53 protein-coding genes, 1 pseudogene and 1 riboswitch (2 of these 55 cut by a window edge) are annotated in these 55,345 nt (G+C 73.2%); of the genes and pseudogenes, 26 read left to right on the forward strand and 28 right to left on the reverse strand.

Annotation, left to right across the window (positions count from 1 at the left end):
* The 4 genes in view from rhaS to ACSUPV_RS02390 are tightly spaced (at most 30 nt apart) and all read right to left on the reverse strand, a layout consistent with a single transcriptional unit that may run on beyond the window.
* Positions 1-297 carry the start of a rhamnose ABC transporter substrate-binding protein gene (gene rhaS, locus ACSUPV_RS02375; RefSeq protein WP_031117721.1) on the reverse strand. 789 nt of this gene lie to the left of the window's left edge, so 297 of the gene's 1,086 nt are visible here — the first part of the coding sequence; the start codon lies at positions 295-297; its stop codon lies off the left edge, out of view.
* A gap of 30 nt (positions 298-327) precedes the next feature.
* Positions 328-1,338, reverse strand: coding sequence for an ABC transporter permease (locus ACSUPV_RS02380; protein WP_037764271.1), 1,011 nt, complete (start codon positions 1,336-1,338; stop codon positions 328-330).
* On the reverse strand, positions 1,331-2,371 hold the full coding sequence (locus ACSUPV_RS02385) for an ABC transporter permease (protein WP_031117719.1): 1,041 nt from the start codon (positions 2,369-2,371) through the stop codon (positions 1,331-1,333). Before ACSUPV_RS02385 ends, ACSUPV_RS02380 begins: the two co-directional genes overlap by 8 nt.
* Entirely contained in the window at positions 2,368-3,885 is a 1,518-nt protein-coding gene (locus ACSUPV_RS02390) for a sugar ABC transporter ATP-binding protein (protein ID WP_382608709.1), read from the reverse strand. The genes ACSUPV_RS02385 and ACSUPV_RS02390 overlap by 4 nt, the downstream gene beginning before the upstream one ends.
* 283 nt (positions 3,886-4,168) lie before the next feature.
* Here ACSUPV_RS02390 and rhaI point away from each other — a divergent pair, with 283 nt between their 5' ends.
* From rhaI to ACSUPV_RS02420, 6 genes are all read left to right on the forward strand, one after another.
* On the forward strand, positions 4,169-5,329 hold the full coding sequence (rhaI, locus tag ACSUPV_RS02395; protein WP_037764278.1) for an L-rhamnose isomerase: 1,161 nt from the start codon (positions 4,169-4,171) through the stop codon (positions 5,327-5,329).
* Positions 5,330-5,445: 116 nt separating this feature from the next.
* Positions 5,446-7,485, forward strand: coding sequence for a bifunctional rhamnulose-1-phosphate aldolase/short-chain dehydrogenase (locus tag ACSUPV_RS02400; RefSeq protein ID WP_031117715.1), 2,040 nt, complete (start codon positions 5,446-5,448; stop codon positions 7,483-7,485).
* Positions 7,482-8,930, forward strand: coding sequence for a rhamnulokinase (locus tag ACSUPV_RS02405; RefSeq protein ID WP_436946811.1), 1,449 nt, complete (start codon positions 7,482-7,484; stop codon positions 8,928-8,930). The genes ACSUPV_RS02400 and ACSUPV_RS02405 overlap by 4 nt, the downstream gene beginning before the upstream one ends.
* A 70-nt stretch (positions 8,931-9,000) precedes the next feature.
* Positions 9,001-9,756 carry a (Fe-S)-binding protein gene (locus ACSUPV_RS02410; protein ID WP_382608718.1) on the forward strand — a complete coding sequence of 252 codons (756 nt, stop codon included), beginning with the start codon at positions 9,001-9,003 and terminating at the stop codon, positions 9,754-9,756.
* On the forward strand, positions 9,753-11,231 hold the full coding sequence (locus tag ACSUPV_RS02415) for a LutB/LldF family L-lactate oxidation iron-sulfur protein (protein WP_436946812.1): 1,479 nt from the start codon (positions 9,753-9,755) through the stop codon (positions 11,229-11,231). Before ACSUPV_RS02410 ends, ACSUPV_RS02415 begins: the two co-directional genes overlap by 4 nt.
* Complete coding sequence (locus tag ACSUPV_RS02420) at positions 11,228-11,863, forward strand: LutC/YkgG family protein (RefSeq protein WP_359792138.1); 636 nt, start codon at positions 11,228-11,230, stop codon at positions 11,861-11,863. The genes ACSUPV_RS02415 and ACSUPV_RS02420 overlap by 4 nt, the downstream gene beginning before the upstream one ends.
* Before the next feature lie 6 nt (positions 11,864-11,869).
* Here ACSUPV_RS02420 and ACSUPV_RS02425 read toward each other — a convergent pair whose 3' ends face one another.
* Positions 11,870-12,664 carry an SDR family NAD(P)-dependent oxidoreductase gene (locus ACSUPV_RS02425; protein ID WP_436946813.1) on the reverse strand — a complete coding sequence of 265 codons (795 nt, stop codon included), beginning with the start codon at positions 12,662-12,664 and terminating at the stop codon, positions 11,870-11,872.
* Positions 12,665-12,705: 41 nt separating this feature from the next.
* Here ACSUPV_RS02425 and ACSUPV_RS02430 point away from each other — a divergent pair.
* The 3 genes and pseudogenes from ACSUPV_RS02430 to ACSUPV_RS02440 form a co-directional block, all read left to right on the forward strand.
* A pseudogene (locus ACSUPV_RS02430) lies at positions 12,706-12,873 on the forward strand (ATP-binding cassette domain-containing protein); the annotation flags it as partial.
* Between the two features lie 253 nt (positions 12,874-13,126).
* Entirely contained in the window at positions 13,127-13,984 is an 858-nt protein-coding gene (locus ACSUPV_RS02435) for an AAA family ATPase (protein ID WP_382608723.1), read from the forward strand.
* On the forward strand, positions 13,981-15,339 hold the full coding sequence (locus ACSUPV_RS02440; protein ID WP_359792135.1) for a vWA domain-containing protein: 1,359 nt from the start codon (positions 13,981-13,983) through the stop codon (positions 15,337-15,339). The genes ACSUPV_RS02435 and ACSUPV_RS02440 overlap by 4 nt, the downstream gene beginning before the upstream one ends.
* A gap of 32 nt (positions 15,340-15,371) precedes the next feature.
* Here ACSUPV_RS02440 and ACSUPV_RS02445 read toward each other — a convergent pair whose 3' ends face one another.
* The 3 genes from ACSUPV_RS02445 to ACSUPV_RS02455 all read right to left on the reverse strand — a co-directional run bounded on the left by ACSUPV_RS02445 (position 15,372) and on the right by ACSUPV_RS02455 (position 17,543).
* Positions 15,372-15,731 carry a cupin domain-containing protein gene (locus tag ACSUPV_RS02445; protein ID WP_031117700.1) on the reverse strand — a complete coding sequence of 120 codons (360 nt, stop codon included), beginning with the start codon at positions 15,729-15,731 and terminating at the stop codon, positions 15,372-15,374.
* A 139-nt stretch (positions 15,732-15,870) separates the two neighbouring features.
* On the reverse strand, positions 15,871-16,848 hold the full coding sequence (locus ACSUPV_RS02450) for a pyridoxal-phosphate dependent enzyme (protein ID WP_436946814.1): 978 nt from the start codon (positions 16,846-16,848) through the stop codon (positions 15,871-15,873).
* Positions 16,845-17,543 carry a helix-turn-helix transcriptional regulator gene (locus ACSUPV_RS02455; RefSeq protein ID WP_436946815.1) on the reverse strand — a complete coding sequence of 233 codons (699 nt, stop codon included), beginning with the start codon at positions 17,541-17,543 and terminating at the stop codon, positions 16,845-16,847. Before ACSUPV_RS02455 ends, ACSUPV_RS02450 begins: the two co-directional genes overlap by 4 nt.
* 186 nt (positions 17,544-17,729) lie before the next feature.
* Here ACSUPV_RS02455 and ACSUPV_RS02460 point away from each other — a divergent pair, with 186 nt between their 5' ends.
* From ACSUPV_RS02460 to ACSUPV_RS02470, 3 genes are read left to right on the forward strand one after another with little or no spacing between them, the layout of a single operon-like run.
* On the forward strand, positions 17,730-18,650 hold the full coding sequence (locus ACSUPV_RS02460; protein ID WP_436946816.1) for a metal ABC transporter solute-binding protein, Zn/Mn family: 921 nt from the start codon (positions 17,730-17,732) through the stop codon (positions 18,648-18,650).
* A complete protein-coding gene (locus ACSUPV_RS02465) occupies positions 18,647-19,495 on the forward strand; it encodes a metal ABC transporter ATP-binding protein (RefSeq protein ID WP_031117695.1) in 849 nt (282 codons plus the stop codon). The genes ACSUPV_RS02460 and ACSUPV_RS02465 overlap by 4 nt, the downstream gene beginning before the upstream one ends.
* The gene (locus tag ACSUPV_RS02470) at positions 19,492-20,373 is read left to right on the forward strand and encodes a metal ABC transporter permease (protein ID WP_031117694.1); all 882 of its coding nucleotides are present in this window, start codon (positions 19,492-19,494) and stop codon (positions 20,371-20,373) included. The genes ACSUPV_RS02465 and ACSUPV_RS02470 overlap by 4 nt, the downstream gene beginning before the upstream one ends.
* 6 nt (positions 20,374-20,379) lie before the next feature.
* On the opposite strand, the gene ACSUPV_RS02475 is transcribed toward ACSUPV_RS02470, so the two are convergent.
* The 4 genes from ACSUPV_RS02475 to ACSUPV_RS02490 are packed head-to-tail and all read right to left on the reverse strand — an operon-like array spanning position 20,380 to position 25,620.
* The gene (locus ACSUPV_RS02475) at positions 20,380-22,077 is read right to left on the reverse strand and encodes an amidohydrolase (protein ID WP_436946817.1); all 1,698 of its coding nucleotides are present in this window, start codon (positions 22,075-22,077) and stop codon (positions 20,380-20,382) included.
* Positions 22,078-22,113: 36 nt separating this feature from the next.
* On the reverse strand, positions 22,114-23,097 hold the full coding sequence (locus tag ACSUPV_RS02480; RefSeq protein ID WP_037764310.1) for an ABC transporter permease: 984 nt from the start codon (positions 23,095-23,097) through the stop codon (positions 22,114-22,116).
* Positions 23,094-24,602, reverse strand: coding sequence for a sugar ABC transporter ATP-binding protein (locus tag ACSUPV_RS02485; protein ID WP_037764313.1), 1,509 nt, complete (start codon positions 24,600-24,602; stop codon positions 23,094-23,096). Before ACSUPV_RS02485 ends, ACSUPV_RS02480 begins: the two co-directional genes overlap by 4 nt.
* A 7-nt stretch (positions 24,603-24,609) precedes the next feature.
* Complete coding sequence (locus tag ACSUPV_RS02490) at positions 24,610-25,620, reverse strand: sugar ABC transporter substrate-binding protein (RefSeq protein ID WP_031117688.1); 1,011 nt, start codon at positions 25,618-25,620, stop codon at positions 24,610-24,612.
* Positions 25,621-25,831: 211 nt separating this feature from the next.
* Between ACSUPV_RS02490 and ACSUPV_RS02495 the strand changes: the two genes are divergently transcribed.
* Positions 25,832-26,854 carry a response regulator transcription factor gene (locus tag ACSUPV_RS02495; protein ID WP_436946818.1) on the forward strand — a complete coding sequence of 341 codons (1,023 nt, stop codon included), beginning with the start codon at positions 25,832-25,834 and terminating at the stop codon, positions 26,852-26,854.
* A 15-nt stretch (positions 26,855-26,869) separates the two neighbouring features.
* On the opposite strand, the gene ACSUPV_RS02500 is transcribed toward ACSUPV_RS02495, so the two are convergent.
* Positions 26,870-27,811, reverse strand: a complete 942-nt coding sequence (locus ACSUPV_RS02500; protein WP_436946819.1) for an LLM class flavin-dependent oxidoreductase — start codon at positions 27,809-27,811, stop codon at positions 26,870-26,872.
* Between the two features lie 110 nt (positions 27,812-27,921).
* Here ACSUPV_RS02500 and ACSUPV_RS02505 point away from each other — a divergent pair, with 110 nt between their 5' ends.
* Positions 27,922-28,494, forward strand: coding sequence for a MarR family winged helix-turn-helix transcriptional regulator (locus tag ACSUPV_RS02505; protein WP_037764930.1), 573 nt, complete (start codon positions 27,922-27,924; stop codon positions 28,492-28,494).
* Positions 28,495-28,508: 14 nt separating this feature from the next.
* Here the strand turns inward: ACSUPV_RS02505 and ACSUPV_RS02510 are convergent, their stop codons facing one another.
* From ACSUPV_RS02510 to ACSUPV_RS02555, 10 genes are all read right to left on the reverse strand, one after another.
* Positions 28,509-29,204, reverse strand: a complete 696-nt coding sequence (locus ACSUPV_RS02510; protein ID WP_359792114.1) for a gamma-glutamyl-gamma-aminobutyrate hydrolase family protein — start codon at positions 29,202-29,204, stop codon at positions 28,509-28,511.
* The gene (locus ACSUPV_RS02515) at positions 29,201-30,691 is read right to left on the reverse strand and encodes an aldehyde dehydrogenase (RefSeq protein ID WP_436946820.1); all 1,491 of its coding nucleotides are present in this window, start codon (positions 30,689-30,691) and stop codon (positions 29,201-29,203) included. The genes ACSUPV_RS02510 and ACSUPV_RS02515 overlap by 4 nt, the downstream gene beginning before the upstream one ends.
* A 63-nt stretch (positions 30,692-30,754) precedes the next feature.
* Positions 30,755-32,215 (reverse strand): APC family permease, encoded by a 1,461-nt coding sequence (locus ACSUPV_RS02520; RefSeq protein ID WP_436946821.1) that lies wholly within the window; start codon positions 32,213-32,215, stop codon positions 30,755-30,757.
* A 138-nt stretch (positions 32,216-32,353) separates the two neighbouring features.
* Positions 32,354-32,953, reverse strand: a complete 600-nt coding sequence (locus tag ACSUPV_RS02525) for a TetR/AcrR family transcriptional regulator (RefSeq protein WP_436946822.1) — start codon at positions 32,951-32,953, stop codon at positions 32,354-32,356.
* 28 nt (positions 32,954-32,981) lie between these two features.
* Complete coding sequence (locus tag ACSUPV_RS02530) at positions 32,982-33,827, reverse strand: fumarylacetoacetate hydrolase family protein (protein ID WP_436946823.1); 846 nt, start codon at positions 33,825-33,827, stop codon at positions 32,982-32,984.
* A complete protein-coding gene (locus ACSUPV_RS02535; protein WP_031117677.1) occupies positions 33,820-34,743 on the reverse strand; it encodes a 3,4-dihydroxyphenylacetate 2,3-dioxygenase in 924 nt (307 codons plus the stop codon). The genes ACSUPV_RS02530 and ACSUPV_RS02535 overlap by 8 nt, the downstream gene beginning before the upstream one ends.
* Positions 34,736-36,199: an aldehyde dehydrogenase gene (locus ACSUPV_RS02540; protein WP_359792106.1), complete on the reverse strand. Its 1,464-nt coding sequence runs from the start codon at positions 36,197-36,199 to the stop codon at positions 34,736-34,738. The genes ACSUPV_RS02535 and ACSUPV_RS02540 overlap by 8 nt, the downstream gene beginning before the upstream one ends.
* A gap of 96 nt (positions 36,200-36,295) precedes the next feature.
* Positions 36,296-37,108, reverse strand: coding sequence for an acetoacetate decarboxylase family protein (locus ACSUPV_RS02545; protein ID WP_382608752.1), 813 nt, complete (start codon positions 37,106-37,108; stop codon positions 36,296-36,298).
* 11 nt (positions 37,109-37,119) lie between these two features.
* The gene (locus ACSUPV_RS02550) at positions 37,120-38,316 is read right to left on the reverse strand and encodes an NAD(P)/FAD-dependent oxidoreductase (protein WP_436946824.1); all 1,197 of its coding nucleotides are present in this window, start codon (positions 38,314-38,316) and stop codon (positions 37,120-37,122) included.
* A 1-nt stretch (position 38,317) separates the two neighbouring features.
* Positions 38,318-38,506 (reverse strand): ferredoxin, encoded by a 189-nt coding sequence (locus tag ACSUPV_RS02555; RefSeq protein WP_031117673.1) that lies wholly within the window; start codon positions 38,504-38,506, stop codon positions 38,318-38,320.
* 338 nt (positions 38,507-38,844) lie between these two features.
* Here ACSUPV_RS02555 and ACSUPV_RS02560 point away from each other — a divergent pair, with 338 nt between their 5' ends.
* On the forward strand, positions 38,845-40,194 hold the full coding sequence (locus ACSUPV_RS02560) for a glutamine synthetase family protein (RefSeq protein ID WP_382608760.1): 1,350 nt from the start codon (positions 38,845-38,847) through the stop codon (positions 40,192-40,194).
* A gap of 29 nt (positions 40,195-40,223) precedes the next feature.
* Positions 40,224-41,510: a cytochrome P450 gene (locus ACSUPV_RS02565; protein WP_436946825.1), complete on the forward strand. Its 1,287-nt coding sequence runs from the start codon at positions 40,224-40,226 to the stop codon at positions 41,508-41,510.
* Between the two features lie 283 nt (positions 41,511-41,793).
* Here ACSUPV_RS02565 and ACSUPV_RS02570 read toward each other — a convergent pair whose 3' ends face one another.
* Entirely contained in the window at positions 41,794-42,417 is a 624-nt protein-coding gene (locus ACSUPV_RS02570) for a sigma-70 family RNA polymerase sigma factor (protein ID WP_382608762.1), read from the reverse strand.
* A 260-nt stretch (positions 42,418-42,677) separates the two neighbouring features.
* Positions 42,678-43,337, reverse strand: coding sequence for a hypothetical protein (locus ACSUPV_RS02575; RefSeq protein ID WP_037764343.1), 660 nt, complete (start codon positions 43,335-43,337; stop codon positions 42,678-42,680).
* A gap of 144 nt (positions 43,338-43,481) precedes the next feature.
* On the opposite strand from ACSUPV_RS02575, the gene ACSUPV_RS02580 reads away from it, so the two are divergent.
* The gene (locus ACSUPV_RS02580; protein WP_382608767.1) at positions 43,482-44,621 is read left to right on the forward strand and encodes a winged helix DNA-binding domain-containing protein; all 1,140 of its coding nucleotides are present in this window, start codon (positions 43,482-43,484) and stop codon (positions 44,619-44,621) included.
* Positions 44,622-44,687: 66 nt separating this feature from the next.
* Here ACSUPV_RS02580 and ACSUPV_RS02585 read toward each other — a convergent pair whose 3' ends face one another.
* Complete coding sequence (locus ACSUPV_RS02585; protein WP_436946826.1) at positions 44,688-45,164, reverse strand: DUF4396 domain-containing protein; 477 nt, start codon at positions 45,162-45,164, stop codon at positions 44,688-44,690.
* Between the two features lie 68 nt (positions 45,165-45,232).
* Between ACSUPV_RS02585 and ACSUPV_RS02590 the strand changes: the two genes are divergently transcribed.
* The gene (locus ACSUPV_RS02590; RefSeq protein WP_037764932.1) at positions 45,233-46,039 is read left to right on the forward strand and encodes an SDR family NAD(P)-dependent oxidoreductase; all 807 of its coding nucleotides are present in this window, start codon (positions 45,233-45,235) and stop codon (positions 46,037-46,039) included.
* A gap of 15 nt (positions 46,040-46,054) precedes the next feature.
* On the opposite strand, the gene ACSUPV_RS02595 is transcribed toward ACSUPV_RS02590, so the two are convergent.
* Positions 46,055-46,903: a class I SAM-dependent methyltransferase gene (locus tag ACSUPV_RS02595; RefSeq protein ID WP_382609274.1), complete on the reverse strand. Its 849-nt coding sequence runs from the start codon at positions 46,901-46,903 to the stop codon at positions 46,055-46,057.
* A gap of 180 nt (positions 46,904-47,083) precedes the next feature.
* Between ACSUPV_RS02595 and ACSUPV_RS02600 the strand changes: the two genes are divergently transcribed.
* Positions 47,084-47,881, forward strand: a complete 798-nt coding sequence (locus tag ACSUPV_RS02600; protein ID WP_037764345.1) for a VOC family protein — start codon at positions 47,084-47,086, stop codon at positions 47,879-47,881.
* Positions 47,882-47,891: 10 nt separating this feature from the next.
* Here the strand turns inward: ACSUPV_RS02600 and ACSUPV_RS02605 are convergent, their stop codons facing one another.
* On the reverse strand, positions 47,892-48,131 hold the full coding sequence (locus ACSUPV_RS02605; protein ID WP_382608771.1) for a carbonic anhydrase family protein: 240 nt from the start codon (positions 48,129-48,131) through the stop codon (positions 47,892-47,894).
* A gap of 193 nt (positions 48,132-48,324) precedes the next feature.
* Here ACSUPV_RS02605 and ACSUPV_RS02610 point away from each other — a divergent pair, with 193 nt between their 5' ends.
* The 7 genes from ACSUPV_RS02610 to cbiQ form a co-directional block, all read left to right on the forward strand.
* The gene (locus ACSUPV_RS02610) at positions 48,325-48,861 is read left to right on the forward strand and encodes a GNAT family N-acetyltransferase (protein ID WP_382608773.1); all 537 of its coding nucleotides are present in this window, start codon (positions 48,325-48,327) and stop codon (positions 48,859-48,861) included.
* Positions 48,862-48,887: 26 nt separating this feature from the next.
* Positions 48,888-50,780, forward strand: coding sequence for an ABC transporter permease subunit (locus ACSUPV_RS02615; RefSeq protein WP_382608776.1), 1,893 nt, complete (start codon positions 48,888-48,890; stop codon positions 50,778-50,780).
* Positions 50,777-52,087, forward strand: a complete 1,311-nt coding sequence (locus ACSUPV_RS02620) for an MDR family MFS transporter (protein ID WP_382608778.1) — start codon at positions 50,777-50,779, stop codon at positions 52,085-52,087. Before ACSUPV_RS02615 ends, ACSUPV_RS02620 begins: the two co-directional genes overlap by 4 nt.
* A 233-nt stretch (positions 52,088-52,320) precedes the next feature.
* Entirely contained in the window at positions 52,321-53,745 is a 1,425-nt protein-coding gene (locus ACSUPV_RS02625) for a serine/threonine-protein kinase (protein WP_436946827.1), read from the forward strand.
* Positions 53,746-53,933: 188 nt separating this feature from the next.
* A riboswitch (cobalamin riboswitch) is annotated at positions 53,934-54,119 on the forward strand.
* Between the two features lie 30 nt (positions 54,120-54,149).
* The gene (locus ACSUPV_RS02630; RefSeq protein WP_031117658.1) at positions 54,150-54,851 is read left to right on the forward strand and encodes an energy-coupling factor ABC transporter permease; all 702 of its coding nucleotides are present in this window, start codon (positions 54,150-54,152) and stop codon (positions 54,849-54,851) included.
* Positions 54,848-55,222: an energy-coupling factor ABC transporter substrate-binding protein gene (locus tag ACSUPV_RS02635; RefSeq protein ID WP_037764353.1), complete on the forward strand. Its 375-nt coding sequence runs from the start codon at positions 54,848-54,850 to the stop codon at positions 55,220-55,222. Before ACSUPV_RS02630 ends, ACSUPV_RS02635 begins: the two co-directional genes overlap by 4 nt.
* 5 nt (positions 55,223-55,227) lie before the next feature.
* Positions 55,228-55,345: the 5' end (the start) of a cobalt ECF transporter T component CbiQ gene (gene cbiQ / locus ACSUPV_RS02640; protein WP_031117656.1), read on the forward strand. It continues 632 nt past the right edge of the window; 118 of the gene's 750 nt are visible here — the first part of the coding sequence; it begins with the start codon at positions 55,228-55,230; its stop codon lies off the right edge, out of view.

Genomic DNA, 55,345 nt, shown 5'->3' on the forward strand with positions numbered 1-55,345 from the left:
GGTCGCGCTGGACGGACCGACCTCCTTGTACTTGGAGCCCAGCTCGGTCAGGGCCTTCTCGCCGCCCTTGTCGGCGGAGGTGAAGTACGGGTTGTTGACCTGCTTGGGCAGGAACCCGACGGTCAGCCCCTTCTTCAGCTCGGCGTTCGGGTCGGCCTTGCCGGCGGTGGCCGCGGAGCCGCCTTCGTTCGCGACGTCCTTCTTGGTGGTGCCGCCGCCGCAGGCGGTGAGCGCCAGGGCGAGGGAGGTGGCGGTGGCGAGCGCCGCGCAGCTGCGGCGGAGCGTGGTCTTGCGCATGGCTGTGGTCCTTTACGAGGAAGGGCTGGGTTATGAGGTGGGAGTCGAGGCGGCTCTGCGGCCCGCCCTCGCTGTGGAGATCTGCCGTACGACCCGGGGGCCGAGCACGGACAGAACGAGCAGGACGCCGGTGACGACGATCTGCGACTGCGCGGAGACGTCCTGGAGGCTCATCACGTTCTGCAGCGCCCCGAGGAGGAACACGCCGGCGATCGCGCCGCCCAGCGTGCCCTTGCCGCCGTCGAAGTCGATACCGCCGAGCAACACGGCCGCCACGACGGAGAGTTCCAGACCCGTGGCGTTGTCGTAGCGGGCGCTGGCGTAGTGCAGCGCCCAGAAGATGCCGGTCAGGGAGGCCATCAGACCGGTCAGGGTGAACAGGATCAGCTTCTGCCGCTTGACCCGGATCCCGGCGAAGCGGGCCGCCTCCTCGCTCGCCCCGATCGCGAACAGCGAGCGGCCGAACGGCGTGGCGTGCAGCGCGACGACGGCGATGGCGAGCAGGACGAGGAACGGCAGGAAGGCGTACGGGATGAACGTGTCGCCGATGCGCCCGGCCGCGAAGTCCAGGTACTGCGTCGGGAAGTCGGTCACCGCGTCCGAGCCGAGCACGATCTGCGCGATGCCCCGGTAGGCGGCCAGGGTGCCGATGGTGACGGCCAGCGACGGCAGTCCCAGCTTGGTCACCAGCAGGCCGTTGATCAAGCCGCAGACCACGCCCAGCAGCAGGCAGATCGGGATGATCGTCTCGATGGCCATGCCCTGGTTCCACAGGGCGCCCATCACGGCACCGGACAGACCGGCCGTGGACGCCACCGACAGGTCGATCTCGCCGGAGACGACCAGCAGGGTCATCGGCAGCGCGATCAGCGCGATGGGCAGGGTGTTGCCGATCAGGAACGACAGGTTGAGGGCGTTGCCGAACCCGTCGACGAAGCCGAAGGAGAACAGCAGGACGACGATGAGGAGGGCGCCGACGGCGGAATCCCACCTTTTCAAGGCGGACCGGCGGACCGCTCGGCTCAGGGAGATGTCAGCCATGGCGGGCGTTCCTCTTCTTCAGGGCGGAGGCCACGCGCAGCGCGACGATCCGGTCGACCGCGATGGCGAGGATGAGCAGGATGCCGTTGATGGCGAGCACCCAGACGGAGCTGACGCCGAGGGCGGGCAGCACGCTGTTGATGGACGTCAGCAGCAGCGCGCCGAGGGCCGCGCCGTAGACGCTGCCGGAGCCGCCGGTGAAGACGACGCCGCCGACCACGACCGCGCTGACGACGGTCAGTTCGTAGCCGTTGCCGGTGCCGGAGTCGACGTTGCCGAACCGGGCGAGGTACATCGCGCCGGCGAGTCCGGCGAGGGCGCCGCAGAAGGTGTACGCGGCGAGGATCCGCTTGCGGACGGGGATGCCGGCGAGCCGTGCCGCCTCCGGGTTGGAGCCGAGGGCGTAGAGCTCGCGGCCGCTGCCGAAGTGCTTGAGGTAGTAGGCGGTGGCGACGAGGACGGCCAGGGCGATCAGCGCCAGGTACGGCACGGCCGAGATGCCGCCGGAGCCGAAGTCGACGAACCCGCCGGGCAGGTCGGCCGCGGTGATCTGCCGGGAGCCGACCCAGATGGAGTCGATGCCGCGGATGATGTACAGCGTGCCGAGGGTGACGACGAGCGCGGGCACCTGGCCGAGGCTGACGAGCAGGCCGTTGAGCAGTCCGAAGCCGATGCCGAGCAGCACCGCCAGGGCGATCGCGACGACCGGGTTTCCGCCGCCCTGGAGGTAGGTGCCGGCGGCGAAGGCGCTGATGCCGAGCGTGGAGCCGACGGACAGGTCGACGTTGCGGGTGATGACGACGAGGGACTGGCCGGTGGCGACCAGGACCAGGATCGTCGCGTTCAGCAACAGGTCCTTGATGCCCTGCTCGGACAGGAACTCGCTGTTGCCGGCCTGGGTGATGCCGATCATCACCAGGAAGACGACCAGGATGGCGAGTTCGCGCATCTTGAAGACGCGGTCGACCAGGCGCGTGCCGCTCGACTTGGGCACGTCGGCCACGGGGGCCTCTTGCGGGGTCACGACCGTCATGCGGCGGCCCTCCCGGTGGCTGCGGCCATCACGGTTTCCTCGGTGGCGTCGGAGCGCGGGATCTCGGCGGTGAGCCGGCCCTCGTGCATCACCAGCACGCGGTCGGCCATGCCGAGGATCTCGGGCAGGTCGGAGGAGATCATCAGGACGGCCACGCCGTCGGCGGCCAGCTGGGACAACAGCCGGTGCACCTCGGCCTTGGTGCCGACGTCGATGCCGCGGGTCGGCTCGTCGACGATCAGCACCTTGGGGCCGGTGGCGAGCCACTTGGCGAGCACGACCTTCTGCTGGTTGCCGCCGGAGAGCGTGTTCACCGTGTCGGCGATGCGGGCGTACTTCACCTGGAGCCTGACGGCCCAGTCCAGGGAGCGGCTGCGCTCGGCGCCGCGGTCCATGAGCCCGGCCTTCACGGTCGTGCGCAGCCCGGTGAGACCGATGTTGCGCTCGATGGACATGTCCATCACCAGGCCTTGGGCGCGGCGGTCCTCGGGGACCAGGGCGAGTCCGGCGGCCATGGCGGTGGAGGGGGCGCCGTTGACCAGGGCCTTGCCGTGCACGGTCACCTCTCCGGCGTCCCAGCGGTCGATGCCGAAGACGGCCCGGGCGACCTCCGTGCGCCCGGCGCCGACCAGGCCCGCGAGACCGACGATCTCGCCGTGCCGGACGTCGAAGGAGACGTCGGTGAAGACGCCCTCGCGGGTCAGCCGGCGCACGCTCAGGGCGACCTCGCCCGGCTCGACCTCCTGTTTGGGGTACAGCTCGTCGAGGTCGCGGCCGACCATGCGACGCACGAGGTCGTCCTCGGTCATGCCCTCCAGGGGCTCGCTGGCGATCCAGGCGCCGTCGCGCAGGGTGGTGACCCGCCGGCAGATCTCGAAGATCTCCTCCAGCCGGTGGGAGATGAACAGCACGGCGGCGCCCTGTTCGCGCAGGGTGCGTACGACGCCGAAGAGGCGGGCGACCTCGCTGCCGGTGAGGGCGGCGGTCGGCTCGTCCATGATCAGGACGCGGGCGTCGAAGGAGAGGGCCTTGGCGATCTCGACGATCTGCTGGTCGGCGATGGACAGGCCGCGCGCGGGGCGGTCGGGGTCGAGTTCGACGCCGAGGCGCTTCATCAGCGCGGCGGTCGCGTTGTGCGTGGCCTTGTGGTCGATCCGGCCGAGGGCACGGCGCGGCTGGCGGCCCATGTAGATGTTCTCGGCGATCGACAGGTCGGGGAAGAGCGTGGGCTCCTGGTAGATCACGGCGATGCCGGCGTCGCGGGCGTCGCCGGGGCCGTGGAAGGTCACGGGCGCGCCGTCGAGCAGCACCTGGCCGGCGTCCGGCCGGTGCACTCCGGCGAGCGTCTTGATGAGGGTGGACTTGCCGGCACCGTTCTCACCGGCCAGGGCATGCACCTCCCCGGGGAACAGCTCCAGGGAGACGTCCCGCAGGGCGCGGACCGCCCCGAAGGACTTCGAGACGTCCTTCAGTGCCAGAACCGGGGCCGGACCCGTGGTGGACGGGTGGGTCATGGGGGCTCCTCGACGACGCCGACGGGACCGCCTCTCGGCGTCCTGGGCGTCGTGAAAGGTTTCAACTGGGTTGCCGGGACGTTAGGCGGGTCGCGCATGTCACGTCAATGGGTTCCGGTCGAAAAAGTTTCGAAGCCAGAAGGTCACACGCTGGTCACGGGAAATCGCCTCGGCCGGAGGGGTTGACACCCCTCCGGGGGGCCCATAACTTCGCGTCCTGAATCGTTTCATTCGGTGGTCGTCGCGCGTGGCCGTTGCGACCCGATGTCTCAGGAGTTCTGACGTGACCGAGCTCGCCGCGGCGAAGGCCGCTCTCAAGACACAGGCCGTCGAGACGCCGTCGTGGGCGTACGGGAACTCCGGCACGCGGTTCAAGGTGTTCGCACAGCAAGGCGTGCCGCGCACACCGCAGGAGAAGCTGGACGACGCCGCGAAGGTGCACGAGTTCACCGGGGTCGCCCCGACGGTCGCGCTGCACATTCCGTGGGACAAGGTCGACGACTACGCGGCGCTGGCGAAGCACGCCGAGGACCGCGGGGTGAAGCTCGGGGCGATCAACTCCAACACCTTCCAGGACGACGACTACAAGCTCGGCAGCATCTGCCACCCGGACGCCGCGGTGCGCAGGAAGGCCGTGGACCATCTGCTGGAGTGCGTCGACATCATGGACGCGACCGGGTCCACGGACCTGAAGCTGTGGTTCGCCGACGGGACGAACTATCCCGGGCAGGACGACATCCGAGGGCGGCAGGACCGGCTGGCCGAGGGGCTGGCCGAGGTCTACGAGCGGCTCGGGGACGGGCAGCGGATGCTGCTGGAGTACAAGTTCTTCGAGCCGGCGTTCTACACGACGGACGTGCCGGACTGGGGCACCGCCTACGCCCACTGCCTGAAGCTCGGGCCGAAGGCGCAGGTCGTCGTCGACACGGGGCACCACGCGCCCGGGACCAACATCGAGTTCATCGTGGCGACGCTGCTGCGGGAGGGCAAGCTCGGCGGGTTCGACTTCAACTCCCGGTTCTACGCGGACGACGACCTCATGGTGGGCGCCGCCGATCCGTTCCAGCTGTTCCGGATCATGTACGAGGTGGTGCGGGGCGGCGGGTTCTCGCCCGAGGTCGCGTTCATGCTCGACCAGTGCCACAACATCGAGGCGAAGATCCCGGCGATCATCCGGTCCGTGATGAACGTGCAGGAGGCCACGGCGAAGGCGCTGCTGGTCGACGGTGACGCGTTGAGCTCGGCGCAGCGCGGTGGTGATGTGCTGGAGGCGAACGCCGTGTTGATGGACGCGTACAACACGGATGTGCGGCCATTGCTGCGGGAGGTGCGGGAGGAGATGGGGTTGGACCCCGAGCCCCTGGCTGCGTATCGGCGGTCCGGGTGGGCCGAGAAGATCGTGGCCGAGCGGGTCGGTGGGCAGCAGGCGGGGTGGGGTGCGTGAGCGTCTGCCGAGTTCCGTGATCTGCGGGGTGCGGGTTGTCTGTGGTTGATCGCGCAGTTCCCCGCGCCCCTGAAAAGAAGGCACCCCACCCGCTCTCTCTTGAAAAGGAACTGTTCATGGCAACCCATCCCGAAGCCGCCGCTCTGCTGGCACGGTCGCACCGTCTCGGGGCCGACCCCCGGAACACCAACTACGCGGGCGGCAACGCCTCCGCCAAGGGCACCGAGACCGATCCCGTCACCGGCGGGGACGTCGAGCTGATGTGGGTCAAGGGGTCCGGTGGTGATCTCGGGACGCTGACCGAGGCGGGGCTGGCCGTGTTGCGGCTGGACCGGATGCGGGCGCTCGTCGACGTGTACCCGGGGGTGGAGCGCGAGGACGAGATGGTCGCCGCGTTCGACTACTGCCTGCACGGCAAGGGCGGGGCCGCGCCGTCCATCGACACCGCCATGCACGGGCTGGTCGAGGCCGCTCACGTCGATCATCTGCACCCGGACTCCGGGATCGCGCTCGCCTGTGCCGCCGACGGGGAGAAGCTGACCGCCGAGTGCTTCGGGGACAGCGTGGTGTGGGTGCCGTGGCGGCGGCCCGGATTCCAGCTCGGGCTGGACATCGCCGCCGTGAAGAAGGCCAACCCGCAGGCGATCGGCTGCGTCCTCGGCGGGCACGGCATCACGGCCTGGGGTGACACCTCCGAGGAGTGCGAGCGGAACTCGCTGCACATCATCCGGACCGCGGAGAAGTTCCTCGCCGAGCGCGGAAAGGCCGAGCCCTTCGGGCCGGTGATCGAGGGGTACGCGGCCCTGGGCGCCACCGAGCGCCGGGAGCGGGCCGCCGCCCTCGCGCCGTACGTGCGGGCCCTCGCCTCGCAGGACCGGCCCCAGGTGGGGCATTTCAACGACTCCGAGGTCGTGCTCGACTTCCTCGCGAGCGCCGAGCACCCGCGGCTCGCCGCTCTCGGCACCTCCTGCCCGGACCACTTCCTGCGGACCAAGGTGCGGCCGCTGGTGCTCGACCTGCCGCCGACCGCCCCGCTCGACGAGGCCATCGCCCGGCTGAAGGAGCTGCACGCCGAGTACCGCGAGGAGTACGCCGCCTACTACCGGCGGCACGCCGAGCCCGACTCCCCCGCCATGCGCGGCGCGGACCCGGCGATCGTGCTGATCCCGGGGATCGGCATGTTCTCGTTCGGCAAGGACAAGCAGACCGCCCGGGTCGCGGGCGAGTTCTACGTCAACGCCATCAACGTGATGCGCGGGGCGGAGGCGGTGTCCACGTACGCGCCGATCGAGGAGTCCGAGAAGTTCCGGATCGAGTACTGGGCGCTGGAGGAAGCCAAGCTCCAGCGGATGCCGAAGCCCAAGGCGCTCGCCACGCGGGTCGCGCTGGTGACCGGTGCCGGCAGCGGGATCGGCAAGGCCATCGCCCACCGGCTCGTGGCCGAGGGGGCGTGCGTGGTCGTCGCCGACCTCAACACGGAGAACGCCGAGGCGGTCGCCGAGGAGCTGGGCGGCCCCGACAAGGCCGTCGCCGTGACCGTGGACGTGACGTCGGAGGAGCAGATCGCCGAGGCGTTCCGGGCGGCCGTGCTGGCCTTCGGCGGTGTCGACCTCGTCGTCAACAACGCGGGCATCTCGATCTCCAAGCCGCTGCTGGAGACCTCCACGAAGGACTGGGACCTCCAGCACGACATCATGGCGCGCGGCTCCTTCCTCGTGTCGCGGGAGGCGGCCCGGGTGATGATCGCCCAGGGCCTCGGCGGCGACATCGTCTACATCGCTTCGAAGAACGCCGTGTTCGCCGGGCCCAACAACATCGCCTACTCGGCCACCAAGGCCGACCAGGCCCACCAGGTGCGGCTGCTCGCCGCCGAGCTCGGTGAGCACGGGATTCGCGTCAACGGCATCAACCCCGACGGCGTCGTGCGCGGGTCGGGGATCTTCGCCGGCGGGTGGGGCGCCAAGCGGGCCGCGGTGTACGGGGTCGAGGAGGAGAAGCTGGGAGAGTTCTACGCCCAGCGGACCATCCTCAAGCGCGAGGTGCTCCCCGAGCACGTGGCCAACGCCGTGTTCGCGCTGACCGGCGGGGACCTCACCCACACGACCGGTCTGCACATCCCCGTCGACGCCGGCGTCGCGGCCGCCTTCCTGCGATGAGCGCGGACGTGAAGGCGTACGCCGCGGTCGACCTCGGCGCGTCCAGCGGGCGCGTCATGGTCGGCCGCGTCGGCCCGGACAGCCTGGAGCTCGCCGAGGCGCACCGCTTCCCCAACCGGCCCGTGCGGGTTCCGGAGGGGCTGCGGTGGGACGTCCTCGCCCTGTACGCCGGAGTCTTGGAGGGGCTCAGAGCGGCCGGGCAGGTCGACTCCGTCGGCATCGACAGCTGGGCCGTGGACTACGGGCTGCTCGACGCGGACGGGGCGCTGCTCGGCAACCCCGTACACTACCGGGACGCGCGGACCGAGGGCGTCGCGGAGAAGGTGTGGGCGACCGTGCCCGCCCAGGAGCTGTACGCCGCGACCGGGTTGCAGTACGCGCCCTTCAACACCCTGTACCAACTGACGGCGGCCCGTTCCACGGCCCAGCTCGCGCAGGCGAAGCGGCTGTTGCTGATGCCGGACCTGCTGACGTACTGGCTCACCGGCGAGCAGGGCACCGAGCTGACCAACGCCTCGACCACCCAGCTCATCGACCCGCGCACCCGGGACTGGGCCCACGGCGTCGCGGAGCGGCTCGGGATCGACCTCGAGCTGTTCCCGCCGCTGCGGCGGCCCGGTGATCCGGCGGGGGTGCTGCGGCCCGAGGTGCTGGAGGAGACCGGACTGGCCGGTCCCGTGCCGGTGACGGCCGTCGGGTCGCACGACACCGCGTCGGCGGTCGCGGCCGTCCCCGCGACGGGCGAGCGGTTCGCGTACATCTGCACCGGCACCTGGTCGCTGGCCGGACTGGAGCTGGACGCGCCGGTGCTGACCGAGGAGAGCCGGGCGGCCAACTTCACCAACGAGCTGGGGCTCGACGGCACGGTCCGCTACCTGCGCAACATCATGGGGCTGTGGCTGCTCCAGGAGTGCGTGCGGGCCTGGGGCGACCCGGACCTGGGCGGGCTGCTGCTGGAGGCGTCCAAGGTGGAGGCGCTGCGGTCCGTGGTCGACGCGGGCGACGCGGCGTTCCTCGCGCCGGGGCGCATGCCCGAGCGGATCGCCGAGGCCTGCCGGGCCTCGGGGCAGCCGGTGCCGCAGTCGCCGGCCGAGGTGACGCGCTGCATCCTCGACTCCCTCGCCCTCGCGCACCGCAAGGCCGTCCAGGACGCGCAGCGGCTCGCCGGGCAGACGGTCGACGTCGTGCACGTGGTGGGCGGCGGCACGCGCAACGCGCTGCTGTGCCAGCTGACCGCCGACGCCTGCGGACTGCCGGTGGTGGCCGGACCGACCGAGGCGGCCGCCCTCGGGAACGTGCTCGTGCAGGCACGGGCGCACGGACTCGTCGGGGACCTCGCGGGCATGCGGGACCTGCTCGTGCGGACCCAGCCGCTCACGCGGTACGAACCGCGGGGCGGCACCGAGCGGTGGCGCGCCGCACAGGCCCGGCTCGCCGGGGACTGACGGGGTCTCCCCCCGGCCGCGTGCCCGGACTACGCTGCACTCATCCGATGATCAACCACAAGGAGCCGCGATGCGTGTCGCCCTGTTCCTGACCTGCGTCAACGACACGCTGTATCCGGACACCGGGCGCGCTGTGGTGAAACTGCTGACCAGACTGGGCGTCGAGGTCGACTTCCCGATGGCGCAGACCTGCTGCGGGCAGGCGCACTACAACACCGGATACCGCCATGAGGCCGAGCCGCTCGCCCGGCATTTCTCCGATGTCTTCGGCGAGTACGAGGCGATCGTGACGCCGTCCGGCTCGTGCGGGGCGATGGTGCGGGAGCTGTATCCCCGGATGGGCGAGCGGGCCCGGGCCGAGGGCCGCGGGGAGACGCTCGCGGCCACGTTGGCGCCGGTGGTGCCGAAGACGTACGAGCTCACGGAGTTCCTGGTGGACGTGCTGGGCGTGACGGACGTCGGGGCGTACTACCCGCACACGGTGACCTACCATCCGACCTGCCACGGGCTGCGCGGGCTGGGGCTGGGCGACCGGCCGCGGCGGCTGCTCCGGGCGGTCGAGGGGCTGGAGCTGGTGGAGCTGCCGGGGGCCGACGAGTGCTGCGGGTTCGGCGGCACCTTCGCGCTGAAGAACTCCGACGTCTCGGCGGCGATGGGCGCGGACAAGGTGCGCAACGCCGAGTCGACGGGCGCGGAGGTGCTGTGCGCGGCCGACAACTCCTGTCTGATGCACATCGGCGGCACGATGGCCCGGCTGCGGACCGGCATGCGGCCGGTGCACATCGCGGAGATCCTGGCGAGCACCAAGGAGGAACCGGCCGTATGAGCGGAACGTTCGTCGGGATGCCGGCGTTTCCCGAGGCCGCGCGGGAGGCCGTCGGCAACGAGACCCTGCGCGGCAATCTGCGGCACGCCACGCACACCATTCGCGCCAAGCGGGCCAAGGCCGTGACGGAGGTGTCCGACTGGGCCGAGCTGCGCGAGGCCGGCAAGCGGATCAAGGACCACACGCTGCGCCATCTGGACCGGTACCTGGAGCAGTTGGAGGAGTCGGTCACGGCCGCGGGCGGCATCGTGCACTGGGCCGCCGACGCGGCCGAGGCCAACGAGATCGTCACCCGGCTCGTGAAGATGACCGGCGAGTCGGAGGTCGTCAAGGTCAAGTCGATGGCCACGCAGGAGATCGGGCTCAACGAGGCGCTTCAGGCCGCGGGCATCCACGCCTACGAGACCGATCTCGCCGAGCTGATCGTGCAGTTGGGCAAGGACCGCCCCTCGCACATCCTCGTGCCGGCCATCCACCGCAACCGGGGCGAGATCCGCGACATCTTCGTCCGGGAGATGAGCGAGTGGGGCCGCCCCGCTCCCGAGGGCCTCACCGACACGCCCGCGGAGCTCGCCGAGGCGGCCCGGCTGCACCTGCGGGAGAAGTTCCTGCGCGCCAAGGTCGGCATCTCCGGCGCCAACTTCATGGTCGCCGAGACGGGCACGCTCGTGGTCGTGGAGTCCGAGGGCAACGGGCGGATGTGCCTGACCCTGCCCGAGACGCTGATCTCCGTCGTCGGCATCGAGAAGATCGTGCCGACCTGGCAGGACCTGGAGGTCTTCCTCCAGACCCTCCCCCGCTCCTCGACGGCCGAGCGCATGAACCCGTACACCTCGACCTGGACCGGCACGACCGACGGCGACGGGCCGAGCACCTTCCACCTGGTGCTGCTGGACAACGGCCGCACCGACACCCTCGCCGACGAGGTCGGCCGGCAGGCGCTGCGCTGCATCCGCTGCTCGGCGTGCCTGAACGTGTGCCCGGTGTACGAGCGGGCCGGCGGCCACGCCTACGGCTCGGTCTACCCCGGCCCGATCGGCGCGATCCTCAGCCCCCAACTGCGGGGCACGGGCAGCGAGATCGACGCCTCGCTCCCGTACGCGTCCTCGCTGTGCGGGGCGTGCTACGAGGTCTGCCCGGTCGCCATCGACATCCCCGAGGTGCTGGTGCACCTGCGGGAACGGGTCGTGGAGGGCGGTGAGGTCACCCGGGAGGGCAACAAGGTGGTCCTGCGTCCCGCGAAGGGCCATGCCGCCGAACGGGCGGCGATGCGCGCGGCCCGCTGGGCGTTCACGCACCCGGGCGCGCTGCGCACCGGCCAGCGCGCCGCCGCCCGGACCCGTCGCTTCCATCCCCGTACCCTGCCGGGCCCGGGCAAGGCGTGGAGCGGGACCCGGGAACTGCCGCCGGTGCCCGCCGAGCCGTTCCGGGACTGGTGGCAGCGCACGCGCGGCGGAAAGGACGGGGCGAAGTGAACAGCAGGGAGCGGATCCTGGGGCGGGTGCGGCGCGCGCTCGCGGACACGCCGGCCGACGAGGCGCCGATCGCGCGGGACTACCTGCGCGAGCACGGGCGGCGGACGGTCGCGGAGACGGTGGAGCTGCTCGCCGAGAACCTCGCGGACTACCGGGCGATCGTGCACCGCACCGACAGTGCCGGGCTCCCCGGGCTGATCGCCGGGCTGCTGGAGAAGCGCGGGTCGGCCTCGGTGCTGGTGCCGCCCGGGCTGGACGAGGGCTGGCTGGCGGCGACCGGCGTGACGCGGGTGGCCGACCGGGCCGGGAGCACGCCGCACGAACTCGACCGGGTGGACAGTGTCGTGACGGCCTGTGCGGTCGCGATCGCGGAGACCGGGACGATCGTGCTGGACGGCTCGCCCGACCAGGGGCGGCGCCGGATCACCCTCGTCCCGGACCATCACGTCTGCGTCGTCCGCGTCCCCGGCCAGGTCGTGTCGTCCGTGCCGCAGGGCCTCGAACGGCTCGACCCGGCGCGCCCGTTGACCTGGATCTCCGGGCCGTCGGCGACCAGCGACATCGAGCTGGACCGAGTCGAGGGGGTGCACGGCCCGCGCACGCTGGAGGTGATTCTGGTCGCCGAGGACTGACCGGGCTCAGGGCAGGATCGAGTCGACGTAGCCGCCGTCGACGCGCAGGGCACCGCCCGTGGTCGCCGAGGCCTGGTCGGAGGCGAGGTAGACGACCATGTTGGCGATCTCCTCCGGCTCGATCAGCCGTTGCAGCAGCGACTGCGGGCGGTGCTGCCGCATGAACGCGCGCTGGGCCTCGTCCCAGGGCAGGTCGCGGTCGACGAGCTGGTAGACGAAGTCCTCCACCCCGCCCGTGTGGGTCGGCCCGGCGATGACGGAGTTCACCGTGACGCCGGTGCCGGCGGTCTGCTTGGCGAAGCCCCGGCTCACGGCCAGCAGGGCGGTCTTCGACATGCCGTAGTGGATCATCTCGGCGGGGATGACGACCGCCGAGTCGCTGGCGATGTTCTGCACGCGTCCCCAGCCGCGCTCGGTCATGCCGGGCAGGACGAGACGGGTGAGGCGCACCGCGGACAGGACGTTCACGTCGAAGTAGCGCCGCCACTCCTCGTCGCTGATCTCCAGGGGGTCGGCGGACTCGAAGACGCCGAGGTTGTTGACGAGGATGTCCACCTGCCCCAGGGCGTCCAGCGCCTGCCCCGCGCCCTCGTCGGTCGTCACATCGGCGGCCACGGGCACCAGGTCGGCACCGGGCACCTCGCCCTGCATCCGGTCCACGGCCTCCTGGACGCGCTGGGAGGAGCGGCCGTTGACGCCCACCTGGGCGCCGGCCCGGGCCAGGCCCGAGGCGATCGCGGCGCCGATGCCCTGCGTGGAGCCGGTCACCAGAGCGGTGCGGCCCTTCAGATCGATCCGCATGCCGTGTTCAGCCCTTTCCGTACGGGAGCGCCGACAGCGCCGTGACCGCCCTGGACGGTGTGACGCTCGGTCTCGGGCGGGGCACGTTCACGGCGGTGATGGGACCGTCCGGCTCCGGCAAGTCGACCCTGTTGCAGTGCGCCGCGGGCCTGGACCGGCCCGACAGCGGGATCGTGCGGGTGGACGGCACGGAGCTGACGGGCGGTGGCGTCCCGTTCACCGTGGTCCGCACCGACGCCGTGCTGCCGGACCAGGTGTTCGGCGTGTGGCTCGCGGTCGCCGGGGTCGCGGCGACGGTGACACTGGGGACGGCTCTGGCGACGGCCCGGCGGGTGCTGCGCACTCCCGCGGTGCGGGCGGTGGCCTCGGCCGCCGGTGCGTGAACCCCGTGACAGCATCGCTGAACAAGCGCTTAGATAGTGCTTCGACCGCCCGCTGTCGCCGCCGACCAGGAGGCCCCCGTTGTTCACATCCGTCGACGACGTCTCCGCACGTCTGGCCGAGACCGGCTACCTCGCCTCGCCCGCCGTCGCCACGACCGTCTTCCTCGCCGACCGCCTCGGCAAGCCGCTCCTGGTGGAGGGCCCGGCCGGTGTCGGCAAGACGGAACTCGCCAAGGCCGTCGCCGAGGTCGCCGGAGCACGGCTCGTCCGCCTCCAGTGCTACGAGGGGGTCGACGAGTCCAGGGCGCTGTACGAGTGGAACCACGCCAAGCAGCTCCTGCGCATCAGCGCGGGCCGCGACGAGACCTGGGACGAGACGCGCACGGACATCTTCAGCGAGGAGTTCCTGCTCACCCGTCCGCTGCTGAGCTCCATCCGGGGCGACGAGGCGAAGGTGCTGCTCATCGACGAGACCGACAAGGCGGACGTCGAGGTGGAGGGCCTGCTGCTGGAGGTGCTCAGCGACTTCCAGGTGACCGTCCCCGAGCTGGGCACCATCACCGCGACGCGCCGCCCCTTCGTCGTCCTCACCTCCAACGCGAGCCGGGAGCTGTCCGAGGCGCTGCGCCGCCGCTGCCTCTTCCTGCACATCGGTTTCCCGGACGAGGAGCTGGAGCGCCGGATCGTCCGGCTGAAGGTGCCGGAGCTGGACGAGGCGCTGGCCCGCTCGGTCGTGCGGGTCGTGGGCGCGCTGCGGGCGATGGACCTGCGCAAGGTGCCGTCGGTCGCCGAGACCGTCGACTGGGCGCGCACGTTGCTCGCGCTCGGCGCGGACATCCTGGACGAGACGGTCGTCCAGGCCACCCTCGGTGTCCTCCTCAAGCACCAGGACGACCTTCTGAAGGCGTCCGCCAAGCTCGACCTGGACGCGCTGTGACCACGCGGGCGGGTGTCGCGGAGCGTCTGACGTCCCTCGTGGGGGCATTGCGGGCGCATGGCGTCCGGATCGGCACCGGCGAGACGGTCGACGCGGCGCGGGCGGTCGAGGAACTCGGCCTCGCCGACCGGGAGCTGTTGCGCGAGGGGCTCGCGGCGACGCTGCTGCACGCACCCGGCCAGCGACAGGTGTTCGACCAGGTCTTCGACCTGTACTTCCCGCGCGGCGTCGGCGGCCCGGAGCAGCGGCCGGCGGGGCGGGAGGACCTGCGGGACCGGCTGGCCGACGCCCTGGCCGCCGACGACCGGGCGCTGCTGGGCCGGCTGGCGATCGAGGCGGTCGACGGTTTCGGCGGCTACGGTTCCGCCCCGGAGTCGGACGGCTGGTCGTCCTACCAGGCGCTGGAGCGGCTGCGCCCGCAGACCCTCATGGCGCGGGTCCGCGACACCGTGCGCGGCCGGGGCGGGAGTCCGGGCTTCACGGACCGGCTGCTGGAGGACGAGATCCGGCGGCGCATCGAGACCTTCCGCGCGCTGGTGGCGGCGGAGGCGCGGCGCCGGGTCGCCGAGCGGCGCGGGCGGGACGAGATCGCCCGGCGGGCGGTGCCCCCGACCGCCGACCGGGTCGACTTCCTGTTCGCCGGGAAGGACCGGCTGGCCGAGCTGCGCAGGACGGTCCAGCCGCTCGCGCGCAAGCTCGCGACCCGGCTCGCGGCCCGCCGCCGTCGCGCCTCCCGCGGCACGATCGACCTGCGGCGGACCCTGCGCGGTTCACTGTCGACGGGCGGCGTGCCGATGAGGCCGGTGCTGCGCCGACGGCGCCCCGCCCGCCCCGAGCTGGTCCTGCTGTGCGATGTGTCGGGCTCGGTCTCCGGTTTCTCGGACTTCACGATGCTGCTGGTGCAGGCGCTGCACGACCAGTTCGCCAGGGTGCGCGTGTTCGCCTTCGTCAATCGGATCGACGAGGTGACCGGGCTGCTGGAGCACGGCACCGCCGACCCGGAGGGCCTGGCCGCCCGCATCCAGGCGGAGGCGGCGGTCACGGGCTACCACGGCAGCAGCGACTACGGCATGGCGCTGGGCGAGTTCGCCGAGCGCCACGCGGACGCGGTGGGTTCACGTACGACGGTGTTCGTCCTCGGCGACGCCCGGACGAACCACGCCGACCCGAACCTGCCGGCCCTGCGGCGGATCGCCGAACGGGCGCGCCGCGTCCACTGGCTGAATCCCGAGCAGCGTTCCCGCTGGGGCACGGGGGACTCCGTCGCGCCCGCCTACGCCGAGCTGGTCGAGATGCACGAGTGCCGCACGGCCCGGCAGCTGAGCGCGCTGGTGGCGCGCCTGCTGCCGGTGTGATCAGGCGGCGGCCCGCTGTGGGCCGGTGGGCATCAGCCCTGCTTCGCGTACTCCCGGGCCGTCTGCCCCTGGAAGTCGTAGACCACGACCTGCTCGTCGCCCACGACCCACGCGTCGTGGCCGGGTGAGCAGACGAACACGTCGCCGGGTCCGACCTCGCTCTCACCGCCGTCGTCCATGCGGATGTGCATCCGGCCCTGGGCCATGTAGCAGTTGTGGTGCATCTGGCAGCTCTCGGTGCCCGCGATCGGGCCCACGGACTCCGTCCAGCGCCAGCCGGGTTCGAAGGTCGCCACGGCGAAGTCGAGATCCGTCATGTGGATGGCCTCGAGGTGGCCGCGGGGGAAATCACGCCGCTCGTCGGGCTTGTCGAGCGTCTTCACTTCCAACATGACGCGCTCCCTTCCGGCCGCGGTGCGCCGCGGCCGGGGCCGGTCTCCCCGGCGGCCCTGGACACCGCCGTCGGCGGTCGGCCCCCTACTCCTCCATGGTCCGCCTGTCCACCGGGGACCGCCATTCGGGGCACCGGTCTCAAGCGCCGCCCCCGCACAGCGCGGTGAAACGGTCGGCGTCGATGTTGCCGCCGGAGAGGATGACGCCGACGCGGCCCGGGAGGCGGCCCGCGCGTCCGGTGAGCAGCGCGGCCAGCGGGGTGGCGCCGCTCGGCTCGAGGACGATCTTCAGCCGCTCGAAGGCGAACCGCATCGCGTCCCGGATCTCGTCGTCGCTGACCAGGACGACGTCGTCGAGGAGCCTGCGGTTCAGGGAGAAGGTCAGCTCTCCGGGGGTGTGCAGGGCCTGGCCGTCGGCGATGGTGTGCGGGACCGGGATGCTGACGCGCCGGCCGGCCCGCAGGGACCGTCTGGTGTCGTCCCCGGCCTCCGGTTCGACGCCGATGACGCGCGTCGAGGGGTGCAGGCCCTTGACGGCCGTGCCGCTGCCGGCGATCAGGCCACCGCCTCCGACGGGTGCGAGCAGTGCGTCCAGCTCCCCCACTTCTTCGACGAGTTCGAGCGCGGAGGTGCCCTGCCCGGCGATGACGTGCGGATGCTCGTAGGGCGGGATGACCGTCAGGCCGCGCTCGGCGGCCAGGGCCTCGGCGAGGGCGACGCGGTCGCCGGTGTAGCGGTCGTACGTGACGATCTCAGCGCCGTAGCCGGCGGTGGCCGTCCGTTTCGACGGCGGGGCGTCCTCCGGCATGACGATCACGGCGGTGGTGCCCAGCTCGCGCGCTGCCAGGGCGACGGCCTGGGCGTGGTTGCCCGAGGAGTAGGCGGCGATGCCCCGGGACAGCTGCTCGGGGGTGAGGCGACTGGCGGCGTTGTAGGCGCCGCGGATCTTGAAGGCGCCCGCGCGCTGGAAGTTCTCGCACTTGAGGTGGATCTCGGCACCGGCGAGCGCGTCGAGGGTGCGGGAGCGCAGGACCGGGGTGCGGTGGGCGACGCCCTCGATGCGGGCTGCGGCGTCCCGGACGTCGTCGAGGGTGACCGGTGGGGTGGTGGTCGTCACGCTGTTCCTCCGGTGGGGGTGTCGTGGGCGGCCCGGGCCCGGGAGAGGTAGTTGTAGGCGGAGGCGCGGGAGATGCCGAGCCGGGCGGCGACCTGTTCGACGGCGCCGCGCACGGCGAAGACACCGCGGGCGTCCAGCCCGCCGAACAGCTCCAGGCGTTCGGCGCGGTCCAGTTCCGCCCAGCTGCCCCGCTGTCTCGACTGGTGGGCGTCGACGAGGGCGTCGACCACGGAGTCGATGTCGTTGCCGAAGGTGGTGGTCGGCGGTTCCGCCGGGGCGACGCCGCCTCCGGCGAGCGCGCCGAGGAGGGTGTGGACCTGACGGACGGCGCCGATGTCCACGTTGACGCAGAGCGCGCCGAACACCGCTCCGGTGGAGTCCCGCAGCACCATCGTGGAGGACTTCAGCAGCGAGCCGTTCCGGGTGCGGGTGACGTAGTTCAGCTCGTCGGTGGCCTCGTCGCCGCGGGCGAGGACGCGCAGGCCGATCTCGCTCATCGCGCCGCCCACCGTCCGGCCGGTCACCGATCCGGCGACGGCGACCACGGACTCCTCCGGGTTCCGGTAGTCGTGCAGCACGACCTCGCAGACCGGCCCGAAGGTCGCGGCAATGCCCTCGACGACCGGCGCGAGCGAGGCGAGGATCGCGTCCCGTTCGGCGTCTCGTTCGGCGCCCCTGGCTTGTTCGGCGGACATGGCGTCTCCCCTTCCCACACACCCACCTTAGATCACGAGTCCAGCACCTGGATAGATAGTCCAGAGAATCTCAATAATTGGTAATGGTTTTCACATGACTTCGACCGAAACCCGCTCTTGACATTCATTGCCATCTAGCGTGACGCCCGTCGTCGCGAAACTCCGCACATCCGCCCTGGAGGAGCCATGCCCCTGTCCACGTCCCGCCGCCTGGCGCTGCTGACCAGCGCCTCACTGGCCCTGCTCGCGGGCTGCGGCAGCTCGTCGGACCCAGCCGACGGCAAGAGCGCTCCGGCCCGGGTGGCCGTGGTCGCCTCCACGAACGTCTACGGCGACATCGTGCGGGACATCGGCGGCGACAGAGTCGACGTCACCTCGATCATCAGCGACCCCGACCAGGACCCGCACTCCTACGAGGCGGACACCCAGAACCAGCTGGCCCTGTCCAAGGCGAAGGTCGTCGTCGAGAACGGCGGCGGCTACGACGACTTCGTCGACCGCATGCGGAAGAGCGGCCACAACGACTCCGCCGAAGTGATCAACGCGGTGCGGGTGTCCGGCAGGACCGCCCCGAAGGGCGGCGAGCTCAACGAGCACGTCTGGTACGACTTCCCCACCGTCGCCAAGGTCGCCGACCGCATAGCCGCCGCCCTCACCAAGGCCGACCCGGACGGCGCCGCCGCCTTCGAGAAGAACGCCGCCGCCTTCAAGGCCAAGCTCACGCCGCTGGAGGCGAAGGAGGCGCGGATCAAGAAGGAGCACGGCGGCGAGGGCGTGGCGATCACCGAGCCCGTGCCGCTGTACATGACCGAGGCGAGCGGACTGATCGACAGGACGCCCGCGGCGTTCAGCGAGGCCGTCGAGGAGGGCGACGACGTCTCCCCCCGGGTTCTCCGGGAGAGCCTGGCCCTGTTCAGCGGCAGGAAGGTCGAGGCGCTCGTCTACAACGAGCAGACCTCCGGACCGCAGACCGAGAAGGCCGAGTCGGCGGCCAAGGCGGCCGGCATCCCCGTGGTGCCCGTGACCGAGACCCTGCCGAAGGGCAAGGACTACCTCGGCTGGATGACCGGCAACGTCGACGCGCTCGCGAGCGCGCTGGCCAAGTGACCGCGCCGCCCCGCCAGGACCGCGCGCCCGTCGTCAGCCTGCGCGCCGCGGCCCTGTCCTACGGCGACCGCGAGGTGTGGAGCGGCCTCGATCTCGACGTCCGGCCCGGGGAGTTCCTGGCCGTGCTGGGGCCGAACGGAGCGGGCAAGACCAGTTTCGTCCGGGCGCTGCTGGGCCGTCAGCCGCTGTCCGCCGGGACGCTGACGGTCCTCGGCCGGCCGGCGCGCGAGTCCGCCCGGCACATCGGTTACGTCCCGCAGCAGGCGGCGCTGTCCGCGCAGGCCCTGCTGCGCGCCCGGGACCTCGTGCGGTTCGGCATCGACGGGCACCGCTTCGGACCGTGGCCACGCGGCGGCGGGGTCCGGCGCCGGGTGGACGAGATCCTGGAGTCGGTCGGGGCCGCGGCGTACGCGGACGTACCGCTCGGGATGCTGTCCGGCGGTGAACGGCAGCGGGTGCGCATCGGGCAGGCCCTGGCGACCGACCCGCGGATCCTGCTCTGCGACGAGCCGCTGCTGTCGCTGGACCTGCACCACCAGCGGGCCGTCACCGAGTTGATCGACGCCCGGCGCCGCTCCCACGGCACGGCGGTGGTGTTCGTGACGCACGAGATCAACCCGGTGCTGGGGCTGGTCGACCGGGTGCTGTACCTGGCCCGTGGCGGCCACCGGACCGGCACCCCGGACGAGGTGCTGACCTCCGAGTCGCTGTCCCGGCTCTACGGCACGCAGGTCGACGTCGTGCGGGTCCGGGGGCGGGTCGTCGTCGCCGGGGCGCCCGACGAGCCGGCCTCGCCACCGCACCACCCCGAGCAGGCCGACGAGACGGACGGAGTGCGCGCATGACACTCGCCGCCGGGATCTGGCACCAGATCTTCGACTTCACCGACTACGGCGAACTCCTCGTCCTGGTCCGCAACTCGCTCGTCGCCGGTGTGGCGCTCGGCCTCGTGGGCGGGCTCGCCGGGGTGTTCGTGCTGATGCGGGACCTGCCGTTCGCGGTGCACGGCATCAGCGAGCTGTCCTTCGCGGGCGCGTCGGCGGCGCTGCTGCTCGGGGCGAACATCGTGGCGGGCTCGATCGCCGGTTCGCTCCTCGCGGCCGGCGCCATCGGTGTGCTGGGGACGCGGGCCCGGGACCGCAACTCGGTGATCGGCATCATCATGCCGTTCGGGCTGGGGCTCGGCGTGCTCTTCCTGGCCCTCTACAAGGGGAGGGCGGCCAACAAGTTCGGGCTGCTCACCGGGCAGATCGTCGCCGTCGACACCCCGCAGATGTCGTGGCTGCTCGGCACGTCCGTCCTGGTGCTGGCCGCCCTGGCCGTCATGTGGCGGCCCCTCGCCTTCGCCAGCACCGACCCGGACGTGGCCGAGGCGCGCGGGGTGCCGGTGCGGGGGCTGTCCTTCGCGTTCATGCTGGTGCTCGGGCTCGCGGTGGCCCTGTCGGTGCAGATCGTCGGCGCGCTGCTGGTGCTCACCCTGGTCGTGACCCCGGCCGCGGCCGCCGCCCGGGTCACCGCCTCGCCGGTGCTGCTGCCCGTGCTGAGCGTGCTGTTCGCCGTGGCCTCGATCGAGGGCGGCATCCTGCTCGCGCTGGGCGGCAGCATCCCCATCAGCCCCTACGTCACGACGATCTCGTTCACGATCTACGCGGTGTGCCGGGTCGCGGGACGGTACCGGACCCGGCGCTGGGGGGCGAGGCGGGCGGTGCCGCGGCCCGCCTGAGGCGCCTCACCGTTCGAAGACGACCTCTCCGTCGAACACCGTGAGGTCGACCCGCACGTCGGTGATCTCGTGCGGGTCGAGGTCGAGCAGCGGACGGTCCAGGACGCAGAGGTCGGCCGCCTTGCCCGCCTCGATCGTGCCCTTCCAGTCGTCGGCGAAGTCCTGCCAGGCGGCGGTGGCCGTGTACGCGCGCAGGGCGTCGGCGAGGGGCACGCACTGCTCGGGGCCGCTGGGCCGGCCGCCGGCCTTGGACTCGCGCAGCATCATGGAGGCCACGCCCTGGCGCCAGTCGGGCTCGGTGACGGGAGCGTCCGAACTGGCGCAGACCCGTACCCCGGCGTCGAGCGCGGAGCGCACCGGCCACTGGTACGCGGAGCGTTCGGGGCCCACGACCTCGTCCATGAGGTCGGAAATCGTCCACTTGATGGCGGGATTCATGTTGACGCCGTAGCCGTGCGCGGCGAGTTCGGCCAGGCTCTCGGGGCCGATGAAGTCGCCGTGGATGACGTAGTGCCGGGCGTCGGGGCGGGGTGCGGCGGTGTTCGCGGCGACGAAGGCGTGCACGACGGTGTCGATGGCCCGGTCGCCGGTGACGTGCACGCCGAGCTGGAAGCCGGCCTCGTGGGCGAGCCGGATCATCTCGCGCAGTTCGTGCACCTGGAGGGCGGGGGTGTCGCCGTGGACGCAAAGGGCGCCGTGGCCGCCGTCCCGGTAGGGCTCGCTCATCCACGCCGTGCGGTTGGGCGGGACGCCGTCGCCGAAGATCTTGACGCCGACGGCCCGCAGCAGCCGGGGATCGGCCGACTCGGGGCGGCGCAGTTCGGCCAGGCCCTTGCGGAGGTCGTCGGCGGAGCCGCCCATGGGGGCGGGCAGGAGCAGGACGCTGACGCGGGCCCGGAGTTCGCCGCCGGCCGCGAGGTCGGCGTAGGCGGTCCAGTTGTCGGTGCTCAGGCCGCCGAAGAGGGTGCCCGCGCCGCCGGGGCCGAGTCCGGGCTCGGTGTAGCTGGTGATGCCGCGGGAGTGCAGTTCGCGGATCACGCCCTGGATGGCCTGGCGGCGCTGGGCGTGGGTCGGGGCGGGCAGCGCGGTCTGGACGAGTCGCCCGGCGGCCTCGCGCAGGATGCCGGTGGGCCGGCCGTCGGGGTCGCGGTCGATGACACCGCCGGGCGGCGGCGTGGTGTCCGCGTCGATGCCGCAGCGGCGCAGTGCCTCGGAGTTGGCCCACACCATGTGGGAGGAGAAGTCGGTCAGGCAGACCGGGTGGTGCGGGGTCACCGCGTCCAGGTCCCGGCGGTGCGGGAAGCGGCCCGGGTCGGCGAGGCACTCCGCGAGGTAGCCGGGGTCCCAGCCCAGGCCGACGATCCACGTGCCGTCCGGCCGTTCCCGTGCCGCCCGTGCCACGGCCGCGGCGATGTCGGCGAGGGAACCGACCGCCGGATACCCGACGTCGACGGCGAACGGCGGCTTCGTCATCCCGTAGGCGGCCCCGTGCAGGTGCGAGTCGTTGATGCCGGGCAGCACGGTCCGGCCGCCCAGCTCGACGATCCGGGTGCCGGGCCCGGCCAGGGCGCGCATCTCCGCGTCGCCGCCGACGGCCAGGATGTCCCGGCCGCGCACGGCCACGCCTTCGGCGACGGTGAAGCCGGTGTCGATGGTGAGGACCTGACCGCCGGTCAGAACGAGGGTGGGAGCGGTGTCGCTCACGGATGACCTCATTTCGGAATTTCGGAAGAGGGTGGGTCAGCGCCCCGTGCGGGGTGCCGCGTAGGCCAGGGCCGCGCCGGCCACCAGCGCGACGCCCTGGGCCATCTGCTGCCAGAACGTCGGCACGTTCAGCAGGGTCAGGCCGTTCTGCAGGCCGCCGAGGAAGAGCACGCCGAGCAGGACGCCCAGGATCGAGCCGGTGCCGCCGGTGAGGGCGACTCCGCCGAGCAGCACCGCGGTGAGCACGGTCAGTTCGAACCCGGCGCCGGAGGTGCCGGCGACGGCGCTGTCCAGCACCGACGCCTTGATGGCCCCGGCCAGGGCCGCGGCCACGCCGGTGGCGACGAACAGTGCGAACGGGGTGCGCCGGATGTGGATGCCGGAGAGGTGGGCGGCCTCGCGGTTGACGCCGATGGCGAAGACGTGCCGTCCGGCGGGGGTGAGCGCCAGGAACAGGGCGCCCGCGACGAGCACGAGTGCCGCGATGACGACCGGTGCCGCGAGCCCGGCGACGCGTGCCCCGCCGATCCAGGCGAACCCGGAGCCGAAGCCGCTCAGCGGCAGCGGGAACAGTTGCTGGGCGAGACCGCGCACGGCGGTCAGCATGCCGAGGGTGACGATGAACGCGGACAGACCGAGGTGGCAGCACAGGAAACCGTTCACCGCGCCGACCACGGCCCCGGCCGCGAGCGCCCCGAGCAGCGCGATGGCGGGCGACTGGTGGTGCTGCCCGGCGAGCCAGCCCGCGACGAGCCCTCCGAGGGCCAGCGTGGAGCCGACCGACAGGTCGAGGTAGCCGCTGATGACCAGCAGGGCCAGCGGCACCGCGACGATGGCGAGGGTGGCGGCGTCGGTGGCGATGCCGCTCAGGTTGGCCGGGTCGAGGAAACTGCCGGTGGTGAGCTGGAAGACCGGCACCATCACGACGAGCACGACGAGGAGCGGGTTGCGGCGTACGGCGGTCAGCCCTCCCGTGGCGATCAGGCGGGGCCGGGTGAGGGCGGGGTCGGCGGTGGTCATGCTGCTCCTTCGGCGGGCAGGGGGTCGTGGACGGCCGACAGCAGGGACTGTTCGGTGAGTTCCGTGCCGGAGAGTTCGCCGACGATCCGTCCCCGGGCGACGATCAGGCAGCGGTCGGCGAGCGCCACGATCTCCTCCGGGTCGCTGGAGGCGAACAGCACGGCGGTGCCCTGTTCTTCGGCGAGCGCCGACACCACCCGGTAGATCTCCTGCCGGGCCCCCACGTCGACGCCCTGGGTCGGCTCGTCCAGCAGCAGCACGTCCACGTGCCGGGCCTCGTTGATCCACCGGCCGAGGACGAGCTTCTGCTGGTTGCCGCCGGAGAACGCGCCCGCCGGCAGCCCGGGCCGGGCCGGTCGCAGCCCGACCGCCGCGGCCAGCGCGCCGAACACCCGCCGCTCGGCGCGCAGCGCGCGTACGCCGTGGCGGGCCAGGGGCCGCAGGGCGGGCAGCAGGGCGTTGTCCTGTGCGGACAGCGACGGGAACAGGCCCTGGGCGCGCCGGTCGGCCGGGACGAGGGCGATCCCGGCGGCGAGCGCGTCGGCCGGGCGGGCCGGGGTGACGGCGCGGTCACCGACCCGGATGGTGCCGGCGGTGGCGCGGCGCCTGCCGTAGAGGGTCTCCAGGACGCGGGTGCGGCCCGAGCCGATGAGCCCGAACAGGCCGACGCGTTCGCCTTCGGCGACGGTGATCCCGAGGGGGCCGAAGCCGGGTCCGCGCAGGCCTTCGACGACCAGCCGGGGTGGGGTGGGAGTGCGCCGCGGCCCGCGTACCGCCTCGGCCGGCCGTCCGGCGATCGCCGCCACCAGGTCCCGGCGCGTCCGTCCCGCGACGGTCGTGCGGTGGGCCACCCGGCCGTCGCGCAGTACGGTCACCGCGTCCGCGAGCCGTTCGACCTCCGCCAGCAGGTGGGTGACGTGGACGATGGCGAGTCCCTGGGCGCGCAGGTCCTCGACGCGTTCCGCGAGGGCGTCGGTCTCCGCACCGGACAGGGCCGCCGTGGGCTCGTCGAGGACCAGGACGGAGGCGCTGCGGCTGAGGGCCTTGGCGATCTCCACCAACTGCCGCTGGCCCGTGGGCAGATCCCCCACCCGGTCGCGTGGGGAGCAGCGGGCCGCGACCCGCTCCAGGAGACCGGCGGCGACCTCCTCCTGGGCGCGGCGGTCGACGCGGCCGTGCCGGGTCCACTCCTGGCCGAGGAAGATGTTCTCCGCCACGGTCAGGGCGTCGACGACGCTGAGCGTCTGGAAGATGATCGCCACGCCGGCCGCGATCGACTCGCGCGGGGTGAGGCGGGTGTAGGTCGTCCCGCCGATCTCGATGGTGCCCGCGTCGGGCGGGAAGGCGCCGCCGAGGCACTTGATGAGCGTGGACTTGCCGGCGCCGTTGTGGCCGAGCAGGGCGTGCACCTGGCCGGCGGGCACGGTGAGGTCCACGCCGTCCAGGGCCCTGACCCCGCCGAAGGACTTCGTCAGGCCGCTGACGCGGAGGTTCGTGGTCGTCATGGGGCACCTAGGCGTTCTGGGCGAGCAGGGCGTCGATGCGGGCGGTGTCGGCGTGCCGGACGAGCGTGATCGGCACCTCGGCGCTCGGATCGGCCTCGCCGGCGGCGACCGCGCGCGGCACGTCGACGATCGCCGCGGCGATGTCCTTCGGGGCGAGGGCGGCGGAGGCCCGGTAGAAGGTGCCCTGCTTGACCGCGAGGAGGGAGGGCGCGGAGCCGTCCTGGCCGCCGACGAAGGTCTTCGCGTCGTCCTTCGCGCGGCCCGCCTGCTGGAGGGCCTTGAATCCGCCGTAGGCGGCGGCGTCGGTGACGCCGAGGACGAGGTTCAGGTCGGGGTGCTTGGCGAGGATCGCCCTGGTCTTCGACAGACCGGTGTCCGGGTCGATGGCCTGCTCCCGCGCCACCACGTCGACGCCGGGTGCCGCCTCGGTGAAGGCGTCGATCATGCCCTTGGTGCGTTCGCGGCCCAGTTCGATGGTGTTGTCGGTGAGGAAGGCGATCTTGCCCTTGCCGCCCAGGTGCTCCTGGGCCCACTGCGCCGCCGCCTCGCCGAGCAGGGTGCCGCCCTCGCGGAAGCTGAACCGGATGTCGGCGCTCTGGTGCTGGAGGGAGCCGCCGTAGGTCACCCAGATCAGTCCGGCGTCCAGGGCGGCCTTGGCGAGGGGCTCGGCGGCCTCGAAGACCATCGGGAACGACACGATCGCGGGGACCTTGCGCGCGATCCAGGTGGTGAGGTTGCTGGCCTGGGTGTCCGCGCTGGCGTTGTCGCTCGTCGTCAGCAGCGGGATGCCGTGCCGCTTCGCGCGGGCGGCGGAGAGTTTGACCAGGGTCGAGTAGAGCGGGAGCTGGGTGAAGGGGTAGTCGAGGCCGATCTTCGTCAGGCGGGTGCCGCCGGAGGGGGCCGGCCCGGCCGAGGCGGCCGTGTCCGGCGGGGCCGAGCATCCGGCGGCCGCCAGGGCGGTGGCGGCGGAGAGGGTGAGGAAGTGTCTGCGCGAGGCGGGGTACGGGGGTGGGGTCATGGCGGGCACTCCGAGGGGTGGGCCCGGCTTGAGCGGGCGTCCGGCTGTGCCGAACAGGAAAGACCCGCCGGGCCCGCCGCACCATCCGTACAAATACCGACCGCGCACGGCGCCCGGCCCGCTCGCGCGGCGTCGCCGGACCCCTTGTGGGGGCTCGACCGGAGCCCTATCGTTAGGCCCCAAACGACAGGAGCCCGTCCGGAGGCTCGCCATGCCCAGGCACGACCAGATCGCGGCAGCCGCCCGCATCGGCATGCTCACCCGCGAGCGCGACACCGCCGAGGCCTCCGCGCAGGCCCTGCGCGAACTCGCCCGCGCCCTGCCGCTGGACGCGGCGACCCTGCTCACGATCGACCCGCTGACCGGCTCCCACGTCCAGGTCGCCGGAATCGGCTACACCGCCGCGGCCTCGCAGGCCCTGGCCGGGGAGTTCATCGCCACGCCGTGGTACCGCAACGTCGTGCGGCGGGAGCTGCCGCCGTCCATCTCGGAGGACGCCGAGGACGCCGGGCCGCGCTTCCGGCACGGCTGGTTCTACGCGGAGCGGGTCCGCCCGGCCGGTTTCCGCGACGGCGTCACGGGGGCGCTGCGGCACCGCGGCCGGCTGGTGGGCCTGGTGCACCTCTCCACGGAAGGCGCGGACGCGTACGACACCGACGCCCGCCGGCTGCTCGCCTCCGTGAGTCCCGCCCTGGCCGCGCTCGCCGACCCGCTGGCGCACGCCGGGGATCTGCACGGCCTGGCGGAGGCGGACGCGGCGAGCCTGGTCACCGGCGACGGCACGGTGCTCGACCTGCCCGACCGGGACCGGCCGCGGGTGCTGCGGGAGGACGGCGGGTTCCCCGCGCTGCTGCGCGCCTTCACGGGCACCGGCGGTCGGCGGCTGCGGCTGCTGTGGCCGGCCGGCGGTGACTGGCGGCGGGTCGTGCTGCACCGGCATCCGGCGGGGCCCGGCCTCGGGGCGGAGGCGGTGCTGGTGCACGAGACGCCCACGGAACTGCCGTACGGGCTGAGCCCCCGGGAGCTGGAGGTGCTCACGCGGGCGGCCACGGGGCAGACCAACCAGGCCATCGCGCAGGCGCTGTTCCTGTCCCCGCGGACGGTGCACAGTCATGTCGAGCATCTGCTGCGCAAGACCGGGTGCGTGTCCCGCGCCCAGGCCACGGCGCTCGCGGTCCGGGACGGGCTGCTGCGGCCGGACCCGGATCACCTCGCGCGGTTCGTGGAGGGGTGATCCGGGCCCGGGCGGTCAGGAGGTCAGCGCCGCGACGCGCCGCATGACGTCGCGGCAGAACGCCCCGACGCCGTCGGGGTCGTCGATGAACTGGTTCGGCTTGACGCAGAAGGTCGTGAAGCCCTGTTCCAGCTGCTCGGGGAGCACCGCGAGCGCCGCGCCCAGGTCCGCCGGTGAGCGGTCGTCGGGGAAGACGGCGCGGGTGCCGCCGATCATCTCCAGGTCGCCGATGTCCCGCCCGGCCGCCGTCATCGCCTCCTCGAGGGCCTGGAGATCCTCGGGCGTGGGGCGGCCGAGCGGGTGGAAGCCGTGGCCGTACCGCACGAGGCGGCGCAGGACGGGGCCGTGCAGGCGCTGCCCGCCGAACCAGAGCCGGGGTCCGTCCGGACGGTGGGCCTTGGGCTCGAAGTGGACGTCCCGGAAGGGGTATTGGGGTCCGTCGTGGGAGATCGGGGAAGGCCCCCAGGCCTTCGCCCAGACCTCCAGGTGCTCGTCGAGGAGCCGCCCCCGCCGGTCGAAGGGCACGCCGAGGGCGTCGTACTCGTCCTTGCTCCAGCTGACGGTGGGCTGTACGACGAGACGCCCCTCGCTGATCAGGTCAAGGGTGCCGAGCTCGCGGGCGAGCAGCAGGGGGTGGCGCAGCGGCGCGAGGACGGCGGCGGCCGCCAGGCGGAGCCGGGAGGTGACGGAGGCGATGGCGGCGAGCAGCAGCAGGGAGTTCGGCCAGGGGGTGTCCGGGTCCTGGTTGCCCGGGAGGGCGTAGTCACGGGGGTTGCCCATGACGCCGGCGGCGGACGCGTCGGGGCCGAGGACGATGTGCTCGCTGACCATGACCGAGTCGAAGCCGGCGTCCTCGGCCTCGCGGGCCCAGCGGACGGCGGCGGGCAGGTCGGCCCGGCCACCGGTGAGGGTCCAGTTCTCGCTGAGGACGAGGAGCATGCGGGGCTGTATCGGCATGTGGGGTTTCCCTTGGGAGTTCGTACAATTTGAGCCCGAACGACTGGACGGCGAGGATGAGCCGCCGCCGCCCGGGCGTGACGCGTCACGACCAGACGAAGGAGCCGCCCGTGCCGGGCCACCGATCGATCACCGAAGCCGAGAAGCTCGCCGCGGCGAAGCTCGGCGGCATTCCGATCCGCCGGGAGCAGATGGCGGCGGTGGCGAACATCTACCGGGCCGCGTCCGCCGTGCGGCAGCACCTGGAGAACTCCGTGCTGCGCGGCTCGGACCTGACGTGGACGGCCTTCGTGGTGCTGTGGGTGGTCTGGGTGTGGGGCGAGTCGGAGACCCGGCACGTGGCGGAGGAGGCGGGGATCTCCAAGGGCACGCTCACGGGCGTGGCCCGCACGCTGGAGTCGCGGGGGCTGCTGCGGCGGGCGGACCATCCGAGCGACGGGCGGCTGGTGCTGCTGAGCCTCACCGACGAGGGCGAGGAGTTCATGCGGCGGGTGTTCCCGGCCTTCAACGAGGAGGAGGCCTTCGTCACCGCCGGGCTCAGTGACACGGAGTGCCGCAGCCTCGCGGAGGGGCTGCGCAGCGTGGTGCTCCAGGTGGAGGAGCACGGCGAGGAGCGGCGGCAGGCCCTGCTGGGCGGTGCCGAGCCCGCCCCCCGGCGCAGCGGCCGGCGGCCCCGCGCCTGACGCACACCGCCGCCTCACCGGGCCGCGGCCCGCACGAGCGCGTCGAACAGGCCCTGCTGGGCCGGGTCCTCGTGGGCGGTGTCCTCGGGGTGCCACTGGACGGCCGTGAACCAGCCGCCCGCCCCGTGGAGTTCGAGGCCCTCGATCGTGCCGTCGGCCGCCCTGGCCGTCACATGAAGCCCCGCGCCCAGGCGGTCGACGCGCTGGTGGTGGTAGCAGGACGCGTCGGTCTTCTCGACGCCCGTGGCCAGGGCGGCGACGGAGCCGGGCTCCAGGGTGACGGGGTGCACGAGGTGCCGGTGTTCGTGGTCGGGGCCGCCCATGTCCTGTTCCAGGGTGCCGCCGAGGGCCACGTTGACGACCTGGAGGCCGCGGCAGATCGCGAGCAGCGGCAGGGCCGACTCCAGTGCGTGCCGGGCGACGTCCAGGTCGAAGGTGTCCTGGAGGGTGTCGACGTCGTAGACGGTGTCGTGGGTGTCGGCGGCGCCGTAGCGGGCGGGCGCGAGGTCGCCGCCGCCGGGGAGCAGGACGCCGTCGAAGCGGGCGAGCCGGGCGGCGGTCCCGCTGTCCGCCGGGTGGATGCCCGCCGGTTCGCCGCCGGCCCGCCAGACGGCCTCGGCCAGGGCGCGGGCGGTGACCTCGGCGGCGTACCGGAGTGCGGAGGTCGTGGCCGAGAAGCGGGCGGGGATCGCTATCAGGGGCCGGGTCACAGCTGGATCCAGGTGGTCTTGAGCTCGGTGTACTTCTCCAGGGCGTGGGCGGACTTGTCGCGGCCGTTGCCGGACTGCTTCATGCCGCCGAAGGGCACGGTCAGATCGCCCTCCTCGTAGCAGTTGACCCAGACCGTTCCGGCCTTGAGGGCGCGCGCGACCCGGTGGGCGGTGGACAGGTCGGAGGTCCACAGCCCGGCGGCGAGGCCGTACTCGGTGGCGTTGGCCAGGCGGACCGCCTCGTCGAGGTCGTCGAAGGCCAGCACGGACAGCACCGGTCCGAAGATCTCCTCCCGGGCCAGCCGGGAGCCGGGGTCGACGCGGTCGAAGACGGTCGGCTCCAGGTACGTCCCGCCCGTCTCGGCGAGGACGCGGTCGCCGCCGGTGCGCAGGCGGGCGCCCTCGGCGAGGCCGTGCCGGATGTGGTCGCGTACGCGGTCCAGGTGGGCCGGGCCGACGAGCGCGCCCATCTCGGTCTCCGGGTCGAGCGGGTCGCCGACCCTGAGCTCGCGGGCCCGCCGGACCACGGCCTCGGTGACCCGCTCGGCGATCGAGGTGTGCACGAGCAGCCGTGAGGGCGCAGTGCACATCTCGCCCTGGTTGAAGAAGATGCCCCAGGCGGCGGTGGCGGCGGCCCGGTCGAGGTCGGGGGCGTCGGGCAGGACGATGTTGGGCGACTTGCCACCGAGTTCCAGCCAGACGCGCTTGAGGTTGGAGTCGGCGGCGTAGCGCAGGAAGTGGCGGCCGACGGCGGTGGAGCCGGTGAACGCCAGGACGTCGACGTCCGGGTGGAGGCCGAGGGCCCGCCCGGCCGTGGGGCCGTCTCCGGCCACGACGTTGAGCACGCCGGGCGGGAGGCCGGCCTCGGTCGCGAGGCGGCCCAGGAGCAGGGCGGAGAGCGGGGAGTTCTCGGAGGGTTTCAGCACGACCGTGCAGCCGGCCGCGAGGGCCGGGGCGACCTTCCAGCCGGCCAGGGTCAGCGGGAAGTTCCAGGGCACCACCGCCCCGACCACCCCGGCCGGTTCCCGGGTGACCAGGGCGAGAGCGTCCGGGGCGGTGTGCGGGGAGGTGTCGGTGAGCTTGTCCGCGAGCTGCCCGTACCAGCGGAAGGTGCCGATGAGGGCGCGCAGTTCGATGCCGTACGCGTCGGTGACGGGCTTGCCCATCTCCAGGGTGACGGTCAGGGCGAGTTCCTCGCGCCGGGCTTCGAGCAGGTCGGCGAGGCGGAGCAGGGCCCGGCCGCGCTCGGCGGGTGCCAGGCGCGGCCAGGGGCCGGTGTCGAAGGCCCGGCGGGCGGCGGCGACGGCCGCGTCCACCTCGGCGGCGCCGCCGTTGGCGACCTCGGCGAGGACCCGGCCGTCCCGCGGGGACACGACCGGGAACGTGGCCCCTCCCCCGGCCTCCTCGGCGCCGTCGATGTGATGGGCGCCCGAGAGCTGGAACGCCTTGGCGCGGCGCTGCCACTCGTCGTGGGTGACGGCCGGCATGAAGGTCCTCCTTTGATCTCAAACGATATGGTCGGGGCTGTCCGCGGGCGGCGGCGCGCGAGGTCACCCGTCGGCGGCGGCGACGGCTCTCCCCCGCACCCGCGCGGCGATCAGGCCCAGCGTCATGACCACCGGCACGGACAGCGTGAGCCACAGGGCGGTGGTGCGCTCGCCGCCGATGAGGGTGGTGAAGTTGGCCAGGACGAGCCAGATCGCCCCGGCGATGCCGAGCGCGCCCAGCAGGGGCGCGATCAGGGTGTTCCAGGTGCGGGGGTCGAGGCGCTCACGGCGGAAGAAGGCCACGACGGACACCGAGGTCAGCAGGTACAGCAGCATCATCGCCAGGACGGCGACCCCGCTGAACCAGGAGAACAGCGTCAGCACCGGGTCCTTGCCCCCCAGCGCGAAGGGCACCACCAGCAGCACGGCCAGGGCCGTCTGCACGCACCCGGCCACCCAGGGGGCGTGTCGGCGGTTGAGCCTGCACAGCCGGCGGGGCAGCAGCCGGTCGCGGCCGAGCGAGAAGAGGTAGCGGTTGGCGGAGTTGTGGAAGGTGAGGATGCCGGCGAAGAGGGACGTGGCCAGCAGGATCGGCAGCACGTCGGTCACCCAGCCGCCGAACTCCGCCGCGATGGGCGCGAAGACGAAGCCGGCGCCGTCGCCGCTCTCCAGGGCCTTCCCCGCGGCGGCGGTGGCCCGGGAGGCACCGTAGGAGGAGATGAGCATCCAGGAGACCAGGGCGAAGAAGCCGGTGACCACCACGACCGCGAGGTAGGTGGCGCGCGGCACCGTCCTGCGGGGCTCGCGGGCCTCCTCGCCGTAGATGGCGGTCGCCTCGAAGCCGAACATGGACGCCACGGCGAACATCACGGCCACGCCCGGCGCCCCGTCGAGGGCCGCGGCCGGGGAGAAGCTGTCGGCGAGGCCGAGCCCCTCGGGTCCGCCGCCCTTGGCCAGGGTGACCAGGGCGAAGACCGACAGGATGCTGAACTCGGCGAGGACGAGGACGGCCAGCACCTTGGCGCCCATCTCGACACCGGCCGCGCCGAGCGCCTGCACGACGGCCATGGTGGCCAGGGTCCAGACCCACCACGGCAGGTCGAGGCCGGTGTGGCTCGCGACCAGGCCGCTGACGATGGCGCCGTAGAGGCCGTACATGGCGGCCTGGATGGTGCAGTAGGCGAAGAGCGCGAGGCCCGCGCTGCCGGTGCCGGTGGTCCGGCCGAGGCCCTTGCCGATGTAGGTGTAGAAGGCGCCCGCGTCCACGACGTGGCGGCCCATGGCGACGAAGCCCACCGAGAACAGCAGGATCACGAGCCCCGCCACCAGGTAGGCGGCGGGTACGCCGGGGCCGTTGCCGAGGGCCACGGCGATGGGGGCCGCGCCGGCGATGCCGGTGAGCGGGGCCTGGGCGGACAGGACGAAGAAGAGGATGCCCAGGACGCCGAGGGCGTCGGGCTTGAGCGTGCCTGCGGTGGGCGCGTCCGGTTTCGCCGCGTGCCGGGAGACCGTCTGACTGTCCACTCGGATCACCTGCCAGAGGGGAGGAAGGATCGTTTCAGGCCAAACGAGTTGCCTCATGGTGGGGCGGAACTATCCGTTTGGCAAGGGGAGCGGGGCGAGGAGTTCCGAGGCTTTACGCGGTCGAGACGTGCGGGACGCCTACGCCTCGTCGTCCCGCTCCTCGGCGAGGCGGCGCAGCACCGCGCGCAACTCCTCCAGGGCCTCGTCGATGACCTCGCGCTCGCCGAAGACGAGCTGGTGCAGGACGAGGCCCTCCAGGGTGGCGAAAACCATACGGGACAGGCCCTCGCCGACCGGCCCGGGCAGCATCTGGGTGAGCTCGCGCCGGGTCGCGTCGAAGTACTCGTCGTACAGCGACCGCAGGTGGGCGAGGAGCTCGGGGCGGCGCCGGGCCTCCAGCAGCAGTTCGTACTGGAACGCCTGGAGGTCCGGCCCGGACTCGACCATGTCCGTCAGGCCCGCCGAGAAGTCGGCGGGCCTGCCCGTGCCCGGTTCGAGCGCGCTGCTGCTGAGGGAGGAGCGGATGGCGTGGGCGACGGCCTCCTCGATCAGGGCGTCGCGGGAGCCGAAGTGGTGCACGACCAGGCCGTGGGTGACCCCGGCCTCCTCCGCGACCGCCCGGTAGGTGAGCCTGCGCAGCCCGCCCCGGGCGACCACGCGCACGGCGGCCTCCAGCAGGGCCTCGCGGCCCGTGCCGTAGTGCACGCGCTTGCGGGGGCGGCGGGCGGGCTCGGTCATGCCCGCGACCCTACCCAAGCCGCTCCGGTCAGCGACGCGGCGGCCGGATGCCACGGAACTCCCAGTCGCCGCCGAGCGCGGTCGACAGCACTTCCTCCGACTCGGTGGGCTGGGCGCCGACGTCGGTGCGGACGGCGGTCGGACCGGTCACGATGTGGTTGGTGAGCCGCCCCAGCCCTTCCACCTCCACCTCCACGACGTCCCCCGGCTGCACGGGCCGCGAGTTGGCGGGTGTGCCGGACAGCAGGACGTCGCCCGGGTACAAGGTGATGGTGCGGGCGATGTCGGCGACGAGGTAGTGCATGTCCCAGGTCATCTCGTCCGTCGACCCGTCCTGCACGACCTCGCCGTTGACGAAGGTCCGCAGCCGCTTGCCATGGAAGTCCCAGTCGGTGACGAGGCCGGGGCCGAGCGGGCAGAGGGTGTCGGAGCCCTTGACCCGGAGCATCGACCCGGCGTCGGTGTCGCGGAAGTCGTGCAGGCCGTAGTCGTTGGCGATGGTGTACCCGGCGATGTACTCCCCCGCGTCGGCCGGCGCGATGTTCCGCGCGGTCCTTCCGATGACGATGGCGACCTCACCCTCGTAGTTGAGCCACTTGCAGCCCTCGGGCCGGACGATGGCGCCCCGGTGGGCGTTGAGGGCGGAGGTGGGCTTGTGGAAGTAGGTGGGCGTGGCGGGCAGCCCGATGCGGAACTCCTCGACCCGGCTGCGGTGGTTGAGGTGCACGGCGATGATCTTCGACGGCACGACCGGCGGCAGATGCGAGGCCTCCCCGGTCTTGACGCGGCGGCCGTCCCCGGCGACGAGTTCGGCACCGTCGACGGTGACCTGGACGGCGGCGCCGTCGAGGAGGATGCGGCGGTACTCAGGCATGGGCGGACTCCTGGGGTGCGGTGGTGGGGCTGCCGGTCCAGCCGTCGGCCGGCCGGTCGAACCAGAGGTGGACCTGTCCGGTGCCGACGGAGTTCTCGTACGCGCCGTACTGACGGGCCCGGGCGGTGCAGCGCCGCTCACCCAGGGCGCCGGCCATCATCAGGTAGTGGAAGAACTTCGCCTCGGGCTTGTGCTTCCAGAAGTCGTCCATGGTGTCGAGGACCTTGTCGTGGCGGCCCTCCTTGAACCAGGCGATGCGCTCGTGGTCGGCTTCCCGCGCCTCGGGCGTGCGGATGTGCACCGGGTCGCTGGCCTCGTGGTCGCGCAGTTCGCGCAGCGGCCAGAAGGTGTGTGAGAGGGCGCCGGAGGCGATGAGCAGCACGCGTCGCCCGGGGGTGGCGGCGATGCCGTCGGCGAGCGCCCGCCCGAGCCGCAGGTGGTCCTCCATGTCACCGGTCTGGCAGACCCCGATGGTGACCCACCGCTTGTCGGGCAGGCCCTCGCCGAGGTACTTCCAGAGGTTGATGGTGGCGTAGTAGATCGGCAGGTACTCGTCGTCGATCGGGGTGATCCAGGTGCCGTGCTTGTCGGCGAACTGCGCCACGTTGTGGGCGAGTTCGGGGTCGCCCGGGAAGTCGTAGGGCATCCGGCACATGCCGCGCGGCAGTTCCTCGGAGGTGAAGAGCCCCGCCCTGCGCTGCTGGGCGGTGACGACGAACTCGACGGTGGTGGCCCAGTGGGAGTCGAGGACGACGACGGTGTCGTAGTCGTCCCGCTCGAAGACGTCCCCGCGCAGTTCCCGGAGCCCGGTGACGAGGGTGATCTCCTTGCCCTCGTTGAGCTCCAGCCGGTCGGCCTCGGGCAGCACGATGGTGGGGACGTGGGCGAGGAGGCCCGCGCCGACGATCTCACCCATGGTCGTTCCATCCCTTCGGGGCGGTGACGGTGTTCTTCAGGTCGCAGTAGAAGTCGAAGCTCCAGGTGCCGCCCTCGCGGCCGACCCCGGACTGCCGGGAGCCGCCGAAGGGGGCCCGGAGGTCCCGCACGAAGAAGCAGTTGACCCAGACGGTCCCCGCCACGAGCCGGGCGGAGACCCGTTCGGCGCGCTCGCGGTCGCCGGTGGCGACGGTGGCGGCCAGGCCGAAGCGGGTGTCGTTGGCGAGCCGGACGGCCTCGTCCTCGCCGGTGAAGGTCTGGAGGGTCAGGACGGGCCCGAAGACCTCCTCCTGCACGATTTCGGAGTCCTGGGCGACGTCGGTGAGCAGCGTCGGCGCATAGTACTGCCCGTCATCCTTGCGGTGCCCGCCGATGACCGCCCGTGCCCCGGCCGCGACGGCCCTCTGCACGAAGCCGTCGATCTTCTCCAGCTGGCGGGGGTGGATGGTGGGACCGACGTCGGTGGACTCGTCCCGCGGGTCGCCCTGCCGCAGGGCCGTGGCCTTCTCGACGAACCGCCGGGTGAACTCCTCGGCGACCTGTTCCTCGACGAGCAGCCGGGTACCGGCCAGACACACCTGCCCGGCGTTGTCGTACTGCTCCACGGCGAGGTCGACGGCCAGGTCGAGATCGGCGTCGGCGAACACCAGCAGCGGTGACTTGCCGCCCAGTTCCAGGCTCAGGGGCGTGAGGTTCGCGGCGGCCGAGGCGGCGATCCGCCGCGCGGTCGGCACCGAGCCGGTGAAGCTGACGCGCCGTACGTCGGGGTGCGAGGTGAGGGCGTCGCCGATCTCGGAGCCGTACCCCTGGACGACGTTGAGGACACCGGCCGGCAGTCCGGCCTCGGCGGCTATGTCGGCCAGCAGGGAGGCGGTCAGCGGCGACCACTCGGCGGGCTTGAGGACGACGGTGTTCCCGGCGGCGAGGGCCGGGGCGACCTTCCAGGTGGCCAGCATCAGCGGCGCGTTCCACGGCGTGATCAGCACGCAGGGCCCGGCCGGGTCCCAGCTGACGTGGTTGGTGTGTCCCCGCGTGTCGAAGTCCTCGTGCTCCAGCGTCAGCAGCCAGTCGGCGAAGAAGCGGAAGTTGTGGGCGACGCGGGGCATGACGCCCCGCCGGTGCGAGCGCAGCAGCGCCCCGTTGTCGGTGGTCTCGACGATCGCCAGCTCTTCGAGCCGCTTCTCGACGCCGTCGGCGATGGCGTGCAGGATGCGGGCGCGGGCGCCGCGCGAGGTGGCGGCCCAGGCGGGGAAGGCCTCCCGGGCGGCGGCGACGGCGGCTTCGGCCTCGGCGGGGCCGCCGCGGGCGATCTCGCCCAGGACACTGCCGTCGATCGGAGAGTAGTCGGCGAAGGTACCGTCGGAGGCGACCCGCCGCCCGCCGATCCAGTGCCGGGTGTCGACGGAAACACCGGCGACGGTGATTCTTTCAGGCATGAGAAGGGTTCCATTCGAACGAGGGGAATTTCAGCTACCTAGGGGCGCGGGGAACTGCGCGACAAGCCACCACGCACCCGCACCCGACCACTGGCGCTACGCGGCAGACGCTCCGGACGTACCGGCCTCCAGCAGCCGCCCCCCGTCCCACACCACCCCGACCTGCCGGTAGTACGCGGCGATCGGCTCCCGGATCTCCAGCCGCGCCAACTCCTCGGTCGGCGCCTCGAACAGCTCCAGCTCCGCGTCGCCCACCCACGGCTGACCGCCCTCGAAGGCAGCCGTCCCGCTCTCGACCAGTTCGTCGAGGGCCAGCCCCTTGCCCTTCTCGATGGACGGCAGCCACCGGTGGTGCGCCATGGGATGGGCGTTGACGAACCCGCCGCTCTCCGACGGCTCCCGCAGTGTCACCAGGGCCTGCGCGATCCGCCGGTCCGCGGCCGCCAGCGTCGCCCCGAAGCGCGCCCCCGCCTCGATCCGCGGAGCGGGCCCGTAGGGATGCGGCCGGGTCTGGTGGATGGAGCCCAGCTTCTTCGGATACCCCTGGTGCAGTCCCCGCGCGATCGCGAAGTCCTTGTCCACCCAGATGTACACGCACCGCGAGTACGTCCGCCCCCCGTACCGGCACCGCACGACCGCGAAGGCCTCCTTGTACTGCGCCCGCACGGGATCGAGCAGCTCCTCCCCCGAGGCCGAGCAGGACTGCCAGTCGGCCCAGATCAGAGCGACCGCGCCCGGATCCTCGTCGGCCAGCTCCAGGGGCTCGGGCAGCAGTTCGCGCACCCGCGCGGGATCCGTCCGGTACTCGACGGTGAGCAGGTCACCGGAGTACCGCCACGGCGGAGAGGGGATCAGCGACGACGCACCCGTCGCCGTCTTGGGAGGGAAGTAACCACGAAGACCGGTCACGGAAGGGCTCCTTACGGGGTGAGGGCGGGCTGCTTCAGCAGATCGGCGCGGTACCGGGCGGCGGCACGGGCGGCGGGAGGCCCGCCGAGGGCGACGACACCGACCAGCAGCCCGTCGCGGTGGTAACCGACCAGGACGTCCCCCGAGGGGTCACCGTCGAGGACCCGGACATCGCCGAGCCCCAGCACCGGCGCGCCGAAGGACTGCAACCGGAAGTCGTGCTGGTCGCTCCAGAACGTGGGCAGCGGCGCGAAGGGCGCCAGGCCGGCATCGCCCCCGACCAGCACCTTCGCGGCGTGCTTGGCCGAGTCGGCCGGCATGGACCAGTGCTCGACCCGCCGCGGCACCCCGTCGTAGCGGGCGTTGGGGAAGCGGGCGACGTCCCCGACCGCGACGACCTCCGGCCGGCCGCCGACCCGCAGGTGCTCGTCGGTGAGCACCCCGTCGCCCAGATCGAGCCCGTTGCCGTCGAGCCACTCGGTGTTGGCGACCGAGCCCACGGACTCCACCACCACGTCGGCGGGCAGCACGGACCCGTCGCTCAGCACGACACCGGTGACCCGGTCGTCCCCCTCGAACCCGGCGACACCAGCGCCCAGCATGAAGCGCACTCCGCGCTGCTGGTGCCGCGCGAGCAGCGTCCGGGCGAGCAGCTCGCCGAGGGGCCCGACCATGGGCAGGGGCAGCGGATCCACCACGGTCACCTCGGCCGCACCGAGCCCGACCGCGGTCGCGGCCACCTCGCAGCCGATGAACCCGGCGCCGACCACGACGACCCGAACACCGGTCCGGGTCAGGCCGGCCCGCAGGGCCCGGGCGTCGTCGATCGTGCGGACCGTGTATCGGCCGGCGACCGGCCCGGGGCAGCGCAGCCGGCGGGGCCGCATCCCGGTGGCGACGACCAGTGAGTCGTAGGAGAGGACCGAGCCGTCGTCGAGTGCGACGGTCCGCTCGGCGAGGCGAGCCGCGGCGACCCTGGTGCCCAGCCGCCATTCCACGTCGGCCGCGGACGGCTTCGGTGTGAAGGCGAGGGAGGCGAAGGACGCCTTGCCCGCGAGGACCTCCTTGGACAGCGGGGGCCGGTTGTACGGCGGGTGCGGCTCGTCGCCGATCACCGTGATGCGGCCGGCCCAGCCCGCGGCGCGCAGCTGCTCGGCGGCGCGCAGTCCGCCGAGGGAGGCGCCGGCGACGACGATGCGCCCGGTCATGTCAGTCCTCGATCCGGATGGCCTGGAGCGGGCAGACGTCCGCGGCCTCCTCGACCTCGTCGCGCAGGGCGTCGTCCGGGTCGGGGACGTAGGCCAGGCGGCCGTCGTCGTCCAGCCGGAAGACGTCGGGGGCGGCGAAGACGCACTGGCCGTGGTCCTGGCACTTGTTCATGTCGACGACGACCTTCATGGCCGGTCCTCCTGGAGGTGAGGGCGTCGAGGGGAAGGGAGAAGGGGCCCGGCGGGAAGGGGCCGGGCCCCGGCCAACGGGGTGCGGTGATCCGCGCCCCGAACTCGTTTGGCTTCAAACAAGGTAGGCAGGGACAGGGGGCTGGTCAATAGCTATCCGGATGGATAAATTCTTGCCCCCGCCCTCTTGCGGACCCCCTTCCTCACCCCTACCGTTTGGCGTCAAACGAGAACCGGGCGGTCCTGGCTCCGCCGCGCCCCGGCCGCTCACTCCCACGCCACCCGCCTCCCCGGCCCCGTGTCCCGGAGGTGTCCCGACGTCCGCCCGAGGAGACAACGGTGAGCGCTCACGACCTTGAAGAAGTCCGCCGCCACATGGACCGGCTGGCCGCCGACGGCATCGACGTGGTCCGGGTGACCTATCCCGATCTGATCGGCACCGACCGGGCGCGTGACGTGCTGCTGGAGGAACTGCCCCGGGCGTGCGAGCACGGGCTGGCGTTCTGCCGGGCCGTCTACCACACCAGCCCGCAGGGCGATGTGGTCCCGGTCAGCGGCGGGCTCGACGCGGGGCTGCCGGACATCTGCGTCCGGCCCGACCTCGACACGCTGGTACCGCTGCCCTGGGAGCCGGGGGTGGCCGCCTGCCTGGGCGAGGTCGTCGACCCGGCCACCGGCGCGCCCGCCCCCGAGTCGCCCCGCGACCTGCTGCGCGCGGTCCTCGCCCGGTGCGCCGAGCACGGACTGCGGCCGGTGGTCGGGCCGGAGCTGGAGTACTTCCTGTGCGACCCGGACCCGTCGGGCGGCTGGCGGCGCTACGCACCCGACCCCGGGGTCGTCTACACCGCCGGGCTGCGCGCCGACCCGGACAACCACCTGCTGCGCACCCTGCGCCACGTGCGGGACCTGAAGGTCGGCGCCATCAGCGGCAACCACGAGTTCGACGGCGGCCAGATCGAGATCAACCTGGCGCACTCGGACGCCGTGTCGGCCGCCGACCGGTCCTTCCGCTTCAAGGCCGCGATCAAGGAACTGGCGCGGAAGGAGGGCCGGCTGGCCACCTTCATGGCCAAGCCCTTCAACGACGCGGGCGGCTCCGGCTTCCACCTCCACCTGTCCTGCGACGACGAGGAGGGCCGCAACGCCTTCGACGACCCGTCGGGCGCGTACGGGCTGTCCGCGACCGCCCGGCACGCCGTCGCCGGTGTCCTCGCGCACGCACCCGCCCTGGCCGCGCTGCTCAACCCCACGGTCAACTCCTACAAACGCTTCGGCCCGGACACGCTCGCGCCCTGGCTGATCGACTGGGGCCTGGACAACCGCAGCGCCATGGTGCGCATCCCGCCCGAGCGGGGCTCCGGCGCCCGGCTCGAACTGCGCCTGGGCGACGCGAGCGCCAACCCCTACCTGGCGATCGCCGCCACGACGGCCGCCGCCCTGCTGGGTGTCCTGGCCGGCGAGGAGCCGCCCGCCCCGCTGGAGGGCTACGGCTACGACACCGCCCGCTCGGCCGTCCTGCCGCAGACCCTGTCCACCGCGCTGGACGCGCTGGAGGCGGACACCTCCCTGACCGACCTGCTCGGCAAGGGCTTCACCACGTCCTTCCTGTCCTACAAGCGCGACGAGGTCGAACGCTTCCACCGGCACGTCACGGACTGGGAGTTCACCGAGTACGCCTACCACCTGTGACGCCCCCTGTGACGCCGAGGAGCACGCCGATGACGACCGATACCCTGCCCGACGCCGTGCGCGAGCCGCTGCCCCTGGCCGACGTGGACCTGACCGACCTGGACCGCTTCACCGACGGTGTCACCCCCTGGCGGATGTTCCACACCCTGCGCCACGCGGACCCGGTGCACTGGCAGCCCGAGGAGGCGCCCAACTCCGGGTTCTGGGCGGTGACCCGGCACCAGGACATCGTCCGGGTGGACCGCGACGCCGAGACCTTCACGTCGACGAGGTTCGTCAACCTGGAGGAGGTCGACGACGACCAGATCAAGAAACGCGCCTCGATCCTGGAACTGGACGGGGTCCGGCACCGCGCGCTGCGCAGCCTGATCCAGCGGCAGTTCGGCGCGAGCGTGATCAGCGGCTACACGGACTTCCTGCGCGGCCTGACCGCGAGGACCCTGGACACCGCCCTCGCCAAGGGCCGCTTCGACTTCGTCGAGGACGTCTCGGCGGACTTCCCCATCAACGTCCTCGCCCGGCTGCTGGACGTGCCGCCGGAGGACAACCGGAAGCTCATCGACTGGGGCAACCGGATCATCGGGCACACCGACCCCGACTACGCGGACGTCCTGCTGCACAGCGAGGAGAGCGAGCGGTACCGCGATCTGCCGTTCCGCTCCCCCGCCTCGCTGGAGGTCTTCGAGTACGGCCGCGAACTGGCCCGGCAGCGGCGCGGCGGCGACGGCACGGACCTGATCTCCCGTCTCGTCAACACGACGCCCCGCGACGGGGTGCCGCTCTCCCCGCAGGACTTCGACAACTACTTCCTGCTGCTCGTCGTCGCCGGCAACGAGACCACCCGGCACACCATCTCCCACTCCATGCTGGCCCTCATCCAGCACCCCGAGCAGCTCGCCCGCCTCCAGGAGGACCCCTCCCTGATCCCGGTCGCCGTCGAGGAGTTCCTGCGCTGGGCGTCCCCCGTCTACCACTTCCGCCGCACCGCCACGCGCGACGTCGAGCTGGGCGGCAAGCAGGTCAGGGAGGGCGACAAGGTGGTGATGTGGTTCGCCTCCGGCAACCGCGACGAGGACGTCTTCGGCAACCCCTACGGCTTCGACGTCACCCGTCGGGACAACGACCACATCACCTTCGGCAAGGGCAGCCCCCACCTGTGCCTGGGCAACCTCCTGGCCCGCACGGAGATCCGCATCATGTTCGAGGAGCTGATCCCGCGCCTGGCGGACATCCGCCTGGCCGGTGAGGTCCCGCGCGTGCGCTCCAACTTCGTCAACGGGATCAAGAAGCTGCCGGTGGAGGTCACGCTCGCCTGAGTTCCACCCGGCCGCGCCTTGCTGCCGAGCGGGCCCCCACTGCCGCCGAACGTCTGGCCGAGCAACGCCGACAAGGTCTTCCGCTATCCGCGCAAGCAAGCGGAAGGCCGCCGACAGGCGCAGGATTACGCGCGCTCCATCGGAATCCCCGAGCCGCAGCTGGACTGGCAGGACTGACCCGTCGGGCTCCGCGTCACGAGCGGGGCCCGAGTGCTGCTACGGCCGCCGCTGCCGGTGGGAGAGAAGGCGCGAGCGGCAGGGGGCGCCTGCCGCTCGCGCGGCGTCAGGCCGCGGCCGGCGGGGATGACACCGGTGTCCGGGCCTCCTCCGCCTCGGCCAGCAGGGTCATGAGCGTGGCCCGGGCGCGGGCCACGCGGGAGCGCACCGTGCCGACCGGGCAGTCGCTCAGCTCGGCGGCCTCCGCGTACGGCAGTCCGAGCAGTTGCGTGAGGACGAACGCCTCGCGCCGCTCCTCCGGCAGCCCGGCCAGCAGTTCCCGCAGCGCCACGCCGTCGTCGAAGCCGGGCAGGCCGCACGGCTGGGCGTGCTCGACCGCCCGTTCCCAGTCCGGCAGGTCGGCGGGGCGGGGGCGTACGGCGCTGCGGCGGATGTTGTCGGCCACCGCACGCCGGGCGATGGCGAGCAGCCAGGCGCGGGCCGAGGAGCGGCCCTCGAACCGGTGCAAGCCGGCCAGCGCCCGCAGGAAGGTGTCCTGCGCGAGATCGTCCACGGCCTGCGGATCGGCGCACAGGTGGGCGACGTAGCGGATGACGTCGCGGTGCAGGACGCGCACGAACCGGTCGACGGCCACGGCGTCACCGCCCCGGGCGGCCAGCGCCCAGGCGGTCGCGGACTCGTCGGCCGTGGCCGGTCTCGCGGTGACGAGGGGCGGGGCAGGAGTGATCACCTGATGTCCTTCTCGGGGGTCCGGGACCACGGGCGCGCGGGCGGGCACGCCGGCACCCTGGGGGTCCGGCGTGCGCGTCCGGCGTGTGGTCCGGTGAGCGGGGATGCGGTCGTCCCCGTACGGCCTGCGCGGGCCGGGCACGGCCCTGGCTGCCGCGGGCAGCGCGGCGTACTGGCGCACCGGCGTACTGGCGCACTGGCGTACGGGGGAACGACCGAGACCGGGGCGCACACGGGCCGCCCCGGGATGACCGGCTGCCGTCAGGCGGCAGCGGCCCCCGCCGGTGGCCCCCGGGAGGTGATCGCGTGGACGAGGAGGGAGAGGCGCGGCGCCCGGTCCGAAGACGGCCGCCCGACCCGCACGGGCGGGGGCGGCGGCGTCGGCGGGGCGAGCAGGAGCCGCAGGGGCGCGGCGAGCCGGCCGCCCACGGCGCGCAGCAGCCGGAAGGCGGCCCGCTCGCCGTGGCCCAGCCACAGTCCGCACAGCAGGGCGGCCAGGAGGTGGGCGGCGAGCATGCCGAGGGAGGAGTCCCCGCCGGGGGTGTGCCCCATGTGCCCCATGTGCTGGGACATGGACTCCATGGATGCCGTGCCGTGTCCCATGGCACCCATGTCCATGGAGTGGGCGCCCGGGGAGGACGCGTCGGTCGCCGGCCCGGTGCCCGGCGCCCGCGGTGCGAGCGAGAACGCCGAGTGCAGGGCCGTCTGGACGGCCACGGCGACGGCGACCACGAGCCGCAGGCCGCGCTCGCGGCCCGCCAGGCACCAGCCCGCCACACCCGTGACGGCCCAGCCGGCCACCAGGGCCGGCAGGGGCACGTGGTCGCCGGACATCATGACGTGGCCCAGGGCTGCGAGCACGACACAGACGGCCGCGAACACCGCGGCCCGTATCGCGCGAGCACACCGCCCAGCTGTCATGGCGCCTCATCCTCGCATCCGGCCCCGCCCCCGTCGCCCATGAGTACGAACATCGCCCCGGCCGTTCACTCAATCCGCGAGATGTGATCCAGGCCACTGCCGAGGAACCGGTGCCTCCGGTCGGGCCACGGCAGAATCCGGGGCGTGGAGATCACCGCGCAGGAGCTCAACCGGGCCACCCTCGGACGGCAGTTGCTGCTGGGCCGGGAGGTGAGGGAGGCCGGGGAGGCCGTGCGGCGTGTGGTGGCGCTCCAGGCGCAGCATGCCGCTTCGCCGTACCTGGCCCTGTGGAACCGGCTGGCCGACTTCGATCCGGCCGAGCTGGACGCCGCGTTCGCGCGGGGGACGGTGGTCAGGGCGACCCTGATGCGGATCACACTGCACGCGGTCCACGCGGACGACTACCAGGTGTTCCGGGAGGCGATGCAGCAGACGCTGTACGCCGCACGCCTCGGGCACCGGTTCGCCGGGGCGGGCCTCACGCCGGCCGACGGCGAGGCGCTCGTCCCGGAGCTGCTGGACTTCGCCGACCGGCCGCGGACGGCCGCGGAGCTGCAGGAGTGGCTGGAGAAGCGGGTCGGGAGCGAGAAGAAGGCCGGCGCGTGGTGGGGGCTGAAGGCGTACGCGCCGTTGTTCCACGTCCCGACCGGCGGGCCGTGGTCCTTCGGCCCCCGGGCGTCGTTCACGGCGGCGCGGACCGGTCCCCCGCTCCGGGGGCGGGTGACGGTGCCGGAGTCGCTGCGACAGCTGGTCCTGCGCCATCTGCGGGCTTTCGGTCCGGCGTCGGTGGCGGACGTGGCGCAGTTCGCCATGGTGCCGCGGCAGCCGGTGCGGCAGGCGCTGCACGCGCTGGCCGACGCCGTGGAGCAGTTGACGGGCCCGGACGGGACCGTCCTGTACGACGTGCCGGGCGCCCCGCGGCCGCCCGCGGACACTCCGGCTCCGCCCCGGCTCATGGCCATGTGGGACAGCGTTCTGCTGGCCCACGCCGACCGCAGCCGGGTGATTCCGCCGGAGTATCGCCGTCTGGCGATCCGGGTGAACGGCGACGTGCTGCCCACACTGCTGGTCGACGGCCGGGTCGCCGGCGTGTGGCGCGCGGTGGACGGCGGCATCGAGGCCACGGCCTTCCACGAACTGCCGCCCGCCGCGTGGGACGGACTCGCCGCGGAGGCCGCGTCCTTGACGCGCCTGCTGTCCGGCCGCGACAGCGAGGTCTATCGCCGCTACCACCACTGGTGGCCCAAGCTCCCCGACGGGCAGGTACGCCTGCTCAAGGGCTGAGCACCGGACGCGCGGGGGCTGAGCGCGGACGCCGTCGCGTCAGTGGCGGGCGTGGACGCCGTCCCGTCAGTGGTGGGCGTGGACGACGGCGTGACCCCTGCCCCGGCCGATCATCCACTTGTTGACCGGGGTCGTGATCACGAAGGCGACGGCGAATCCGCCCAGCAGCGCCGACCAGAACAGCGTGTCCGTCAGATGGGCGTCCAACGCGCCCGGGGTCAGGGCGATGATCGCGTTGTCGACGAACTCCATCACCGTGATCGAGACCGTGTCCGCGGCCAGCGCGACCTTGATCGCCGCCCCGAGTCCGAGGCCGGCCCGCAGGACCGCGAACAGGGTGAACGAGTAGCCGAAGAGGAACGCCAGCCCGATCGCCAGCACCATGGTGGGCAGGTTGCCCCATCCCAGCGCGGTGCCGATCACCATGCCGAGGATCTCGCCGATCGCACACCCGGTCAGACAGTGCAGCGTCGCCTTCACGGCGGTCCCCCAGGACGCCGCCCCGTGTGTGTGCTTCGCAGGTTCGTGAGTGGTGTGGTCCATGACTCCGGGCCATATACCCCCCACGGGTATAGCACCAGGAGTGAGGAAAACGATCTAGAGTGCTCGCCATGACGACACAGCCGCCGCGGTCGACCCGGCAGACGCAGGCCTATCTCTCCGAGTTGTTCTCCCTGGAGGGCCGGGTCGCGGTGGTCACGGGTGGCAGTTCCGGCATCGGCCGCGCCATCGCCGGGGCCCTCGCGCGGGCCGGGGCGAGCGTCGTGGTCGTCGCCCGCACCGAGGCCGGCCTGACCGCGACGGTCGAGGAACTGACCGCTCAGGGCTGCCGCGCCGCCCGGGTCAGCGCGGACCTGAGCACGCGCGAGGGGGTGCGGACGGCCGCCGAGCGGGCGGTCGAGGCGTTCGGGGAGCCCGACATCCTCGTCAACAGCGCCGGCATCAACCTGCGTCCGCCGATGGACGAGCTCACCGAGGACGTCTGGGACGCCACGATGGCCGTCAACCTGGAGGCGCCCTTCCTGCTGGGGCAGCGCTTCGGCCCCGGCATGGCGGAGCGCGGGTACGGGCGGATCCTGCACATCAGCTCGCAGCAGGCGCACCGGGCGTTCGTCCAGAGCGGCGCCTACGGCGCCTCCAAGGGCGGGCTGGAGGCGCTGGCGCGATCCCAGGCCGAGGCGTGGTCGCCGCGCGGCGTCACCTGCAACGTGCTGGTGCCGGGCTTCGTCATGACACCGCTCAACGCGCGGCTGTCGTCGGACCCGGAGAAGGTGGCCGCCCTCGCCGCCCGCACGTTGATCGGGCGCAACGGCCTGGCCGAGGACTTCGCGGGCGCGGCCGTCTTCCTGGCGAGCCCGGCCGCGTCCTACGTCACCGGGCAGTCGGTCTTCGTCGACGGCGGGCTGTCCGTCCACTGACGCGCCCCCGGCCGGTCAGCCCGCGGACGGGCCCTTCCCCCACACGAAGACCTCCGTGCTCGGGCCCCGTTCGGAGAACCGGCCCGACGCGGAGGCCTCCCGCAGCAGCCGGCGCAGGTCCGCCTCGAAGGCATCCCGGCGCCCTTCGAACAGGTGCGGAGCCGAGAACGACATCGAGAACACCCAGGCGACGATGTCGTCGACGCTCCGCTCCAGCGCCTGCCCGCCCGGCACGACGAGCCGCCGGGGGCCGGTGAAGCCCGCCCGGGCGAACACCTCGGCCTCTCCGCCCGGCGTCCCTCCCGGCAGCACCCCGCGGCCCGCTCGCCGCACCGGCCCCAGGTAGTGCCTGACCAGTTCGTCGACCGCCGTGTAGGGGACCGCCGGGTGCGGCAGGCCGTCGACGGTCCGGGCCTCCGTCTTCAGGTCGGAGATGTGCACGAGGGCACCGCCGGGCCGGAGCATGGCGCGGACGGTCGCCGCGACCAGGTCGCGGTCCATCCAGTGGAAGGACTGGCCGAAGACGGCGACGGAGAACGTGCCGAGCCCCGCCGGCAGGGCTTCCGCGCGGGCCCGCACCCACCGGGACTTGTCCGCGACGCCCCGGTCGGCGGCTCCGCGTGCGGCTTCGGCGATCATGCCCCCGTCCGGGTCCACGCCGACGACCTCGCCGAACAGATGCGCGAGGCGCAGCGCGATGATCCCCGGCCCGCAGCCCACGTCGAGGAGGCGCCCCCGCCCGTCGAGCCGCAGCGCCTCGGCGAGCGCGTCCGCCAGTCCGGGGGCGTACGGCAGCCGCCCCCGCTCGTAGTAGGCGGCGGTCCCCGAGAACAACGTCTCGTCCCATTCCCAGTCGGCGACCACGCCGCCCACCACCCTCACCGCAACAGATCCACCACCCGGCCGGGCGACGGGCCTGATTTTTCCACGGCCGTGGGGCGACCGGGCCGCACCGACCGGTCCACCGGGGACGCGGCCGACGGGCGAGTGTCAGTGCCCGGTGCCACGCTGGGCAGACAGGACCCGCGGAAGGGATGCATCACCATGATCACCACGGAGTACGCCCCCGGTTCCCCCTGCTGGCTCGACCTCGGCGCTCCGGACGTCCCGGCCGCCGCGGCCTTCTACGGCGCGGTGCTCGGCTGGGAGTACGAGTCCATGGGCGAGAGCGAGGACTTCGAAGGGGGGATGTTCAAGAAGGACGGCAAGATCGTCGCCGGACTCGGCAAGCTCACCGAGGAGGGCGCCCGCTCGGCCTGGATGCTCTACTACTGCGTCACGGACGCGGACGCCACGACCCAGGCCGTGCAACAGGCGGGCGGCACCGTGCGGGTGGCGCCGATGGACCTCGACGAGTGGGGCCGCATGGCGCAGTTCAGCGACCCCCTGGGCGGCCAGTTCGCCGTCTGGCAGCCGGGGACGAACCGGGGCATGGAACTGGTGGACCAGCCGGGCTCGCTGTCGTGGGTTGAGCTGTACACGAGCGACGCCGCGGCGGCGAAGGAGTTCTACGGCGGGCTCTTCGGCTGGCAGTTCAGCGACATGCCGCTGCCCGGCGGCGGGGGCACGTACACCCTCATCACCCCCGCGGGCCTGCCCGAGGAGCGGATGCACGGCGGTCTCATGGAGTTGGGCAAGGAGAACCTCTCGCTGGCGAACGGACACCCGTACTGGCACCCGGTCTTCGCGGTCGACGACTGCGACGCCGCGGTGGCCAGGGTCAGGGAGAACGGCGGCAGCGTGCAGATGGGCCCCGAGGACGCGGAGGGCGTCGGCCGGCTGGCCGTCTGTCTCGACCCGGCGAACGCGGACTTCGTGGTGCTCACCCCGGCGGAGGGCTGAGCCGGCCGCGTCACCACCAGCGGTGGCAATCCCCGGCGATGCACCGGTCCCCGAGCAGCTGCACGGCACGGGCGTTGCCCTGCCTGAAGAGGCTCCGGTAGTGCGCCGGCGCGGCGGCGGACGCCTGCACCGGGTGGGTGAGCACCGTCCAGCGCACGCCGGTGGCGTAGGGACAGGTGGTGGTGGAACCGAGGTAGCGGTACGACTCGGTGCAGGGCGGCAGCAGCGCGTCGAGCGCCCCGTCGGGCACGGGCCAGGGCTCCTCGCAACGGCGAGCCGTGCCGGATGCCGCAGGCACAGCGGCGGCGCGTCGACCGCGGGCTGCGTGGGGGCGGTGAGAGACACGGGCGGGCCCCTTCGGGCTGAGGGCGACGCGCTGATGGGCTGATGGGCGTCGGCGGCCCCCGGTCCGGGCCGAAAACCTTCTTGCATATGATGCGCAAATGCGTGACTACAGCATCAGGGAAGCCACGGCAGCCGACATCGACGGGGCCCGGGTGGTGATGCTCGACACCGTGTACCGGGACTTCGACACGGGGTACGTGCCGCGCTGGCACGCCGACATCATCGACCCGGTGTCGTTCTACGTCGCGCCACCGCGGCACACGCTCCTGGTGGCCGTGGACGAGCGCGACGGGACGGTGGCGGCCACGGCGGCGCTGGACGCGCGCGGGCCGGCGCATCCGCCCAACCCGCGCTGGCTGGCCGAGCGGTTCCCCTCGGGCGAGACCGCGCAACTGCGGCGGGTGTACGTGCGCCCCGAGCACCGGCGGCGGGGCCTGGCCCGGCAACTCGTGGAGGGGCTACTGGAGTTCGCGCGGGCCGACGGCGGTTACCGGTCCGTCTATCTGCACACGTATCCGCACTCACCCGGCGCCATGGGCCTGTGGCGGGCGCTGGGCAAGGTGCTGTGCGACGAGCGGGAGGAAGTCCCCGGCGGGGGCAGCGGGGTCGTGCACTTCGAGATCCCCTTCGCCTGAGCGCAGTGGTGTCGACGACCTCCTCCGTGACCAGGGGCCTCGCCGCCCTGCGCGTCCTCGCGCGGGGCGGGGGCCCGACGCTGCTGTGGCGGGCCGTGCTCACGGCCGCCCTGGTGGGCGCGATCGGGCTGCTGCCGTGGCTGTCGCGCACCGACCCGGCGCTGACCGTGCTCAAGGCCCGCTCGGCCGACCGCGACCCGACACCCGAGACGCTGCGGGCCGTCCGCGACCAACTCGGCCTCGACGACGGCCCACCGGCGCTGCTCGGCCGCTGGCTGGGCGGTCTGCTGCACGGGGACGCGGGCACCTCGTGGGTGTCCGGCGCCGAGGTGCTGCCCGGTGTGCTGCAGGCCCTCGGCGCGTCACTGCTGCTGATGGCAGGGGCCCTCGTGGTCGCGGGGGGCACGGCCGCGGCGGTGTGCGCCCGTACGCTCCGGCTCGGCTCGCGGGGCCGGCTCGGTACGCGCCGCCCCGGCGGCACGGCGTCCGCCGTGCTGGCGGCCCTGCCCGAGTTCCTCGTCGCCTCGGTGCTGGCCTCCGTGATCGGCGTACAGCTGGGCTGGCTGCCCGCCCTGGGCTGGTACGGGCCGCAGTGGATGGTGCTGCCCTCGCTGGCCCTCGGTCTGCCCGCCGGGGCGGTCCTCGGACGGATGCTGGACGACCTGCTGCCCGGCGCGTTCGCCGAGCCGTGGGCGCTGGCCGCGGCGGCGCGCGGGGTACCGCCGAAGTCCGTGGCGCGGCAGGCGGTGCGGCGCTGCGTGCCCGGGCTGCTGCCGAACCTGGGCCTGTTCGTGGTCGGTCTGACCGGCGGGTCGGTCGCCGTCGAGCAGATCTTCGACATCCCGGGCCTGGGCCGGCTCACCCTGCAGGCCGCCCTGGCCCAGGACCTGCCCGTCCTGCAGACCGGCACGCTCGCGCTGGTCCTGCTCGCGGCCGCCGCCGGGATCCTCGCCCGGCTCACGGCCCGGCTGCTGATCGGGCCCGCGCTGCGCGACGGCGCCCTGCGCTCCCCGCACCCGCCCGGCCGGCGAGTGTCGCGCGCATTGCCCCTGCTGTACGGGGCGCTGCTCGCCGCCGTCATCGGCCTCGGCCTGCCCCGTGACGCGGTCGCCCTGGACGCCCTGGGCCGGCTGCAAGCCCCTTCGGCGGCACACCCGTTCGGCACGGACGCGCTCGGCCGGGACGTCCTCGCCCGGGTCTCCCACGGCGCGCTGACCACCCTCGGCACCGCCCTCGCGGTGAGTGCCGCCGCGCTGTTCGCGGGCCTGCTGCTGGGGCTGCTGCCGAGGCTGTCCGGGCCGCTGGTGGACACGGTCAGCGCCGTACCGCCGGTCCTGGCCGGTCTGCTCGTCGCCGGCGTCGCGGGCAGCGGCTCCTGGACACCGGCGTTCGCCGTGGGCGTCGTGGCCTGGGCCCCGCTGGCCGCGCACACCTCCTCCCTGCTGCGCCAGGAGCGCGCGACCACACACCTGGCCGCCACCCGCGCGCTGGGCGCGGGGCGCCCGTACCTGCTGTGGCACGAGCTGCTGCCCGCCGTGCTGCCGCCGGTGACCCGGCACGCGCTGATCCGGCTGCCCGGCGTCGCACTGAGCCTCGCGGCGCTCGGCTTCCTCGGCCTGGGCGCCCAGCCGCCGTCGCCCGAGTGGGGCCTGCTGCTCGCCGAGAACCAGCCGTACGCCGAGCGCGCCCCCTGGGCCGTCCTCTTCCCCGCCGCCGTGCTCGCCCTGCTCGGGGCGCTCGCGGTGACGGCCGCGGGCGGCGTACGGCTGCCCCGGCGGCGCGCGTGGCCCGGCGGCCCGGCCGCACCGCCCGGGGAGCCGGTCGACCCCGCCCCGGGCCCTCGGCGGAACCACCCCGACGCCCTCCTCGTCCCCGTGTCCTCCTCACCGACGTCCCCCTCACCGACAGAAGAACGATGACCCACCGCATCTCCCGCGCCCCCCGCCGAACCGCCCGTCCGTCCAAGGCCCCGCGCAGTCCCCGCGCCCCGCGCGAGAGCACCTGGCGGCTCTGGAAGGACCTGTCCCCGCTGCTGCGGCTGCTGATCCTCACCCAGCTCGCCTTCAACATCGGCTTCTACGCCGTCCTGCCGTTCCTCGCCGAGCACCTGGGCACGGCGATCGGCATGGCGGGCTGGCTGGTCGGGTTCGTGCTCGGGCTGCGGACCTTCAGCCAGCAGGGGCTGTTCGTGGTCGGCGGCTGGCTCGTCGACCGGTGGGGCGTGCGGCCGGTCGTGCTGGCCGGCTGCGTGCTGCGCATCGCCGGGTTCGCGTGGCTCGGGTACGCGGAGGCGACCTGGGCCGTGATCGGGGCGGTGCTGGTGATCGGTTTCGCCGCCGCGCTGTTCTCCCCCGCCGTGGAGTCCGAGGTGGCCCGCCAGGCGGTGGTCTGGGAGGAGGAGGGGCACGGCTCGCGCACGCGGGTGCTGGCCCTGTTCAGCGTGGCGGGGCAGGCCGGGGCCTTCGTCGGACCGCTGCTCGGCGCGCTGCTGCTCGCCGTCGACTTCCGCACCGCGTGCCTGGCCGGCGCCGCGGTCTTCGTGCTCGTCCTCGCCGGGCACCTGTGGCTGATGCCGCAGCACATCCCGGGCCGGGTCCGCGTCCGGGAGCGGGGCGGGGTGCGCGCGCTGCTGCGCAACCGCCGCTTCCTGGCATTGTGCTGCGCGTACGGCACGTACCTGCTCGCCTACAACCAGCTGTACCTGGCCCTGCCGGACGAGGTGCAGCGCGCGGCGGGCTCCCAGGCGCCGCTGTCCTGGCTGTTCGCCCTGTCCTCGGTGCTCGTGGTGTTCGCCCAGCTCCCGGTGACCCGCTGGGCGGGCGACCGGCTCGACCTGCGCCGCTCCATGACCGCCGGGCTGCTGCTGATCGCGTCCGGCTTCGCGGTGGTGGCCGCCGCCCGCCCCGCCGGGTGGACGGGCACCGCCGGGCTGCTGCCGGCCGCCGGGTTCGTCGTGCTGCTCACCGTGGGGCAGATGCTGGTCGTGCCCGCCGCCCGCGCCTGGGTCCCCGACCTCGCCGAGGAGGGCCGGCTCGGCCTGTACATGGGTGCGCTGTCCTCCGTCTCCGGCCTGATCGTGCTCGTCGGCAGCGCCGCCACCGGCTCCCTGCTCGACCCGGACCTGCCCGCCGCGGTGCCCTGGCTGGTCCTCGCGGCCGTACCGGCCCTGGCGGTGGCGCTGCTGCCGCGCCGGGAGGAGCGGACGGGCCCCGCGGACACCCCCTAGGGCCGGTCGTTCGGATGACGCCGCAGACGCGGGCCCGGCAACCGCGCGGGCGGGAGCGTCACTCCCGGGAGCGACAACGCGCCCCCGGGCTTTCCGGGACGTACCGTGCGGGGTCACCGCCGGGGAGCACACTGATCATCCGGCGCCAGTATCCTGGGTCGGCTGCGGCACCCCCCACCAATCCCCGCGCGAACGCGGGGAGTTCGGCCTGCGGCGACGACCTTCCCACACGCATGAGACGAGGACGAGTGCTGCTAGCGGGCCGCTACCGGCTGGAAGTTGAGATCGGGCGCGGTGGAATGGGAGAGGTCTGGCGTGCGTACGACGAGACGCTCGCCAGAGCGGTGGCCGTCAAGCTGCTGCTGCCCCAGGACACCGACGCCACGGCGGCCTCCCGGTTCCGCCTGGAGGCCCAGACCGCCGGGCGTCTCAACCACCCGAACCTGGTCGGTGTGCTGGACTTCGGCGAGTACGACAACCGGCTGTACCTGGTGATGGAGCTGGTCGAGGGCGACAGCCTCGCCGGGGTGCTGGCCGCGTCGGGAGCGCTCCCCGCAGGCCGGGTGGCCGATCTTGCCGCCCAGGCCGCCGCCGGGCTCGCCGCCGCGCACGCGCAGGGCATCGTCCACCGCGACATCAAGCCCGCCAACCTGCTGCTGGACGCGGGCGGCACCCTGAAGATCGGCGACTTCGGCATCGCGCGCTTCCTCGACGATCCCGGCGCCGCGCTCACCGCCACCGGACAGATCGTGGGCACCGGCCTCTACCTCGCGCCCGAACGCGCCCTGGGGCAGCCCGCGGGGCCCGCCTCCGACATGTACTCCCTGGGGTGCGTGCTCTACCAGCTTCTCAGCGGCCGCCCGCCGTTCCAGGCGGACACCGCCGTCGCGCTCCTCCACCAGCACCTCGACAGCGCCCCGGTGCCGCCCCGCGAGCTCGGTGTCGCGGATCTGCCGCCGGCGTTCGAGAGCTACCTCCTCGGACTCCTCGCCAAGCAGCCCGAGGACCGGCCCTCGGCCCAGCAGGCCGCCGAGTGGTTCGCCGGCGGCGCCTGGCGGGGGCTGCCCGAGCCACTGCCGGAGGCCGCGTCGCCGGTGCCGTCCTCCGCGCCGGCGCCGTACGCGCCGGCCGAGCCCCGCAGCGTCACCACCTACGCACTGCCGGGCGCCCCCGCCCTGCACACCACCCGCACGCCCCACGCCGGGCGCGCGCGCCGCTCCGCGCCCCGCGACGGCCTCGGCAACCGGCGGCGGGCGGCCGCGACGATCGCCGGGGCGGCCCTCTTCCTCGCCGCGATGCTCGCCGGCATGCTCTGGTTCTCCCCCGACAACACGGCCACGGAGGGCACGGAACCCGACGCGTCACCGACCGCGAGCAGCCCGGCCGCCACCCCCTCCGGCGGTTCCGCCTCGCCCCTCTCCTCCGCCCCGGGCACGGACACGGCTCCGGCCGCCGGCACCGTGGCCGATGTCACTCCGCCCACGACTCCGTCCCCGTCCACCGCTCCCCCCTCTCCCACTCCGAGCCCCGCGGCCCCCACGCAGGAGGCGACCGCCGACGCACCGCAACAGGCGGAGCAGCCGCGGCAGGAGAAGCCCCGCCAGGTCCGGCCGGTCGGGGACGGCGACGACGACGGGGACGACGGGGGCAACGACTGACACGGCCCGCCGGCGAGCCGGGCGGAGGAGGTGGCGTTGCCGTACGCGACCACCGCCGCCGGCGCGGGACCATCCGGCGCCCGGGGCGCCGCCCGTCTCGCGCGGATCCACGGCGGCATGCGCCGGTGTGCGAGCGGGCGCCCCCACACGCGCCCCCTGCGTGGCTTGTCATCGCCCTTATCCCGGCCTTATTGTCACCACGCCTTGGTGAACGGGAAATCCGGTGTGATGCCGGTGCGGCCCTCGCCACTGTGAATCGGGAAGTCCGGCTCCGGCCCTCACGGGCAGCCACTGGGTCCTGAAGGACCCGGGAAGGCGGAGCACGGGCGGTGGTACCCGTCAGCCAGGAGACCGGCCAAGGCGCGTCAACCATCCACGAGGTGCTGGAGAGGGTCTGCTGAGCCATGCACATAGCCGAGGGTTTCCTGCCTCCGGCGCACGCGGTCGCCTGGGGCGTCGCGTCGGCGCCGTTCGTCGTCCACGGAGTCCGGTCGCTCACCCGTGAAGTGCGCGAGCACCCCGAGAGCACACTGCTCCTCGGTGCCTCCGGCGCCTTCACGTTCGTCCTGTCCGCCCTGAAACTGCCGTCGGTCACCGGCAGTTGCTCCCACCCCACCGGCACCGGGCTGGGGGCCATCCTGTTCCGCCCGCCGATCATGGCGGTCCTGGGCACCATCACCCTGCTCTTCCAGGCGCTGCTGCTGGCGCACGGCGGCCTCACCACGCTCGGCGCCAACGTCTTCTCCATGGCGATCGTCGGGCCCTGGGCCGGATACGCCGTCTACAAGGTGCTGCGGCGGTACGACGTGCCGCTGATGGCGGCCGTGTTCTGCGGGGCGTTCGTGGCCGACCTGTCCACCTACTGCGTCACCAGCGTGCAGCTGGCGCTCGCCTTCCCGGACCCGGGCAGCGGATTCCTCGGCGCGCTCGGCAAGTTCGCCTCCATCTTCGCCGTCACGCAGATCCCGCTCGCGGTGAGCGAGGGCCTGCTGACCGTCCTCGTGATGCGGCTGCTGGTGCAGTCCAGCAAGGGCGAGCTGACCCGGCTGGGCGTGCTCCTCGCCGGGAAGCGGTCGCGGACCGAGACGGAGGCGGTGGCCCGATGAACCGGAACACGAAGATCAACCTGGTGCTGCTGCTCGTCGTGGCCGCGCTCGCCGTGCTGCCGCTCGCGCTCGGCCTCGGCGACCACAAGGAAGAGCCGTTCACCGGCGCCGACGCCCAGGCGGAGACGGCGATCACGGAGCTGGACCCGGACTACGAGCCCTGGTTCACGCCGCTGTACGAGCCGCCGTCCGCGGAGATCGAGTCGGCGCTGTTCGCCCTCCAGGCGGCGATCGGCGCGGGCGTCCTCGCCTACTACTTCGGCCTGCGGCGCGGCCGGCGCCAGGGCGAGGAACGGGCCACGGCCCGTCAGCAGGCCGCCGACGCGGACGCCGTGGGCGTCCCCGGAAAGTCCCCGGCCGACGGGGCCTGAGCCGCGTGCTGCCGATCGACGCGGCGGCGCACAGCAGCCGCTGGCGCCGCCGCCACCCCGTGGACAAGGCCGTGCTCGGACTCGGCCTCACCGTGTTGGCGATCTCGCTGCCGCCCTGGCCGG

The sequence above is a fragment of the Streptomyces sp. SudanB52_2052 genome (assembly GCF_964272415.1).
In the GTDB taxonomy this organism is placed as follows: Bacteria; Actinomycetota; Actinomycetes; order Streptomycetales; family Streptomycetaceae; genus Streptomyces; species Streptomyces olindensis.

What these genes read in the sequence shown, in the direction of transcription:
- ACSUPV_RS02380 (WP_037764271.1), bottom strand. Translation starts at nt 1,338, where the DNA reads ATGGCTGACATCTCCCTGAGCCGAGCGGTCCGCCGGTCCGCCTTGAAA.
- ACSUPV_RS02385 (WP_031117719.1), bottom strand. Translation starts at nt 2,371, where the DNA reads ATGACGGTCGTGACCCCGCAAGAGGCCCCCGTGGCCGACGTGCCCAAG.
- ACSUPV_RS02390 (WP_382608709.1), bottom strand. Translation starts at nt 3,885, where the DNA reads ATGACCCACCCGTCCACCACGGGTCCGGCCCCGGTTCTGGCACTGAAG.
- ACSUPV_RS02400 (WP_031117715.1), top strand. Translation starts at nt 5,446, where the DNA reads ATGGCAACCCATCCCGAAGCCGCCGCTCTGCTGGCACGGTCGCACCGT.
- ACSUPV_RS02405 (WP_436946811.1), top strand. Translation starts at nt 7,482, where the DNA reads ATGAGCGCGGACGTGAAGGCGTACGCCGCGGTCGACCTCGGCGCGTCC.
- ACSUPV_RS02410 (WP_382608718.1), top strand. Translation starts at nt 9,001, where the DNA reads ATGCGTGTCGCCCTGTTCCTGACCTGCGTCAACGACACGCTGTATCCG.
- ACSUPV_RS02415 (WP_436946812.1), top strand. Translation starts at nt 9,753, where the DNA reads ATGAGCGGAACGTTCGTCGGGATGCCGGCGTTTCCCGAGGCCGCGCGG.
- ACSUPV_RS02425 (WP_436946813.1), bottom strand. Translation starts at nt 12,664, where the DNA reads ATGCGGATCGATCTGAAGGGCCGCACCGCTCTGGTGACCGGCTCCACG.
- ACSUPV_RS02445 (WP_031117700.1), bottom strand. Translation starts at nt 15,731, where the DNA reads ATGTTGGAAGTGAAGACGCTCGACAAGCCCGACGAGCGGCGTGATTTC.
- ACSUPV_RS02455 (WP_436946815.1), bottom strand. Translation starts at nt 17,543, where the DNA reads ATGTCCGCCGAACAAGCCAGGGGCGCCGAACGAGACGCCGAACGGGAC.
- ACSUPV_RS02460 (WP_436946816.1), top strand. Translation starts at nt 17,730, where the DNA reads ATGCCCCTGTCCACGTCCCGCCGCCTGGCGCTGCTGACCAGCGCCTCA.
- ACSUPV_RS02470 (WP_031117694.1), top strand. Translation starts at nt 19,492, where the DNA reads ATGACACTCGCCGCCGGGATCTGGCACCAGATCTTCGACTTCACCGAC.
- ACSUPV_RS02480 (WP_037764310.1), bottom strand. Translation starts at nt 23,097, where the DNA reads ATGACCACCGCCGACCCCGCCCTCACCCGGCCCCGCCTGATCGCCACG.
- ACSUPV_RS02485 (WP_037764313.1), bottom strand. Translation starts at nt 24,602, where the DNA reads ATGACGACCACGAACCTCCGCGTCAGCGGCCTGACGAAGTCCTTCGGC.
- ACSUPV_RS02490 (WP_031117688.1), bottom strand. Translation starts at nt 25,620, where the DNA reads ATGACCCCACCCCCGTACCCCGCCTCGCGCAGACACTTCCTCACCCTC.
- ACSUPV_RS02495 (WP_436946818.1), top strand. Translation starts at nt 25,832, where the DNA reads ATGCCCAGGCACGACCAGATCGCGGCAGCCGCCCGCATCGGCATGCTC.
- ACSUPV_RS02500 (WP_436946819.1), bottom strand. Translation starts at nt 27,811, where the DNA reads ATGCCGATACAGCCCCGCATGCTCCTCGTCCTCAGCGAGAACTGGACC.
- ACSUPV_RS02515 (WP_436946820.1), bottom strand. Translation starts at nt 30,691, where the DNA reads ATGCCGGCCGTCACCCACGACGAGTGGCAGCGCCGCGCCAAGGCGTTC.
- ACSUPV_RS02525 (WP_436946822.1), bottom strand. Translation starts at nt 32,953, where the DNA reads ATGACCGAGCCCGCCCGCCGCCCCCGCAAGCGCGTGCACTACGGCACG.
- ACSUPV_RS02530 (WP_436946823.1), bottom strand. Translation starts at nt 33,827, where the DNA reads ATGCCTGAGTACCGCCGCATCCTCCTCGACGGCGCCGCCGTCCAGGTC.
- ACSUPV_RS02535 (WP_031117677.1), bottom strand. Translation starts at nt 34,743, where the DNA reads ATGGGTGAGATCGTCGGCGCGGGCCTCCTCGCCCACGTCCCCACCATC.
- ACSUPV_RS02540 (WP_359792106.1), bottom strand. Translation starts at nt 36,199, where the DNA reads ATGCCTGAAAGAATCACCGTCGCCGGTGTTTCCGTCGACACCCGGCAC.
- ACSUPV_RS02550 (WP_436946824.1), bottom strand. Translation starts at nt 38,316, where the DNA reads ATGACCGGGCGCATCGTCGTCGCCGGCGCCTCCCTCGGCGGACTGCGC.
- ACSUPV_RS02555 (WP_031117673.1), bottom strand. Translation starts at nt 38,506, where the DNA reads ATGAAGGTCGTCGTCGACATGAACAAGTGCCAGGACCACGGCCAGTGC.
- ACSUPV_RS02565 (WP_436946825.1), top strand. Translation starts at nt 40,224, where the DNA reads ATGACGACCGATACCCTGCCCGACGCCGTGCGCGAGCCGCTGCCCCTG.
- ACSUPV_RS02575 (WP_037764343.1), bottom strand. Translation starts at nt 43,337, where the DNA reads ATGACAGCTGGGCGGTGTGCTCGCGCGATACGGGCCGCGGTGTTCGCG.
- ACSUPV_RS02585 (WP_436946826.1), bottom strand. Translation starts at nt 45,164, where the DNA reads ATGGACCACACCACTCACGAACCTGCGAAGCACACACACGGGGCGGCG.
- ACSUPV_RS02590 (WP_037764932.1), top strand. Translation starts at nt 45,233, where the DNA reads ATGACGACACAGCCGCCGCGGTCGACCCGGCAGACGCAGGCCTATCTC.
- ACSUPV_RS02600 (WP_037764345.1), top strand. Translation starts at nt 47,084, where the DNA reads ATGATCACCACGGAGTACGCCCCCGGTTCCCCCTGCTGGCTCGACCTC.
- ACSUPV_RS02610 (WP_382608773.1), top strand. Translation starts at nt 48,325, where the DNA reads ATGCGTGACTACAGCATCAGGGAAGCCACGGCAGCCGACATCGACGGG.
- ACSUPV_RS02620 (WP_382608778.1), top strand. Translation starts at nt 50,777, where the DNA reads ATGACCCACCGCATCTCCCGCGCCCCCCGCCGAACCGCCCGTCCGTCC.
- ACSUPV_RS02625 (WP_436946827.1), top strand. Translation starts at nt 52,321, where the DNA reads ATGAGACGAGGACGAGTGCTGCTAGCGGGCCGCTACCGGCTGGAAGTT.
- ACSUPV_RS02630 (WP_031117658.1), top strand. Translation starts at nt 54,150, where the DNA reads ATGCACATAGCCGAGGGTTTCCTGCCTCCGGCGCACGCGGTCGCCTGG.
- ACSUPV_RS02635 (WP_037764353.1), top strand. Translation starts at nt 54,848, where the DNA reads ATGAACCGGAACACGAAGATCAACCTGGTGCTGCTGCTCGTCGTGGCC.